Raw genomic sequence first — 46,348 nt, forward strand, 5'->3', positions numbered from 1 at the left:
CTTCCCCGGCTCGCGCGCGGGCCGCTGCCCGGCCGGGCCGGCGGGGCCGGCGGTGAGCGGGGGAGCGCTGCTGGTCGCCGGGACGGCGTCGGACGCGGGCAAGAGCGTCGTCACCGCCGGGCTGTGCCGCTGGCTCGCCCGCGAAGGCGTGCGGGTCGCGCCGTTCAAGGCGCAGAACATGGCGCTGAACTCGGTGGTGACCGCGGACGGCGCGGAGATCGGCCGGGCCCAGGCGATGCAGGCCGCCGCCGCCGGGGTCGAGCCGGAGGCGGCGATGAACCCGGTGCTGCTCAAACCCGGCAGCGACCGGCACAGCCAGCTCGTCGTGCTGGGCCGCCCGGTCGCCGAGGTCGACGCGCTGGGCTACCGCCCGTACAAGGCGCGGCTGGCCGGCATCGTCGCGGACTGCCTGGCCGACCTGCGCGGCCGGTTCGACGCGGTGATCTGCGAGGGCGCCGGCTCCCCCGCGGAGATCAACCTGCGGGACACCGACATCGCGAACATGGGCCTGGCCCGGGCCGCGAACCTGCCGGTGCTCGTCGTCGGCGACATCGACCGCGGCGGGGTGTTCGCCGCCCTGTTCGGCACCCTCGCGCTGCTCGACGCCGGCGACCAGGCGCTGGTCGCCGGCTGGATCGTCAACAAGTTCCGCGGCGACCCCCGGCTGCTCGAGCCCGGGCTGCGCCAGCTCGAACGGCTCACCGGCCGTCCGGTACACGGGGTGCTGCCGTGGCGCTCCGGGCTGTGGCTGGACGTCGAGGACTCCCTGGACCTCGCCTCCTATCCGGCCTCCTACCCGGCCCACCCGGACGCCGGCAGCGCCGGCACACCCAACGCTGCCGACACCCACAGTGACGAAACTGCCGCCGACGGTACCGGTAGTACCGGCGGCAGCAGCACCAACAGCTACCCGGGGGACGTCCTGCGGGTGGCGGTGATCCGGCTGCCGCGGCTGTCCAACATCACCGACATCGACGCGCTGCGGGCCGAGCCCGGGGTGCTGGTGGGCTTCGCGACCCGCCCCGACGACCTCACCGACGCCGATCTGGTGGTCGTCCCCGGAACCCGGGCGACCGTCGACGACCTCGGCTGGCTGCGCCGGCGCGGCCTGGACGCCGCCCTGCGCGCCCGGGCCGCGCGGGGCCGGCCGGTGTTGGGGATCTGCGGCGGCTACCAGATGCTCGGCCGGCGCATCGACGACCCGGTCGAATCCGGCGCCGGGACGGTCGACGGCCTCGGCCTGCTGCCGGTGACCACCGCCTTCGCCCCCGACAAGCTGCTCGGCCGCCGTATCGGGACGACCCCCGACGGCCTGACCGTGACCGGCTACGAGATCCGCCATGGCCGGCTCACCGTCCACGACACCGGGCCGGTCGCGGCGTCGGCGGGTGGGTCGGCGAGAGGGGCGGTCGGGGGATCGGCCGCCGAGCCGTTCGCCGCGGACGGGGTGCGGGCCGGCGCGGTCGCCGGCACGAGCTGGCACGGGCTGCTGGAGAACGACGAGTTCCGCCGGGTGTTCCTCATCGACGTGGCGGCCCGCGCCGGGCGCTCGTTCACCCCGGCCCGCACCTGTTTCGCCGACGTCCGCCGCCGCCGCCTGGACGCCCTCGGCGACCTGGTCGCGGACCATCTCGACACCGCGGCCGTCCGCCGGCTGCTCGAGGGCGGCCCGCCGGCCGGCCTGCCCTTCGTCCCGCCGGGAGCACCGAGGTGACAGCGGCCCCACGGCCGGCCGCCGGGCGCCGCGCGGACGGCCGCCCACCGGCCGTCCGGAGAAATGACCGTTATGGCCGGCTCGACGTGATCCGGAACGGCTGTCGTTCGTCCCGGCCGGCGCGCCGGCCGATGATCGGCTCGTCCTGGCCTGTCGGTAATCCGTCGGCGGGGATCCGCTCATCTGTTTCCCGTCACAGCGTCAGGCGCTGTATACCGGTCTGGCCGGGACGAGCAGGATCCGCGGGAGTGGTCAGGCCTGCCCGGGTAATGACCATCCGGGCGGGCGGAAGGCCCGGAAGAGGCGCCGAAGTCGGAACAGGCTCTCAAGGGGGTACCGAGCTTGTCGAACGACCCGTGGTGGCGAAATCCCAATATCGTCATTCCCTCCCTCGTGGCTGTGCTGACGGCGGTGCTGGGGCCGCTGGTGGCCCTGGCCCTCACCGGCAGCGGGACGGTGCAGCCCCCGCCGCCGCCCCCGCCCTCGACCTCGCCGTCCACCAGGACACCCGCACCCACGCCCACGCCGACCAGGAGCCACACGCCGAGCCCGGTCCGTACGACGCCGACGTCCCGGCCGCCGTGCACGCCGGGGACGGCCTCGCCGGCCCTTGACACCGATCAGGCGGCCGTCTGCGCGCTGCTGAGCAGCAGCAAGATCGATCGTCGCTCCTGCTACAGCCGTCCCGACCTGGAGTCGGTGGCCCCCTGGAACGCCCTGACCGCGATCACGTGCGAGACCGCCACGGACTCCACCAAGATCCAGTTCCTGCGCTACCGGACCGTCGCGGACCTGAACGCGTACCTGGACCGCGCCGCGGGCTCCGTCAACGGCCTGGGCAACTGCAAGGAGGGCCAGGAGGCGAACACCACCTGGTACCACTCGTCGGGCTCCGTCAAGGAGACGCTGGGCCGCAAGGTGTGCATCTTCCTGAAGGACGGCAAGTTCCAGATCAACTGGGCGTTCGACTCCGAGCGCGTCGTGGCGGTCCGGGAGGACCAGTCGGCCGTCTCCGTGGCCTCCTGGTGGGACAAGAACGCCTGCCTGCTCACATCCTGCTGACCGCGGGAAACACCGGTCGCGTGACGCGCGGCCCGGCCTGGGCCGACCATCCGCGTCCCGCTTCTGCCGGCTTATTGCCCGGCTCATTGCCCGGCTGGCCGTTCCCGTTGTTCCCGTTGTTCCCGTGTCCGCGGACGCCGGCCGGCAGAGGTGGGCGAGGGTGGGCGAGGGTGGCCGAAGAGCCCGGATCCGGCGGAACAGCCCCTGGCCCGTCCCGTCCGGCTACAGTGTGCCGTTGGTATGCCGTTGGTCGACCGGACTGTGAGGGTCAGCATGCGGTGGCAGGTCCGCAACGCCGGGCAGCGGCACGGCGGTGAGGTACCGGGTGCCGCGGAGGTACCGGGTGCCGCGCATGACAACGGCCCACGGGCCGCCACCCGGCCCGGCATGGACGACATCGGAGCCGGACGCGCCACCGGCCTCCCCCGGGAGATCGTTCTCTCCGACGGCTGCCTGGCCATCTCCTGAAACACCGACGTCCCACCCGGGACCAGGACGTCGACCACCTGGGTTCGCGTGCCGCACCCGTCCGCCGGCTGATCCTTTCTTCTCATCGGGAGTATCGACGTGACACCTCCTGGCAGCGAGCCGGTGATCGTTCTGCTGTCCACCGCCGACACCGAGCTGTTGGCGGCCCGGGCCAGCGGGATGCCGTGGCGGGTGGCGAACCCGGCCCGGCTCGCCGCCGACGGCGTCCCCGGCCTGCTGCGGGGCGCGGACGCGGTGGTCGTCCGGCTGCTCGGGGGGCAGCGGGCGTGGCCCGACGGGCTGGCGGCGGCGCTCGCCGCCGGGCTGCCCACGGTCGTCCTCGGCGGGGAGGCGGTGCCCGACGCCGACCTGATGCGCCGTTCCACCGTGCCGGCCGGCGTCGCCACCGAGGCGCTCGCCTACCTGGTGGAGGGCGGCGCGGCGAACCTCGCCGAGCTGTACCGCTTCCTCGCCGACACGCTGCTGCTGACCGGGTTCGGGTTCGCCCCGCCCACGCCGATGCCCGCCGCCGGGGTGCACGGCATGCGCGCGGCGAAGACGGACCGTCCCACCGTCGGTGTCGTGTTCTACCGGGCGCACGCGACGTCCGGGAACACCGCCTTCGTGGACGTGCTGTGCGACGCGCTGGAGGCGCGCGGGGCCAATGCCCGGCCGGTGTTCGCCGCCTCCCTGCGCGGGCTGGGCTCGGCGTCCGACGACGTCCTCCCGCTGCTGGCCGGGGTGGACGTGCTGATCGTGACGATGCTCGCGGCCGGCGGCACCCGCCCGGCGGACGCGTCCGCCGGCGGGGACGAGGAGGCCTGGGACATCGGCGCGCTCGCCGCGCTCGACATCCCCGTGCTCCAGGGCCTGTGCCTGACGTCGTCGCGGGCGCAGTGGGCGGGCAGCGACGCGGGGCTGTCGCCGATGGACGCGGCCATGCAGGTCGCGATCCCCGAGTTCGACGGCCGGATCATCACCGTGCCGTTCTCGTTCAAGGAATCCGGGCCGGACGGGGTGCCCGTCTACCTGGCCGACCCCGAGCGCGCCGCCCGGCTGGCCGGGACCGCCGCCCGGCTCGCCCGGCTGCGCCACGTCCCGAACGTCGAGAAGAAGATCGCGCTGGTGCTGTCGTCGTACCCGACCAAGCACGCCCGGGTCGGCAACGCCGTGGGCCTGGACACCCCGGCGTCCGCCATCCGGCTGCTGGCCGCGCTGCGGGCCGCCGGCTACGACCTGGGCGAGAACGGGCCGGGCGGACGGGGTGTCCCCACCGACGGGGACACGCTCATCCACACGCTCATCGCCGCCGGCGGGCACGACGTCGAGTGGCTGACCGAACAGCAGCTCGCGGCCGCCCCGGCACGGGTGCCGGCGGGCGTGTACCGGCGCTGGTTCGACGCGCTGCCGGCGTCCCTGCGCGAAGGGATGCTCCGGCACTGGGGCGATCCGCCCGGCAGCCTCTACGTCGACCCGCCCGTACTCACTCCCGGTGACGTTCCCGGCGGCTCCGGCGGCGGGAACGACCGGGGCGGCGCAGGCGGCGGGGGTGGCGGCCGGCCGCGGCCCGCGGACGGGCCGGAGCCCGCGATCGTGCTGGCCGCGCTGCGGTTCGGCAACGTCCTGCTCATGATCCAGCCGCCGCGCGGGTTCGGAGAGAACCCGGTGGCGATCTACCACGATCCGGACCTGCCGCCGTCCCACCACTACCTGGCCGCCTACCGCTGGCTGGACGAGGAGTTCGGCGCGGACGCGGTCGTGCACCTGGGCAAGCACGGCACGCTGGAGTGGCTGCCCGGCAAGGGCCTCGGCCTGTCGGCCGGGTGCGCGCCGGACGCGGTCCTCGGCGACCTGCCGCTGGTCTACCCGTTCCTGGTCAACGACCCCGGGGAGGGCACACAGGCCAAGCGCCGGGCGCACGCGGTCATCGTCGACCATCTGGTGCCGCCGATGGCCCGCGCCGACACCTACGGTGACATGGCCCGGCTGGAACAGCTCCTGGACGAGCACGCCACCCTGGCCGCGCTCGACCCGGCCAAGCTGCCGGCGGTCCGCGCCCAGATCTGGACGCTGATCCAGGCCGCCCAGCTCCACCACGATCTCGGGCTGGACGAGCGTCCCGGCGACGACGACTTCGACGACTTCCTGCTGCACGTCGACGGCTACCTCTGCGAGGTGAAGGACACCCAGATCCGCGACGGCCTGCACATCCTCGGCGACGTCCCGGCCGGGGACGCGCGGGTGAACCTGGTGCTGGCGATCCTGCGGGCGTCGCAGGTGTGGGGCGGCACGGCGGGGGCGCTGCCGGGCCTGCGGGCCGCGCTCGGCCTGGTCGAGGGCGGCGGTGCCGCGCGGGTGAAGGTCGACGGTTTCGAGGCGGCCGCCCGCGCGCTCGTCGCCGGCATGGAAGCCACCGGCTGGGACCCGGCCGCGGCGGCCAGGGTGTGCGCGGACGTCCTCACGGACAGTGTTCTTCCCACTGACGCTCTCCCATCCGGCGCCGCCCAGCCCGCCGCCGAGGAGAACGCGGGGAGCATGACCACGGGCAGCGGCAGCGCGGGGAGCAGCGGCAACACCGCCGCAGGCGCCGCCGGCAACGCCCTCGCCGAAGCTCCCGGCACCGTCGAGGGCATCGGAGCCACCGGAGCCACCGGGGACGCCGAAGCGGCCGAAGACACCGGGACAACCGGCGGCGGCGAGGCTGGCGGCGGCGAGGCTGGCGGCGGCGAGGCTGGCGGCGGCGCCTGCGGCCCCGGGTACGCCGAGGTCGAACGGGTGCTCGCGTTCGCCGCCGCCGAGGTGGTGCCGCGCCTGGACCGGACCTCCGACGAGATCACCAACGTGCTGCGGGCGCTGGGCGGCGGGTTCGTGCCCCCCGGGCCGTCCGGCTCGCCCACCCGGGGGCTGGTGGGCGTGCTGCCGACCGGGCGGAACTTCTGCTCGGTCGACCCGAAGGCGATCCCGTCCCGGCTGGCCTGGGAGACCGGCCGGGCGCTCGCCGACTCGCTGCTGGCCCGCCACCTCGCCGACACCGGCTCCTACCCGGCCTCGGTGGGCCTGACCGTCTGGGGCACCTCCGCCATGCGCACGCAGGGTGACGACATCGCGGAGGTGCTGGCGCTGCTCGGCTGCCGTCCGACCTGGGACGACGCCTCCCGACGGGTGACCGGTTTCGAGGTGGTGGCGCTGGCTGAGCTCGGCCGGCCCCGGGTGGACGTGGTGGTGCGGATCTCCGGTTTCTTCCGGGACGCCTTCCCGCACGTGATCGCCCTGCTCGACGACGCGATCACCACCGTCGCCGGGCTCGACGACGAGGCCGACGCCGACAACCTGCTCGCCGCGCACGTCCGCGCCGACCTCGCCCGCGACGGCGCCGCCCACGGCGACCGGCGGCGGGCGACCAGCCGGATCTTCGGCTCGAAGCCAGGGGCGTACGGCGCCGGCCTGCTGCCCCTGATCGACTCACGGGAGTGGCGTTCGGACGCCGACCTCGCCGAGGTGTACGCGGTCTGGGGCGGCTACGCCTACGGCCGCGGCCTCGACGGGCGTCAGGCCCGCGCCGACATGGAGCAGGCGTTCCGCCGCATCCAGGTGGCGGTGAAGAACGCCGACACCCGCGAGCATGACCTGGTCGACTCCGACGACTACTTCCAGTACCACGGCGGGATGGTGGCGGCGGTGCGGGCGCTCACCGGCGCGTCCCCGGCCGCCTACATCGGCGACAGCGCCGTACCGGACGCGGTGCGCACCCGCACCCTGCGGGAGGAGACCCACCGGGTCTTCCGCGCCCGGGTGGTCAACCCGCGGTGGATCGCGGCGATGCGCCGCCACGGCTACAAGGGCGCGTTCGAGCTGGCCGCGACCGTGGACTACCTGTTCGGCTACGACGCCACCGCCGGTGTCGTCCAGGACTGGATGTACGAGTCGCTGGCCGCCTCCTACGTCTTCGACCCGGAAACCCGCGACTTCATGCGGGCGTCCAACCCGTGGGCGCTGCGCGGCATCGCCGAACGCCTGCTGGAGGCCGCCGACCGCGGCCTGTGGGAGAAGCCGGACCCCGCCACCCTCGACGGCCTCCGCCAGACCTACCTCGACCTCGAAGGCGACCTCGAAGGCCCCGGCGAGAACACCTGACCGGATACCGCCGGCGGGAACACCCGGCACCGGCCCGGCTCCCGCCCCGGGCTGGTCGCCGGCCATGCACCGGCGGCCGTTGCCACGCGGGAGAATGGTGGCCACAGATGGGCCCGCGGGCCGCCCGGTGTCGTGGGCGGCCCGCGGATTTCTCTCCCCGTCGTCCGGCGGAAAGGTGCCGGTGCGCGCCGGCGGTCTCAGGCACGATGTCCCGGCCGTGGGATTCCTGCGGGCGCCGTCATGGCCGGCATGAGCCAGCCGGCGGCTGACTGTCCCACCGGCTTTCCCGGCGGACGAACGGGGTCGTTCACCCGGCTCCCGTCACCATGGGGCCGGTGACTCCCACCTACTTGCAGGACTTGCCCTGCACCTACTTGCAGGACTTGCCCTGCACCTACTTGCAGGATTTGTCCTGTGCCTACTTGTAGGACTCGTCCTGGTGGAACTTGCCGTGCCCGTCGTACCAGCCATGGCCGTCGTACCATTTGCCGTGGTCGTACCAGCCATAACCGTACCAGTCGTGGTCGAATTTCTTGTGGTCGAAGTCCTTGAAACCATATGACTTGAAGTCGTACTTACCGTAGTCGTACCCGCTCCCGTACGACTTGTCGAAATGGCCCGTTGACGGAGCCGCCTGCGCGGCCGCCGGGGCGACCAGGACCGCAGAGAGGGCCACGCCCACCGCGGGCAGCAGGTACAGGGGCTTTTTCACGAGCTTCATGTCGTTTCCCTTCATGGTCGGCCGGTAAGCCGCTGGCTTCAGGAACCGGCGCCTTGCTCCAGGATGCCCGGCCGCCGTGTGATGGTAAACATTGCCATCTTCACCCGTTTTTCTGACGGGGCGTGACAGTGGCGGATGCGGTTCCGCCGGCCGGCCGTTAACATTTCCGCCCCATCCGTCCCGGCGCACGGTCCCGGAAGCGGCCGGAGAACCACCGGCACCGGTGCCCCGCGAAAGCATCGGCTAATACGATGGCGGCCCGCCGCCCACCGGGCGGGAACTGTCCGGATTCTCCGCCCGGTTCACACCACCACACATCCCCCCGGCCCCGGCGGTGGCGGTGGCGGTGGCGTCGCACGCCCACCGCGCCCGGAGCTCACCCGACGGGGTCCGGCGACGGGAGCAGACCATGGTCACAGGTGCGGGGACGGGTGAGGACGGCGCCCGGTTCCAGCTCGTCCTCCCCGCAGCCGGATGGAGTAGGTGGCACCGCGTGGCTGGACCGCGTGACCGGTTCCTACCCGGTGGACGGCTGGGAGGGGCGGGCCGGCCGGCGGCCGCGGCGGCGTGGACGCGGGGTGACGCCCGGCTCGCGGGTGCCGCGGTGGTCGAGCATGAGGGCGAACGGGCGGCCGGGCGCCTGCCCGGCCATCGCGCGCTCCACACGGGCGAGAAGATCGTCGAAACGCGACGCGCGCAGGACCTCGGCGGAGGGCAACACCGCCCACCATCTGTCACCATCGGCGCTCTGGCCGAATATGACCACCGGCGGCTCTGTCATGACGACAACATTGCCGGTCGTCCGCGGACGACCGGCGGCAACAGAGTGAACATACGGTTACGTACAGCCAGGCGACTGGATGACGGCGCCCGGCGTCCAGGCTCGCCGTCACGCCCGTCCGCCGCATTGCCGCGTAAACCCGACAACGGCAGGGTCCTGCCGTCGAACGCGCCGCCCTCGTCGCGGGCGCCCGTCTGCGTCCGTCAGCGTCGGCTGAGCCCTGCCGGCGGCCAGGGCCCGGCCGCGCCGTCGAAGGCCACCACGAAATCCGCCGCCTCGTCCGGTGCTCCGTCGAGAGCGATACCGGCGCGGGCGGCCAACGCGACCGCCGCCAGCCCGGAATGGACCTCAAGCTTGCCGAGCAGGTTCTGGACGTGGGTGCGCACGGTGTTCGAGGACAGGAACAGCTGGGCGGCGATGGCGCCGCGGTCGAGCCCGTTCACCATGCACTGCAGGATCTGCCGTTCGCGGCGGGTGAGGGTGGCGAGCTTCCGCTGCGCGGGGGACGGCTGCGCCGACCGTGCCAGCTCGGTGAGAACAGCCCCCAGCAGGGACGGCGGAAACCAGCTCTCACCGTCACGAATACCTCGTACCACGGATATCAGGTGGCGCAGGCCCAGCCGTTTCGGCACCCACGAACGTACTCCGGCGCGTACCGCGGCGGCGGCCAGACGTGGGTCGTCCAGATCGGTCACAACGATCGTCGGCAGCCGTTCGCACAGCCGTCGCAGTCGCCTGGCGAGTTCGGCCGCGTCTTCACCGAGCAGTTCCACGTCAAGTAGAAGAATGTCCACCTGACGCATGTCCAGAATCCTGTTCGCCGTCTCCAGGCTGGGCACCGCGTCCAGCACCGTGAAATCGTTCTCGATACGTATGGCGGCGGCGATGACACTGCTGAAGGCACGCTGGGAATCGACGATCAGTAGCCGGCTCGGTTGCATGCTGGACATGTACCGTCCGGGTGCTTCCAGCACACCTCCGACGCACCTGCGATCAGCCCGGGAATCGCTCGCGGAAGGGCCGGCCGAAGGCGCGTCAATTGTGGAAGAAGCCCTGTCGTGGCAGGGGCCCCGGCAGGGCAGGAACCTCAGGATCCCTGTCGTGGGAGGGCCGGCCGGGGCCGCGAGGGAAAGCGGGGTCAGCCGGCGCGGTCCAGCAGGCCGGACCTGGCCGCCAGCGCGGCGGCTTCCAGCCGGCTGTGTACGCCGAGTTTGGTCAGCACGTTCTGGATGTGCGAGCGTGCCGTGTTCACCGTGATACCGAGATCCGCCGCGAGAACGGCGGTGCTCTGCCCCCGCCCGAGCCGGACGAGCACGTCCCGCTCCCGGCTGGTCAGCAGGGTGTCAACGGTGGCCGGCGCGCCGGAGCGGCGGGGGGTGCGCGCACCTCGCACGACGGCGCACACGTTGGTCATCGTCTTTCCACGGCCGACGCGTTCCGCGATCGCGATGACCCGTTCGATGTCCTGCGTCTTGGACGCCATCCCGCCGGCACCGGCCCGGATGGCGGCACTGATCGCCGCGACGTCGGTGGAGCCGGTGAGCAGCAGCAGATTCGTCACCGGTGCCAGGCCGGCGAGGGAACGAATCAGATCCAGGCCGTCGCCGTCCGGGAAACCGAGGTCGATCATCCCCAGGTCGGGCCGGTGACATCGGATCGCGTTCTCGGCGTCGGCGGCGGTGAACGCCACCGCGCACACCGTCCAGCCGCGCGCGGTCAGCATCGTCGCCATACCTTCGACGAACATGCGATGGCCGTCGCAGAGAACCACCCTCACGACACGCCCCGACGGATACCGCGGGCCGTGTCGGTCGGCGCCATCATAAACTTCCCCCAATACTCGCGAAATCTCTTCGCCCGACAACCGTGTCCTCGCTCGACAACGAGGACCACTGACTCGTACCCGGCCACCGCGGCGGTATGCCGTATGCGCTCCGCGACACAGCGCGCGGCCCGGCCGGGACCGCCTTCAGTAGCGCAGAATCAGCCGGTTGTCGGGCTTGAGAATTATCTTTCCTCTTGTGGTGTCCGGTATGGGCACCCCGGTGGGGAACACGAGCAGTTCGGGATCGGCGGTACGGGCCCCGGTCCCAGACGTCGATCTGGCCGATGACGCGGGCGGCGAGCTGGCGGCCGTCGGGGCCGTGGCCGATGGCGCCGAGCTGCCAGCGTCCCGGCGTGGCTGTCCGGCGGATGGTGAGGTAAGCCAGTGAGCCGCCCTCGACCAGAGCGGGGCTGCGGGACGCGACCGCCGGTGTGCACAGCCCGGACGCGGCCGCCCGCTGGTCGGCCTCGATGCGGACCGTGCCGTCATCGGCAGCCAGGAGGTTGCTGCCGGCCCCGATGACCCTTGGCGCACTCCCCGCGCGACCGGCGGCGGCGACGAGTTCGGGAAAGTCGCCAGGGTCGTCGAGGACGGCCACTTCCTGGGCGGGGCCACCGAGGGCGCAGCGTGGTCAGCGAGGCGAGTGGGACGTTCGTGGCCAGCCACATGAACGGGGTCTCCTCGTGCCCTCTGTGCGTGCCCTCCAGCGCCACCAGGCTACGCGTGGATGCGGCCGCGACCCTGTCGGCGGCCTCGATGGCCTGGCTCGCCGTCGACGCGGCGAGTGCGGTGCGCAGCTCGGCGAGGCGGGTGCGGACGCGGCCGGAGTCTTGTCCGGCGGTCAAAGCGAGTGCCTGATCGGTGGCCTGGACCGCGCCATCTGGCTGGCGGGTGAGCAGCATGGCCTGGGCGAGGGATACCCCGTGCAGCAGGCGGTTGCGCGGCTGGCTGTGCCCGAACAGGCGCAGTCCATCGTCCAACAGCGGGATGGCCTGCTCCGGCCGTCCCGCCTCCAGCCAGGAGCGGCCAGCGTCGGCGACCCCGGGGTACACCACCCCTGGATCGGTCGGCGCCGGACTACTGGTCGAACTTGCCGTCGCGGATCGGCATACGGGCGGAATCATCGGCGACTGCCACTGGCGGTGGCCGCGCTGGCGCGGCGCGGCATGTATCCGTCGGGTACGGCAGGGGAATCATCCGGGATTTGGTGGGCATCACCATCGGTACCGGGATTCCATGCGCATCCGGACATATCCCGACGAACGGTGAGCGACATGATTCCCGCGGTCGCGGCACGGATGGTCCGCGCTGACTCCATGTGTTTCGCCGGACTGTCGGCGTGATGATACCGATGTGTGCGTCCATACGTCGTTGTTCGGATTTGGGTGTACCGGGAGGAAGCTGTTAGGGTGCCTCCGCCCGGGGGGGTTCGTTCCCGTGAGGAAGTAGTGTGCCCAGAAATCACCTGCCCGCGCCGTTGTCCGGTCCGTTCGAAATATCCGGATCGTCCACTCCGTCCGGCCCGGATGTTCCCCGCGGTCCGCGATCCCGGGCCCGGCACCGAGCTGCCGTGTTGCTGTCGGCTCTGCTGGCGCTGGTGGCGGGCGCCGGTCTCCAGGCCTGCCAGGAGCCGCGGCCGCCGGCGCCCACCCCGCCGCCCCCCTCGGCCGGCGCACCGGCGCCAGCGCTCTACGCGCCGACGAGCCCGTGGAACACCCCGGTCCCAGGGGACGCGCAGGCCGACGCGCACTCGGCCACGATGCTGCACACGGTCGTCGAGGCCGCGCGATCACGAAGCTTCGTGATCGCGGTCGGGGAGTGGTCGAGGCCGCTGTACCACGCCGACGCGGCCACCCCACGACACACCGTCACACTGACCGCCCCGTGGGCACCGGCGTCGACGATCTCCGACGTCCCGATCCCCGCGAACGCCGTCCCCGACCCGGCCGGCGACGGCCACATGGTGATCGTCGACCGTGCGACCGGGTGCGAGTACGACTTCTGGCAGGCGGTGCGGGGCGCCGACGGCGGATGGTCGGCGTCCTGGGCGAACGCGACCTCCACGGCCGGGCCGGGCTGGTACCCCCGCGGCCTGTCGGCGACCGGTTCGGGCGCGGCCGGTGCCGCGGGGGTGATCCGCCCCGAGGAGCTACGGGACGGCGAGATCCGGCACGCCCTGTTCTTCGCCTATCCGGACACGAGAGCCGGCGCCCCCGTCCTGCCGGCCACCGAGGGCGACGGGCGGAGCACGAATGCCGGCGCGATCCCCGAGGGTGCGCGCCTCCAGCTCGACCCGGGCGTGGACCTCTCCGCCCTCGGCCTCAACCCGTACGAAACGATCGTTGCTCGCGCGCTCCAGCGGTACGGGATGATCCTCGGCGACACGGGCGGCGGCGTCGGTCTCGTCGCGCAGAACCCGCTGTCGACCACGGTGCCCTACCCCTGGGGGGACCAGACGTACGTCGACCTGCCGCCCAGCCTGCTCACCCACATGCGGGTCCTCGCCCTCGGCCAGCCGCACGACAACACCGCCTCCCTCGAGCCCACCCCCTGCGCGACCCTGCGCTAGATCACGAGTCAGCGCGCAGTCACGTCACGTCCTGTGACCAAACGTCGACGATGGGGCCGGACCTGGTTACTTCACGCGTACGGGGGCAGAGGAGCGGACATGGACCGAGCGAGCCTCCTCCGCGACAGCATCGGCTGGGACGTGACGAACTGGTCGAGATGCCTGTCCTTCTGGGAGGAGCACAGCAGGTTCCGGGGAAACAGCAGGTTCCGGGACGACGGCGGATTCCGGGGGAAAAATGGCGGGGCAGACGCGGCCACCCCCAGCGTCCTCGAGATCGGTTTCGGTGGGACGCATGGTGGCCTCTCGCTGTGGCTGGCCACGAAGGGATTCCAGGTCGTGTGCTCCGGCCTTCAGGAGCCGTCGCCGGCCGCCCGGCGGCTGCACGCCGAGTACGGCGTCGGCGACGCGGTCACCTACGAGCGGATCGACGTGCTGAACCTCCCGTACACGGCCGCCTTCGACGTCGTCGCCTTCAAGTCCCTGCTGCCGGGAATGACCACCGGCGGTGACAGCTGGCCCGTCCCGCAGCGGAAGGCGGTCGCGAACATGTACCGGGCGCTGAAACCCGGCGGCGAGCTGTGGTTCGCGGAGAACGCGGCGGGGACGAGAATCCACGGTTTCTTCCGCACCCATTTCGGCTGGGGCCGGAAGGGATGCAGTTATCTGTCGGCCGAGGATGCCGTCGGGCTGTTGTCCGCGTTCGGGACGGTCGACTACACGACGCTGGGGATACTCGGTGGATTCGGCCGTTCCGAACGGCAGCGGCGGGCGCTCGGCACCGTCGACCGGGCCCTGTGCGAACGGGTCACCCCGCGGAACTGGCGGTACATCATCGCCGGTGTCGCCCGCGGGGATATCCAGGGGGAAACCGGATGGCACGCCGAGCACGAACGTCCCGGGAAAGAGCCTCCCAAGGTCGGCACGCCGGACGTGGCAGCTCGCCCGGCACCCTGACATGGCGGCCGAGAATGCCGGGACGGAGGGCGCCGTGCCACCGGCCGGCCAGCGTGACATCACGGTCTGGAACACCCCGGACGGGAACACCCTGGCCCGAAGAACAGCCGACCAGGAAACGGCAGACCAGGAGACAGCAAACCGAGAGGAAACAGACCGGGAAACGACGGACCAGGAAATGACAGAGCGGGAAACGATAGACGTCATCATCTCGACATATGACGAGGAACGCTACGTCGGGTGCTGCCTGGACGCAGTGCTGGCGCAGGACTATCCGGCGGAACTGGTGCGGGTCTGGCTGGTCGACGGCGGCTCCCGGGACCGCACCGTCGCGATCGCGGCCGAACGGGCGGCCACCGACCGGCGCCTGAGCGTGATAGCCGACGGGCGGCGCCGCAACCTGCCCGCGGCGTTGAACCTCGCCATCAGCCTCTCCGGCAACGGCCTGGTCGCGAAGGTGGATGCGCACGGCTACCCGGAGCGTGACTTCCTGCGCCGTGCTGTCGCCGTGCTGCGGGACGGCCCGCCCGACGTCGCCTGTGTGGGCGGACGGCCGCGGCAGCACGGCGACACCCGGTTCGGCGCGGCGGCCGCACTCGCCCGCACGTGCCGTTTCGGTGTCGGGGGCAGCGAATACGCGGGCCGGGCGGAACACGCGTTCGTCGACACCGTCCAGTGCGGGATCTACCGGCGGGCGGCGCTCGAACGTGTCGGCCTTTTCGACCCCGACATGGTCTGCGGCGAGGACGAGGAGCTGAACTGGCGGCTGCGGCGGGCCGGCTACCGCATAGTGCTCGACACCTCGATCGGGTTCCACTATCTGGCTCGGCCCTCCTGGCGGGCCGCGTTCGGCCAGTACTACGGATATGGCCGGGCCCGGGTACGGGTGTGCCGGGCACACCACGGCATGCTCCGGCCCCGGCATCTGGCGCCGGCGTCCTTCCTGCTCGCACTTGTGGGGCTGGCGGGAGCGTCGGTCTTTGCGTCCAGAACGCATCGGGCGGTCCTTGCCGCCAGGGCGCGGACGGCCCTCACCGTTGGTGCGCTGGCATATCCCGCCGCCGCGTCGCTGTCGGCGGCCACGGCGGTGAGACGCGCGCGCCGAGGCGGGCCCGTTCCCGGCATGACCGTCGCCGGGGGCCACCCGGACGGGTTTCCGGCGATGACAGCCAGGGTCGCGGCCTGTTTCGGGGCGCTGCACGCGGGCTACGCCCTCGGCACCCTGCGCGGGCTTCTCGACCGGCCACGGCGACACGGCTGAAACGGCTGAAACGAAAAAACGGGTCATCCGTCGCCGCGGAATGTGTTCACCGTCGCCGCCCGGGAGGGCACCAGCCGCGCTGAGAAGCGCAGGCCGACGCGCCCGAGCACGCGCGCGTCACCCCATCGCGGGACAAGAATGCCCCAGCCCGTCCCCAACGCCCGCGCGAAGATGACCGCGACCGCGATCCCGCCGGCCGAATACGCCAGCACCGAGGCGACCGACGCTCCGACACCGCCGTGCCCGGGGATGAGCATGATGTCGAGCGCCACCGTGGCGGCGAACGCGATGCCCACCGCGGCGGTCTCCAGCAGCGGTTTCCCCCGCGCGGTCAGCGCGTTGCCCAGCAGCTTGAGCGCGACGACCCCGAACGCGCCCACCGTCAGAACGCGCAGCTGGACGACCGAGTCCTGGAACTCGGCGCCGAAGACGGTCACGCAGAGAAAAGGCGCGGCCAGGACCAGACCGGCGCCGACCAGAAACGTGATAAGGACCGCCACCCGGAACACGGCCGCGGCCTGCGGGCCGGCATCGCCCCCATGGGAACGCACCAGGTCCGGGCGCTGCACGGCGGCCAGCGCCGTCGGCAGATAGAACAGCGCCTCGGCCCAGGCGACCGCCACGCTGTAGACACCCAGCTGGTGGGCACCGGCGATGGCGCCGACGAGCCACTGGTCGAGCTTGTAGTTGGCGAGCAGCATCGTCTGCCCGGCGTGCGCCTTCATCCCGAAGCCGAGCGACCGTCGCGCCAGGCGCAGGTCGGGGCGGCCGAACCCGGCCGCGCGGCGTCCCACATACCAGGCCATCAGCGCGGTGCCCAGCACCTGGCCGCCGATGCAGGCGGCGACCGCGACGGCGACGCTGAGCATGCCGAGGGCGGCGAGCAGGCCGTCGACGGTGACGTTCACCAGCGGGGCGAGCAGGTACACCGCGTTCGCGAACCCGAAGGCGTAGTCGGCCTGTGCCAGGAACAGCAGGTAGACCTGCATGATCAACAGTGGGACCGATGCGAGGACCAGCCAGCGCAGCCCGGCCGACGAATGCCCGCCGACCTGGGGGAAGAGCGCGATCAGGCCGCCGACCGCGCCGGCGGCGGCCGTCCCCAGCAGGAGGGCGAGCAGCACCGAGTTGGTCGCCAGCGCCGGCCGCAGCCCGGGTTCGGCCGAGGCGAAGTTGACGTTCGCCTGTTCCACGCCCAGCAGGGAGAGCTGGGAGACGACGTAGGCGATCACCGTGAGGAAGGCGACGTCGCCCCGGCCCGTGGCGCCCAGTGACCGCGCGACGATCAGGACGTTGGCGAGGGAGAGGACGGCGACCGCAAGCTGTGTGCCCCAGGTCGCGAGCGCCGACGAGACGAAGCTGGGATGCCGGGGGCCGCCGTCGCCATCCCCCCGCCAAGGCGCGGCCATTCTCGGCAGCCTATATCCACTGTCCGCTGTCCGCCGCTCGCCGTCCGCTCACGGCCGTCCGCTCACGGCCGTCCGCTCACTACCGCGCGTTCTTCTTCGCGTCCTCCTGGCGCACCGGCCCGGGAGGCGACGGGCCAGCGGCTCTCGGCCCTGCCGCTGTCGTCCGTCGTCCCCGCCGTCCCCGCCGTTGCCGGCGCGCCAGGAGGACTGGCCCGCTGCCGGGAGCCGGACTACGCTGATGACTATCCGCTTAATGCCAATGATCAAAGGTGGCAATCTTGCCTCCTCTGGCCGTTCTTGTGCCGCTTTTTGGCATTCTTTGTCACCGAACACCGATCGGGATGACCGAATGATGACCGAACATGGACGGACGCCTGGGCGTCTACTCCGACGACGTCTTCCGGCTTGAGCGGACCGCCGACGGTCCGCGGATCTCCTCCGACCAGGCGTTCCTCCTCTTCACCTGCGCGGTCGGGCAGCACTTCGACCGGCTCGTCCTCTTCGGCCGCACACTCCGCGCGGACCGGCCCGCGGACCACGTCCTGCCGCCCGGCACCGAACTCGTCGCGCTGCCGTACTACGCCAGCCTGCGCCGGCTGGGCGCGTTGGCGCGCGCGGCGGCCGGCACCGCCACCGGGATGTGGCGGGGACTGGCGCGGGTGGACGTCGTGTGGGTGCTCGGGCCGAACCCGTTCGCGATGCTCCTGATCGCGCTCGCTCTCCTGCGGCGAAGACGGGTCGTCCTCGGGGTCCGTCAGGACACCCCCGCCTACTTCCGCAGCCGCCTGCCCGGCCGCCGGTGGGCACCGGCGCTCGTGCCGGTCTGGGCACTGGACAGGAGCTACCGTCTGTTGGCGCGGTGGCTGCCGACAACGGTCGTCGGGACGGAACTCGCCCGCGGATATGGCTCCCGCCGATCCCGTTCCGGCGCCCGGCCTCGACTCCGGCCTCGACTCCGGTTGTGGTTGCGGTTACGCCGATGGGAACAGCGCCGGTGGGCCGGGTTTCCCGGCCACGGGTTTCCCGGCCACGGGTTTCCCGGCCACGGCGGGCGGCGGCGGGCGGCGGTCCTGCCGATGACGGTCACCCTGGTCCCCGCCCGGGACGTCGCCACGGCCGTGCCACAGCGTGACTGGACAGGGCCACTCGAACTGCTCGCCGTCGGCCGTGTCGACCGGGAGAAGAACCCCCTGCTGCTCGTCGACGCCCTCGCCCACCTGGAGCGGCAGCGGCCGGGGCGCCATGTGCTGCGGCTGCTCGGCCGCGGGCCGCTGGAGGACGCGGTCCGGCGGCACGCCCGCCGGCTCGGCGTCGACGGGCGCGTCGTCTTCGGGGGTTACGTCCCCTTCGGCCCGGCTCTGCTGCGGTTCTACCGGCAGGCGCACATCCTCGTGCACGTCTCGCTCACCGAGGGTGTGCCGCAGGTGCTGATGGAGGGCCTTGCCTGTGGGACGCCCGTCGTGGCGACCGACGTCGGCGGCGTGCGCGCCGCGCTCGACGGGGGACGCGCCGGCCTGCTCGTGCCGCCCTCGGACGTCGGGGAGCTGGTGGCCGCGATCAACCGCCTCGTCGACGACGCCGGCCTGCGGGATCGGCTGGTCGCCCACGGCCTGGACACGGCCCGGGCGGTGACCCTGGAAGCCGAGGCCGGCCGGGTCGCCCGCTTCATCGCCGGGGGGAGGCCGGGCCCGGGCGGCTCCCGCCACCCGCATCTGGCGTAGCGGAGTTGGTGCCGATGGGGGAGCCGGTGGCGGCAGGGGCGGACGTACGGTGACGATGCGGTTTCCAGACCCGTCGGCGACCGGTGGAACACCTGCCCCGGGCCGTCCGGCCCGGCCTCCGGCCCCCGGATCCAGCGGGATCCGCCGGACCCAGCCCGGCCACCGGTGGAATCCGCCGGGCCCGGCTGGCGGTGCGCCACCGGCCGACGTGGAAAGCAGGGGGAGGACGTGGTCCGTCGTACGGACGATTTTCATGCGGCCGAACCGGCTCCGACCGCCACGGCCGGGATATCGGAGCGCATCCGGCGAGCTTTCACCACCATCTCGGCACCGGATATCTCGGCACCGGATATCTCGGTGACGGGAATCTCGGTGACGGGAATCTCGACGACAGATATCTCGGCGCCGGGACCCATGACGACAGAACCCGCGCGGGCGGAACATCCGGTAGCGGAACGCGCGCATTCGGCCGCGGGGTGCCCGTCCAGCGAAGGATCCGTCTTCCGCGGAATGCCCAGCGCGACGGGTGCGACCGGGCGGACCCGCGGGGAGGCACTTCTCGCTGGGACGAAGATGGTCGCCGAGATGCTGCTGGCGGCTGTCCTGCTGCTGCTGGCCCTGCCCGCGCTGCTCCTGATCGCTCTTGCCATCAAGATCGAATCAAGGGGGCCGGTGTGCTACCGGGCGCTGCGGGTGGGCCATCAGGGCAGGCCACTGGCCGTCCTGAAATTCCGGAAAATGCGGGTGGGGACGTCGGGGCCGCCGGTGACGGCGGCCGGCGACGAACGGTTCACCCGTATCGGCGCCTTTCTCGCGCGCCGGCGCATCGACGAGATCCCCCAGCTGTGGCACGTCCTGCGCGGGCAGATGAGCCTGGTCGGCCCGAGACCGGAGGATCCCAGGTTCGTGGCCCTGCACCCGCGGGCCTATCAGGAGATCCTGACGGTCCGTCCCGGTCTGTCGGGATGGACCCAGCTCGTCTTCCGGGACGAGGGCGACCTGATCGGCGCCGGGCGGGACGTGGACCCGGTACGCCGCTACGTCGACGACCTGCTGCCGGAGAAGGTGCGGCTCGACCGCCTGTACGCCGGTGACCGTCGGCTCACCACCGACTGCAAACTGCTGCTGTGGACCCCGCTCGTGCTGTTCTGCCGTTTCGATGTCGAATACGCCGGGAAAGCAGAACATGACGGGGGAACCGAGCTCCACAGCAAGTCCGGGCACGACGGGAAAACCGTCGGGTGCGACGGGCGAAAAGAGCTCTTCCGGCTGGTCCGGAATTCTTCTGCCAACGACACGCGAGCCGGACGTGCCACCTGCCGGAGCAGACGGGTTCCGCACCGGGGGGCCGAGGATGGGGATGCCGATGAACGGGACGAACGGGATGAACGGTCTGTCGCACATCAGGGCGGTTGTCCTTGCCGGCGGGCTCGGCACCAGGCTGCGCCCGTACACGACAATCATCCCCAAACCACTCGTGCCGGTCGGTGAACGCCCGATCCTGCAGCACATCATCGACCGGCTGCGAGCCGTCGGGGTGACCAGGATAGATCTCTGCGTGAACTATCTGGGCGGGCTCATCGCGGCCTATTTCTCCCAGGCCCGGCTCGAACCGGGCCTGGAGCTGCACTGGCACTGGGAGGAAAGACCGCTGGGCACGGCCGGAGCGCTGCGGGCCGTCCCCGGTCTCGACCAGACGTTCATCGCCATGAACGGCGACGTGCTGACCGGCCTCGACTACCGTGAACTGGTCGACTTCCATGTCGAGGCCGGCGCCGCCCTGACCATCGCCACCCACAAGAACCCGGTCGACATCGATCTCGGCGTGCTCGAGACCACGGACGGTTATGTCAGCTCCTACCGGGAGAAACCGACGCTGCACTACGACGTGAGCATGGGCGTCTACATCTACGAGCCGCGGGCGCTGAAATACCTCCCGCGTGGTGAATGCCAGTTCCCGGAACTGGTCCAGCGCCTGCTCGCGGCCGGTGAGAAGGTCGCGGCATATCCCAGTGACGCCCCCTGGTACGACATCGGCACGCCCCAGGAATACGAACGGGCGGTACAGGACGTCTCACTTCTCACCGAGCAGTGACAATGACGAAACAGGCCATGACAGAGCAGGCCATGACGAACCGGGCCGAGGCGGGCTGGGCCGTGCCGCTGTCGGATCTCGTCATCGCGGACGACGACCTGCGGGCGGTGACCGACACCTACCGGTCGGGATGGCTCAGCATGGGCCCGCGCACCCAGGAGTTCGAGGGGCTTTTCGCGCGCTTCGTCGGCACCCGGCACGCCGTCGCGGTCACGAACGGGACCGCGGCGCTGCACCTGATGTGCCTGGCGGCCGGGCTGACCGCCGGGGACGAGGTGATCGTCCCGTCGCTGACGTTCGTGGCGACCGCCAACGCCGTGCGCTACACGGGCGCGACACCGGTCTTCGCCGACATCGCCGGGCTCGCGCGGCCGTGGCTGTCCGCGGCCGGCTGCGAGCAGCTGATCACAAGCCGGACGAAGGCCGTCCTGTACGTCGCCTACGGCGGGCACCCCGGGGAGATCGGCGCCCTGCGCGACCTGTGCGCCCGCCGCGGCCTGATCCTCCTCGAGGACGCGGCACACGCCGCCGGGTCGTGGTGGCACGGCCGCCACCTGGGCACCTTCGGCGCCGCCGGCGCCTTCAGCATGTTCGCGAACAAGAACCTCGCGGCCGGCGAGGGCGGCGTCGTGGTGACCGCGGACCCGGTGATCGCCGACCGGGTCCGGCTGCTGCGCTCCCACGGCATGACCACGCTCACCTGGGACCGCCACCGGGGCCACGCGCAGACGTACGACGTCGTCGCACTCGGTTACAACTACCGCATCGACGAGCCGCGGGCCGCGCTGGCCGCCTGCCGGCTGCGGCGGCTGGCCGCGGAGAACCAGCGGCGGGCCCGGCTGGACGCCCGCTACCGGGCGGCGCTGGGCGGCCTCGACATCGTGATCCCGGGCCGTCCCGCGGACGACGGGTGCGCCCGCTCGCATCATCTGTTCACCGTCGTGCTGCCCGCGGACGCCGACCGGGACGCCTTTCGCGGCCACCTGTCCGACCAGGGCATCCAGACCAGCGTCCACTATCCGCCGGTCCACCGCAGCACCGTCCACGCGGCCCCGCCGGAAGCGGCCCGGCGGGAACTCCCGCTGACGGACCGGTACGCGGCACGCACGGTCACCCTGCCCATGTTCGCCCACATGCGCGACGACCAGCAGGAACAGGTCGTGGCCGCGGCGGGGAAGGCCCTGGCACTCGCCAGAACAAGCTCCCGGCGCCGGGACAGCGGCGACGAGACGCCTGCGAGGTGACGACATGGAGCCACCGATAAAGCCACCGGAGAAACGTCCCACGACGCCATCCACACCGACGTCCCCGATGCCGGGGGCGGCTCCGGGGGCGGCTCCGGAGACGCCGCCGTGGCGGGACGGCCCCGCGTGGGGGCGGGACGACGAGCGTCCCGCCGGCGACCTGCGGGCCTTTCGGGCGCACCGGCTGCTGGTGACGCTGGTCACGCTCGCCGCGCTCGGCGGCGGCCTGCTGGCGCTCGCCCTGCGCCCGACCACCTACCACGCCAGGGCGGACGTCCTCGTGACACCGCTGGCGCAGGACGACGACCACCTGCTCGGGCTGCCGCTCGTCCGCGACCTGGGGGACCCGATCCGGACGATCCAGACCGCCGCCGCCGCCACGGACAACCGCGGCATCGCGCAGGTCACGGCCACCCGGCTCGGCGCACCCTGGACGGCGGAACGCGTCCAGCGGGCCGTCGACGTGATGCCGAAGGGGCAGACCAACATCCTTGAGGTCACGGCCGCCGCGCCCGCGGCGCGGACCGCGACGGATGTCGCGAACACGTACGCGCACTCCCTGATCGACACCCGGCAGGCCACGCTGCGGCGGCTGGTCGACGCCTCGGCCCGCCCGCTCCAGGCCCGGCTCGACGCGCTGCGCAACCAGCCCGGCGCCGCCAGCCAGCAGAGCGCCACCGCCGCCGACCTCGAGCAGCGGCTGATCGAGCTGGGCCAGGTCCGCGACAGCGGTGATCCCACCATGTCGCTGCTGCAGGACGCCGCGCTCCCGCGCTCGGCCGCGGGCGCCCCGGCCTGGCTGGTACTGACGATCAGCACGCTGGCCGGCCTCGTCCTCGGATCGGCGGCGGCGGTCATGACCGAACGGCTCGCCCGCGCCCAGCGCGGCCGGCAGGGCCCCGCCCGGGACGCCGGGCCCGTCCGCGCGACGCAGCCGCAGCCGGCCCCGGGTCCGGCGGACACGAGACCGACAGGCACGACGCCGACCGGCACAGGCTCCACCGGAACGGTACCGGCAACGGACCCGGCGGCCACGGTGGAGGCGCTGGACGGCCAGCCGGCCGGGCCCGCCCGGTGATCGCGCGGACAGTGCTCGTCACGGGGGCGGGCGGGTTCATCGGCGGGCACCTGGCCGCCGCGCTCGTCCGCGGCGGCAGCCACGTCCGCGCCTTTCTCCGGTACAACTCCCGGGGCGAGCGGGGCAGCCTGGAATGGCACGACCAGCACGTCGTCCGCGACATGGAGATCGTCTTCGGTGACCTGCGCGACGTCGAGCCGGTGGCGCGGGCGGCCGCCGGCGTGGAGGTCGTCTTCCACCTCGGGGCGCAGATCGCCATCCCGTACTCCTACGTCAACGCCCGGGACTTCTTCGAGACGAACGTCCTCGGGACCCTGAACGTCGCCGAGGCCGCGCTGCGCGCGGGGGTGCGCCGGGTCGTGCACACCTCGACGAGCGAGGTGTACGGCACCGCCCGCACCATTCCCATGACCGAGAATCATCCGCTGGCGGCGCAGTCCCCCTATGCCGCCAGCAAGACAGGCGGCGACCAGCTGATGGAGGCGTTCCACCGCTCGCACCAGCTGCCGGTGACCGTGCTCAGGCCGTTCAACACCTACGGCCCGCACCAGTCGGCCCGCGCGGTCACGACCACCGTCATCACCCAGGCGCTGGCCGGGGGGACGCTGCGCCTCGGGGAACTCGACACCCGCCGGGACCTCACCTTCGTCTCGGACACCGTCGCCGGTTTCCTCGCCGCGGCGGAGTCCGACGCCGCCGTCGGGCGGACCGTCCACCTGGGCACCGGGCACGACGTCTCGGTGGCGGAGCTCGTCACCGCGGTCGGCGATCTGCTCGGCCGGAAACTGGCCGTCGACGTCGACCGGGCCCGGCTGCGGCCGCCGCACAGCGAGGTCGCCCGGCTGGTGTCGAACCCGGCGCTGGCCCGGGAACTGCTCGGCTGGGCGCCCAGCGTCGATCTCGACACCGGGCTCACCACGACGATCGGATGGATCAAGTCGAACATGGGCCGGTTCCGCGTCGGCGAATACGCGCGATGACCGGCGTGTTCCACCCCTGGACGGCCCGGCCCGCCCGCCGGCGGGCCGGATATCGGCGACTCCCGTATCGAGTAAGGTCTGCTGGGAACAGGGCGTGCCGGCAGCGGGACACCGGCGTATCCGGCCATGGGTGTCCGGTCATACCGGACGGTGCCGTGGCGGTGACGCAGCGGAATCGGTGCACCGACCGTCCCCACGCCCGTGGGGACGGCACGCGGGCACGGCGGGCACGGCAGACGCGGACAAGGCAGACAGGGCAAGGACGACGTGATGTGTAAGAGAAGGCCCGGCGGCCGGTCACCGCTGACCGGCGCCCACGGCAGCCGGAGCGGGGGGCGGTCATGAGCAAGGTCCCCCAGACTGACGCCGAGTACCGGGCATCCACGCTCTACGCCAAGCGCCATTCGGTGGCGCACCTGCTCGCCCACGCGGTGGTGGAGAAGTTCCCGGACGCCAAGCTGGGCGTCGGCCCGCCGACCCGGGACGGCTTCTACTACGACTTCGCGCTCCCGCGTCCCCTCACCCCGGAGGACCTCACCGAGCTCCAGGAGCGGGTACGCGCCCTCATCCGCGGCGGTGTGCGCTTCGAGCGGCACGAGCTGACCACGGACGAGGCCACCACCAGGTTCGCCGACCAGCCGCTGAAGCTGGAACTCATCCGCGACATCGTCGCCGGCGGCGTCGACGACAACGGCGAGCCGATCGAGGGGCCGGTCGAGCTGTCGGTCTACGAGAGCGGTGACTTCGAGGACCTCTGCCGCGGCCCGCACATCGAGGACAGCAGCGTGGTCCACCCCGACGCGGTGGCGTTGCTGCGGGTCAGCGGCGCCTACTGGCGGGGCGACGAGAAACGCCAGCAGCTCCAGCGCATCTACGGCACCGTGATGGACTCCCCCAAGGAGCTGCGCCACTACCTGTGGCAGCTGGAGGAGGCCAAGAAGCGGGACCACCGGGTCATCGGCGAGGCGCTGGACCTGTTCGCCTTCAGCCCGGCGGTCGGCAAGGGGCTGCCGCTGTGGCTGCCGAACGGCACCGTCGTGCGCGACGAGCTGGAGACCTGGGCGCGCGAGGTCGAACGCGCCCACGGCTACCAGCGCATCGTCACCCCGCACATCACCAAGAGCGACCTGTACTACATCTCCGGGCATCTGCCGTACTACGCGGACGACCTCTACTCGCCCATCGACATCGACGGCGAGGAGTACTACCTCAAGCCGATGAACTGCCCGCACCACCACATGGTGTATAAGGCACGCCCGCGCAGCTACCGGGAACTGCCGCTGCGGCTCGCCGAATACGGCACGGTCTACCGCTACGAGCGCTCCGGCCAGCTGTTCGGGATGATGCGGGTACGCGGTTTCGCCCAGAACGACGCGCACATCTACTGCACGCGGGAACAGGCCATCGACGAGTTCCTCGCCGTCATGCGCCTGCACGCCCTCTACTACGACAAGCTCGGCATCGAGGACTACCACATGGTCCTCGCCCTGCGGGACCCGAAGAACACCGAGAAATACCACGGCGACGAGCTGATGTGGCAGGACGCCGAACGCATCACCCGCGACGCCATGGAACGCTCCGGGATTCCCTACGTCGAGGACATCGGCGGCGCGGCGCACTACGGGCCGAAAGTCGACTTCATCCTCACCTCGGTCACCGGCCGGGAGTTCGCCGCGTCCACGAACCAGGTCGACCTCTACATGCCCGAACGGTTCGGTCTCACCTTCACCAACCGGCACGGTGAGGCGGAGCAGGCGGTCGTCCTGCACCGGGCGCCGCTCGGCTCGCACGAGCGTTTCGTCGCGTTCCTCATCGAGCACTTCGCCGGCGCGTTCCCGGTGTGGCTCGCCCCGGTCCAGGTACGGGTCGTCCCGATCAGCGACCGGCAGGCCGACGGCGCCGCCGCCGTCTGGCGCCGCCTGCGCGACGCGGGTGTCCGCGCGGAACTCGACGACAGCGACAACACGATGCAGGCGAAGATCCGCAGGGCCGAGCAGCAGAAGGTGCCCTACGTCGCGGTCATCGGCGACCGTGAGCTGGAGAACGACTCGGTGTCCGTCCGCGCCCGCGGGCGGCGCAACCTGGGCTCGCGGCCCGTCCCCGAGCTGATCGAGAAGCTCGGCCGGCTCATCGCCGACCGCGCCATGACCCTCGACCTGGACCCGGCCGGCTGACCCCGCCCCGCGCACCGGCCCTGTCTCCCGCCGGGTGTCCTTCCCCCACCGCGCGGGCTGCTGCGGGAAAGAGACACCCGGCCACGGGGAACGGCTCACGACGAGCTGCCCACCGGGCTTCTTTCCGGCCGGCCGTGGAGCATTCCCTCGGTGGACGAGCTCCCCACGGGCGGACCCGGGCTGTCGGTTGCCGCCCGCAGCAGCGCCGGGCCCAGCGCGAGCAGGAACCACAGGCGCTTGTCTGTCGCGTTGGACAGGAAGACACCTGAGATGGTCATGCTGAACGTGGCCAGCAGGACCGCGTTCGCCATCGCCGCGTTCCGCCGGTCGCCGAGCGCCTCAAAACGCCGGGCGGCGAGGAACGCCGACCGCAGACAGAGTGCGAGAAAGGCCAGAAACAGGGCGGATCCGACGATCCCGTTCTCCGCGAGCAGCTGGAGATAGGCGTTGTGCACCTCGTGCGCGCGGCTGACGATGATGTCGAGCCACGGCACCGGCCCGACCCGGCGCACGTAGTCGCCTTCCACCGCCGTGTAGTTGTTCAGCCCGACCCCCAGAAGCGGATGGTCCCGTACGACGCTCCAGGCGACCTTCCACAGGTCCACCCGGCCGTCCCCGCGGTCGTTCGTCGTGATGCGCTCCCAGGCCGTGGGCGACATCGCCAGCCAGGCGGTGGCCACGGCCGTGACCAGCAGGATCAGCCCGGCCAGCTGCCGGCGGTGGCGCCGCAGCAGGACGAGCGCGGCAAGGGCGCTGGCGACGGCGGCGACAAACGCCCCGCGGGACAGTGTCGCGGCGAGCCCGACGGCGGCGATGCCGCCGGCCGCGACGAGGAGCCGGCGCAGCGCCCGGTTCTCGCTCGCCGCGATAAGACCAACCGTCAGGATCAGCGCCGCCAGCAGCCATGACGCGAGGAAGTTGGGATCACCCGCCCCGCCCTGCAGCCGGGTGGCCCCGGCCGTGTCCGCGGGGTTGCTCGGCCACGGGCCGGCGCCGGCCAGGCCGACGGCCACCGAGAGCACCGCACCGGCGAGAAACGCGCCACTGGCCATGCGCACGGCCCCCACGTCAGCCATTGCCGTGCCCACCACAACGAAGATCACTACCAGCGCCCACCAGTGCCACAGGTCGGTGGCGGCCGCCCCGATGTCGACAGCCCACAGCAGCGACAGCGACAGCCACACCAGCAGCAGCACGCCCACGATGACGAGCCCCGGCCGCTGCCGGAGAGCGCGGAAGCCAACGCCCCGTCCCGCCGCCCACCGTGCCCCGTACTCCGCTGTCAGCCCTGCCGTCCCTGCCGTCCCTGTCAGCCCTGCCTGCTCTGCCGGCCCCCGCGCTCCGTGCCCCGGCCGTCCCGCCGGCTCCTGTGCCGGTCTTCCCAGCGCCGTGAGCCAGCGCAGGATGATGACCAGACCGGCCGCTTTCGCGCCGAGGTTGAGGGCCGGGACGGCCTCGAAGAACAGCGTCGGCGCCCACAGGGCGATACCGAGCCGCAGGTTCACGGTGGCCAGGGCGACGTACAGCACGAACACGAGCAGCGCCAGGCCCACCCACACCCGTTCGGCCATGGCGGCACCGACGAGCCCGGCACCGACGGTGGCGGCGACGGCGACCACCGTCTCCGGCCGGCCATCTCGTCGAGGCACGTGCACCCTCCCGGTCCGCGCGGCACCTGCCTGGCCGCCGGCCTGTCCGACGGTTCGTCACCATCCCGTCCCCATCTGTCGTACCGTGGTCGACCGTATGCCGGCCCGGCCGTGCGCAGGCCCCGCAGGCGCGGTAGTTCGCCTACGCCGGATGCGGGTGGCAGGCGCCGATGCCGATGCCGATGGGATGGTTCGTCCGCGTTCACGGGCGGTTCGGCGGGCCCGCTGCCGCGCTGGTGGCGACCTGCGGCCTACGACTTTCGTCGTAGGCGTTTCGTCGTAAGCGGGTGGTACCAGCAGGCTGGTGGTGCCGTGCCGCGTCCCGGAATCCCAGGTCAGCAGGACTTCGGGCGGAAAGGCCGCGGGCTGGGAAACAGCACGTCTCCGTCCCAGGATGGATGTCGAAAAGCCAGACCTGAGCCGGAAGACGCCGCCGCCGGCCGCCCGTAGCGTGGAACACGTCCCAGTGGGAGCCGTGGGCCACAAGTGCGCACCGCGGACGTTTTCAGCTTCAGCTGTACGGCCGTGCATCCCTGACCCGGCATCATCCGGGCGCGAAAACACGCCCGCGGGTCAGGGCCGCGCCGTTTCGTCGACGTCTTCGTCGACGTCACCGACGGCTGAACTCCGAGGGACCGGTGTCGCCGAAGGGGGCGGGGATGACAGGCATGATCAGGGCGGAGTTACGGATGCGGGTGCGTCCGGGCTGCGAGGACGCGTTCGAGCGGGCCTGGCGCGAAGCGGCCGAGGAAATCGCGCAGGTTGCGGGAAACCTCGGCCAGGCGCTCATCCGCGATCTCACCGATCCGCGTACGTACGTCATCACCAGCGACTGGGCGGACCGGCAGCGCCTGGAGGCGTTCGGCGGCAGTGATTACCGCGAACGGCTCACCACCGCGCTGCGTGACTTGCGGGAGGACGCGCAGCGGCGCGTCTACGAGGTACGGGACGCGATAACCGGCCCGTGTCCGACGTCGACGGAGGACGCATGAGCATCAGAGTGATGTTGTACACGGAGGCTCCCGAGGGCGGCGAGCAGGAGTTCGAGGAGGCATACCGCCAGGTCGCGGTGCAGATGCGCGGCGTCGACGGGCACATCGCCGACGAGCTCCTGCGCGAGCCGGGGAGCAGTCGCTACCTGCTGTTAGCGGAATGGGAGGACGAGCGCCGTTTCACGGCCTGGGTCAGCGACCCCGCCCACACCGCGCGTACCGGGCCGCTCGTGCCGTATCTGGAGCGGACGTTCCAGCGCGCGGTGTACGAGGTCGCGGTGCGCCCGGCGGACCAGCGAGGGTGACCGGTGCTCGCAGGGACGATCGCGGTGGCGGTGGTGATCGGCGCGGGGCTGCTCGCCGGCGCGCTGCTCGCGGTGGAGAAAGCCGTCATACCGTATTTCGCCTCGCTGCCGGCGGGCCGGTACGTCCCCACCCTGACGTTTCTCGACGACAGGTTCGACCCGTTCATGCCCTGGCTGGCCAGGGTCAAGGCACTGGTCACGATCGCCGCGATCGTGACCGCGCACTCGACCGCCTCCCAGGTGCTCTTCGGCGCCGGGCTCCTCTGCACGGCAGGTGTAGGCATTGTTTCGGAAAGTATCAATGTCGCGTTGAACCGCCGGATCCGCTCCTGGGATCCCGGCCATCCGCCGCCGAACTGGGAGGCGGTACGGCGGCGCTGGGCGTGGGGCAACCGGCTGCGCCTCGCCCTGGCAATAGCCGGGCTCGCCCTGGACTGCGCTGCCGCGACGGCCCTGTGAGTGGCGGACGCGACTGGCGGTGTCATGAGAGGGAGAAGGAAAAGCAATGATCATTGCGGTGACGGGTACCTCCGGGCGTCTTGGTAACGATCTCGTGCCGCTGCTGCGCGCGTCCGGGCACGACGTCGTACGCCTGGTCCGTCGGGAGCCGGCCGCTCCCGACGAGGCACGCTGGGACCCCGCGACCGGCTCGGTCGACCCCGCGGCCCTGGAACGGGCCGAGGCCGTGGTGCACCTCGCCGCCGAGAACATCCTCGGCCGCTGGGAGGATCCGCAGGTACGCCACCGCATCCGGTCGTCCCGGGTGGATGTGACACGGCGTCTCGCCGAACAGCTGGCCACCGGCCGGTACGCCCCGCGCACCCTGGTGAACGCGGCGGCGATCGGCTACTACGGCCTCGGGCACACCGACGAGACGCTGACGGAGAACAGCCCACCGGGGCAGGGCTTCCTCGCGGAACTCGGACGTGACAGAGAGGCCGCCGCGATGGTCGCCGCCGACGGCGGCCTGCGCGTGGTCAACCTGCGCGTCGGCGTGGTCCAGGCCCCGGACCAGGGCATGCTCCGCTTCCTCCTGCCGCGGTTCCGGCGCGGCCTGGGCGGGCGCGTCGGCCGCGGCCGCCGATACCTGGCGTGGGTGACGAGGCTGGACACGGCCCGGGCATGCCAGCACGTCCTGGAGCATCCGGAGGTGTCCGGGCCGGTCAACGCCGTCGCGCCGAACCCGGTGACCAACGCCGAGTACACCCGCACCCTCGGCCGTGTCCTGGGCCGGCCGGCTGTGCTGGCCGTGCCGCCGTTCGTCCTGCGCAAGGCGCTCGGCTCCTTCGCGGAGGAAACCCTGCTGCGCAGCACCCGCGCGCTGCCGGCACGCCTGTCGGACACCGGGTTCACCTTCAGCTTCCCCGAGCTCGAGGCGGCGTTGCGCCATGTTCTCGCCCCATCCGCGGCCGGCGACGCCGGCCCGGCGCCGGCACGGACCGTGACACGGACGACGGCCGCATCCAGGAGCCGCTCATGACCGGCCTGGCCGATCCCACCGCCACCGGTCCCACCGCCACCGGTCCCGCCGCCAGTCCCACGGGCTCGGCGGCACCGGTGGCAGGCCATCCCCGCCGCTGGCCGGTCCTCGCGGTTCTCGTCCTGTCGGTCCTGCTCACCGTCCTCGACGGGACGATCATCAACGTGGCGCTGCGGGTCCTCGCCGATCCGGAGCAGGGGCTGGGCGCGACCCAGACCCAGCTCGAGTGGGCGATCAACTCCTTCACACTCGTCTTCGCCGCGCTGCTGTTCACCTGGGGCATCCTCGGTGACCGGATCGGGCACCGGCGCACGCTGGTGACAGGGATACTGATCTTCGGAGCGTCCTCCGTCGGCGCCGCGTACGCGGACACGCCAGCCCAGCTCATCCTGTGGCGGGTGGTGATGGGAATCGGCGCGGCCGCTCTGCCGCCGGCCACACTGGCGATCATCATGCATGTCTTCCCGCCGTCCCAGCGTCCCCAGGCGATCGGCATCTGGGCTGGTTCGAGCGGCCTTGCCGCGGTACTCGGGCCCATCGTCGGCGGCATCCTGCTCGGCCACTTCTGGTGGGGATCGATCTTTCTGATCAACATACCCGTCGTGCTCGTGGCGCTCGCGGGCACCGTGGCGCTGGTCCCCGAGTCCCGTGACCCCGCGCCCGGGCGGCTCGACCCGCTCGGGGTGGGGCTGTCGATCTCCGGCATCATGCTGCTGGTCTTCGGCATCGTCGAGGGCGGGCGGCTCGCGGACTGGACGCAGGGCCGGGTGCTCGGCCCGCTGCTGGGTGGCCTCGCGCTCCTGGTCGCGTTCGTCCGCTACGAACTGGCCATCGGCCATCCGGCGCTGGACGTCCGGCTCTTCCGTGACCGCCGGATGTCCGCGGCGGCCGTCGCCGTCGGGCTGGCCTTCTTCGCGATCTTCGGACTGACCTTCTTCATGGTCTTCTATCTCCAGAGCATCCGCGGGTACAGCCCGCTGGAGAGCGGACTGGCGCTGCTCCCGCTGGCCGTCGGCCTCGGGATGTTCTCGGCACGCTCCCCGAAGCTGGCCGAGCGGCGCGGCTACCGGCTGGTGGTCTCGGCTGGCCTGCTGCTCGCCTCGCTGTGTTTCTTCGGCTATGCGTTCCTGGACGCGGACTCGCCTGTCTGGGCGATACTGTTGATCTTCTTCCTGCAGGGCATCGGTATGGCACACGTGATGCCCCCGGCTACCGAGGCGGTGATGAGCCTGCTGCCGGCGAGCAGGGCGGGAGTGGCCTCGTCGATCACCAACGTGACCCGTAACCTCGGCGGAGCCCTGGGCATCGCCGTGCTCGGCTCGCTGCTCGCCGTCCGGTACCGGGACGGGCTGGAGCCGCACCTGGCCACTGTGCCCCCATCCGCCCGGGCGGATGCGACCGAGTCGGTGGAGGCCGCCCGTGTCATCGCGGCGTCGCTCGGACCATCCGGGAGGACGTTGTGGGCCGACGCGTCCGACGCCTTCGTCTCGGCGATGCACAGCACGGCGATCGGGTGCGGGCTCGCGGGGCTCCTCGGGGCGGCCGTGGTCGCGGTGGGGATGCCTGGCGCGCGGGAGTCGGCGACCATGCACCACCAGATCCCCCAGCCGGCCGCGCCGGGCCCCCAGCCGGCCGCTTCCCGCCCGGTGGGATCGCGGCCGTCGCAGTCGTAGCTGTCGAAACCATGGTCCAGTGACGTCGCGGCATCAGGAGAACCGGTGACATATCGTGGTGGTACGGGGACGTCCGAACAGGATTCCGCTGTCCGGGCGGCGCAGTCGGACGACCGGTCCCAGGAGTTCTGGCGGGCCCACTTCCTGCGGGAATCGACGCGTTCCCTGTCGTCCGCGGCGGCCCACCTTGCCGGCGGCGAGGCTGTCGAAGCGCTGTACCTGGCGCGTCAGGCACGCTTCTTCGTAGAGGCGATGCTGGCGCAGGCGGCCGCGGAGGCACGGGCGGCCGGGCACAGCTGGGATCGCGTCGGAGAGGTCCTCGGCCTGAGCGGGACAGCGGCTCGTGACGCGTACGCGGATGGCGCGGCGCGGGGATTCGTCGCCGAAGCGGGTGGCGTCGAGGTGCTGACCCGTATCGTCGACCGCTTCTACGGCAAGGTCGCGGCGGACGACGTACTCGGGCCGATGTACGGGGAGGACATCGCCGGCGCCGCCGAGCGGCTACGCGCCTTCCTGATCCAGTACTGGGGAGGCCCGCGTAGCTACTCCCCGCTGCGAGGACATCCGCGGCTGCAGATGCGCCACGCTCCCTTCCCGATCAATGCCCGGGCCCGGGAGTCATGGCTGCGCCTGATGGCGCAGGCCCTGACCGAGGAGGGCCTGCCCGCGCCGCTGGAACGCATGCTCTGGGAATACCTCGTGGACGGGGCACATGCCCTGACCAACACCGGGTGACGCGAGGGGCGGACGCCGGCTTCACCCGCGGGCAGGGCCGGGTGGGTGGCGGCGGCACTGTCAGGCGGGCTCGGGCGATCCGGTGATGCGGCCGCGATGGGCATAGATCGCAAGCTGGGTCCGGTCCCGCAGGTCCAGGCGTCGCAGGACCGCCGTCAGGTGGCTTTTCACGGTGGCCTCGGTGACGAACAGACGGGCAGCGATCTCCGCGTTGGACAGCCCGTCGGCGACCAGTTCCAGCACCTCGCGCTGCCGCTGGGTGAGGCGGATGTCCACACCCTTCATCGCGGTGCCGACCGTGGGAACGGGTGCGGAGGGTGCGGAGGGTACGGAGGGCGCGGTGTCGCCGCCCCCGGTCGGCCCGGTGGAGGACGGCCGCCCTGCCCAGCAGGCCGCGAGGTGGCTGGCGACGGTAGGCGCCAGGGTGATGTGACCGGCCGCGGTCGCGCGGATGGCGTCGAGAAGATCGGCAGGCGGGATGTTCTTGATCAGATAGCCGCGGACGCCGAGGCGCAGCGCCTCGGCCGCCAGGTCGTCGGAGCCTCGGCGGGCGGTGATGATGATGTGGGGGCGGCGATCCGGCAGGGCCGCGGACAGCTTGCGGATGAGCGGGAGGACGCCGGCTCCGTCCAGGTCGCGGTCGACCATGCAGATGTCGGGCTGGAACTCCTGCGCCGCCAGCAGGAGATCCGCGCTGTCCGCCACGTCCCGCACGACGGTGATGTCCGGTTCCCGGCTGAGAATCACCCGCATCCCCGTCCGTACCACGTCGCAGCTTTCGGCGAGAAGCACCCGTATCGTCCGGGTGGGCCGGGCTGTGGCATGTCCGGACACTCCGGGCTTGGACACCTGCGCCTCCTCCGGGGAATCCACAGACGACACGCACACGGCCCGGCCGGCGGCATCGACGGGTGGGCGGCCGTGGAAGAGCCCACCTTCAAGGTCTTCATGGACGGTGTACGGCATCATAACCCCTTCGACCGTCACGGGAACGATCTCGGCTACCCGGGGCCGCTTGTCCGGTGGGTCCGCGAGCATCCGGGTAGTTGAACAACCTGTATATCAACCCGGCGCCACGCACACACCATCGTCAGATAGATGATACCGCTCCGCCGGCGGCGGAAGATTTTCGTCCTTCTCCCGGATGGCTTCTCGCACCCGAGAATACCAGCCGCCCGACAATAACTGTCCGTGTACGGCGGCGGGCCGGGGCCCGGCGGCGGTGGGCCGCCGCCGAAGCCGCCGCGGCGCCGGATCCGGCCCGCGTCGATGTGATCCGGGCCGTGACCAGGAAGACCAAAGCCGGAATGATCATATATCTTTGACGTTACCGGGGGCCGGAGTCACCGGATCATCGGCTGGCAACACCGGAGATCGTCTTCGAAGTGGCCCACCTGGTGTTCCTTATCGCCGTTTGCCTTCCAGGAGGTGCGCCACCCGTGCCGTGATGAGACGTAACGCGGCCGGCACCGGAATCTGAGTCTGTCGTAACCGCGACAGACCTTTTCCTCGATCATGCCGGCACGGCAGGCTACGGCATGAGTCCAGAACAGGATACGCCGCCCTGCGTCGGCAGCTGAGGATGCGCCGGCAGGCAGCCGGTCGCCGTCCGGACGGGGGGAGCGGAATGGATGGACGCTCAGGGCCGGATATCGCGGCGGAGAATACGGTGCGCGGAGCGGGCGACGAGTCCACCCGCCCCGTACGGATTCTGCTGGTCAACGGCCATCCTGTCTTCCTGGCGGGGCTGCGTGCGCTGTTGGAGGCCACCGCGGTGGGCGAGGTGGTCGGTGATCTCACGAACGGCGCCGACATCATCCCCGCGGCTCGACGGCTGCGTCCGGATGTCGTCATCTTCGATTTCGACGACGACGACAACGATGTGCTGGCGCTGACCCAGCGCATCTCGCGGGAATGCCCGAGGACCGCCGTACTCGTCCTCACCGGACGGCATGACCAGCGGACCGTCGCGGCCGTGGTGCGGGCCGGTGCCCGCGGATGCGCCTTCAAGGCGGCGCGGCCGGAGGACCTCGCGCGCGCGGTGGAGGCGGTCAGCCACGGCGAGGTGATCTTCGGTGCCCATATCGCCGACAGCGTGTTACGCCACTTCGACGCCGCCGGGGCGGAGCAGCCTCCGTTCCCCGAGCTCACCGAGCGGGAGCGCGTGGTGCTCTGCCTCGTCGCGGACGGCTACTCCACGGCCGCCATCGCCGGTGAGCTGGCCCTCACCACGAAAACGGTGCGCAACTACCTGTCGAAGATTTTCGCGAAACTGGAAGTGCGGGACCGCGCCGAGGCCGCGGTCATTGCCCGGCGTGCCGGGCTCGGGGGCTGAACAGCCCGCGGAATGAACCCCGGGGAAATCTCCCGCAATCACCGCGGCTACCCGCTGCCGACAGCATATGCCGGCGGCTGTCCCCCGCTGGACAGTGAGGTACGTCACCATCTGGGATGCGTATTGTCGTCCAGCCGACTCCGCCACCGCCCGTCTCCACCTTTTGTCGAAACCGTGGCCCGGAAAATTCCCAGGCAGTTGGGACATCTGACTCATGACGCTGGGACAAATCATCGGGGACGATGAAACAGCCGCAAGGCGATGACAGCCGGACCACGTATTTCCAGGAGATCGCCGAACAACGACATCTGACCGGCAGGCATCCACCCCGCCGGTGCCCCCGAAAGCACCGGCCGGTGCTGTTCACCGGCGTTCCCGTTCGACGGCCCGACGTGAAATCCGCGGCAGCCCGGCCATCGCCGGACGGCGAGACGGTACCAGCCCTGGGCGGGTGCTGGTTCGCCCGCCGGTGGATTTCCCCGAAGCGGAACACCGCACAGCAGGACGTGGCACAGAGGTGAAGGCGGAACCATGCAAAGGACGTTGATCGTCGCAAGGATCACGCCGGGCGCGGAAGCCGAGGTCGCGCGTATATTCGCGGCCTCGGACCGTACCGGCCTGCCCCAGGTCGCCGGGGTGTCGCACAGATCCCTTTACAGCCTGGGTGACCTGTATGTCCATCTGCTCGAAACCGAGCATGAAAGCACCCGCGTGCTGGCCGACATCAGGAGCCAGGAGGAGTTCGGGCGGGTGACCGCGGAGCTGGCGCATTTCATCCAGCCCTATCTGCCCACCTGGCGGTCACCCCGGGACGCAGTGGCGCGCTGCTTCTACACCTATGAACCGGACGGCTCCCCGGCGAGACGGGTCGCGACCGGGCCTGCGCGGGCCGAGGCATGAGCCCGGCGGCCACCACCCCGGCCACCACCGAATGGGTGCGCTGCCGGGCCTGCTCCGCGCTCGTCTACGGGAAACGGTTCGCGCGCAACCTGTTCGTCTGCCCCGAATGCGGTGACCACGGGCGGGTCGGCGCACGCCAGCGGATCGGGCACCTGCTCGACCCGGACAGCTTCACCCCCCTCGAGCTCACCCCGACCGGCTACGATCCCCTCGATTTCTCCGACGGCAGACGGTACGAGGAGCGCTGGCACGAGGCGCGCCGCCGCACCGGCCTGCCCGAGGCGGTGCTGTGCGGCACGGGCCGCATCGGCGGGCGCGAGCTGGCCGTCGCCGTCATGGACTTCTCCTTCATGGGCGGCAGCCTCGGTTCCGCCGCCGGAGAAATGATCACCTTGACCGCGGAGCTGGCCCGGGAGCGCCGGCTGCCGTTCGTGGTCGTCACAACCTCGGGAGGCGCCCGCATGCAGGAGGGCGCCCTGTCCCTGATGCAGATGGCGAAGACGAGCATCGCGGTCGGCCAGCTGCGCCGCGACGGGCTGCTGACCGTCAGCGTCGTCACCGACCCGACCTACGGCGGGGTGGCGGCGTCCTTCGCCACGAACACCGACGTGGTCCTGGCCGAGGCCGGGGCCCGGCTCGGCTTCGCCGGCCCCCGGGTCGTCCGGCAGACCACCGGCGAGCGGCTGCCCGACGGCTTCCAGGGAAGCGCCTTCCTCGCCGCCCGGGGGCATGTCGACCTGGTCGTGCAACGCGCCGAGCTGCGCCCCTGCCTGAGCAGGCTGCTGGCGGTGGCCGCGCCCGGGCGCCGCCCGACGAAGACCAGGCCGGCCATCCGGGAGCCCCGGCCCCCGGCGCCGCGGCAGGAACATGATCCGGTCGCCGCGGGTGCGGCGGCGCGGGTACTGATCCGGGATCCGCGGCAGCTGCGCGACCGCGACCCGTGGGAGCGGGTACGCCTTGCCCGCGACCTCGGCCGCCCCACCACCCTCGACCTCGCCGCCCGGGTGTTCGACTCGTTCCTGGAGCTGCGGGGCGACCGGACGCACGGCGACAGCCCGGCGATCGTCGCCGGGCTGGCCGAGATCGGCGGTGTGCCGGTGGCGGTGGTCGGCCACCAGAAGGGGCACACCACCGCGGAACTGCTCAGCCGTGACTTCGGCCTGGCCAAGCCGGAGGGGTACCGCAAGGCGCTGCGCATCATGGAACTGGCCGAACGCCTCGGCCTGCCCGTCGTGACGCTGGTCGACACCCCCGGCGCGCACCCTGGGGTCGAGGCGGAGGAACGCGGCCAGGCCTCGGTGATCGCCAACGCCATCCAGCGGATGAGCGCGCTGCGGGTACCGGTGGTGTCGGTCGTCACCGGCGAGGGCGGCAGCGGGGGCGCGCTCGCCCTCGCCGTCGCCGACCAGGTGCTCATCGTCGAGAACGGCGTCTACACGGTCATCAGCCCCGAAGGATGCTCCGCGATCCTGTGGAACAACAGCGCCCGCGCCCCCGACGCGGCCCGCTCACTGGGCCTGGACCCGCGGACGCTGCTGCGGGCCGGCATCGTCGACGCGGTCGTGCCCGAACCACCCGGAGGCACACAGGCCGACCCCGGGACGGCCGCGGACACGCTGCGCGCGGCCGTACTCGAAGCCCTCCTCCCGCTGCTGGCCGTGCCGCCCGACGAGCTCGTGGCCCGGCGCGCGGCCCGCTTCCGCGGCTTCGGCGCGGAAGCGGTGGACGTACCGGCCCGCACCGGACGCCGGCAGGAGCAGGAATACGCGCAGGTGCCGGCATGACCCGCGACGAGGCCCCCGAGGTGGCGCCCGACGGGCGGATCGAGCTGCTGGCGGCGGTGCGGGAGCACGTCAGCCGCCTCACCCGCGACCTGCCCGGCCAGCCCAGCCGCCTGCGGCTGCGCTCCGGCGACGTCGTGCTGGAGGTGGAGTGGGCAGCCCCGCCGGCGGCCGGGCCGTTACCGGCAGGTGCGGCCGACAGCACCGGGATCCAGCCGGCGCGGCAGGCGAGCGACGCCGAGGCGTCCGGCACGCCGTCCGGGCCGGTCGTCACCGCACCCATGGTCGGGACCTTCTACCGGTCCCCCCAGCCGGGGGCGGAGCCGTTCGTGCAGGTCGGCGACCTGGTCGCACCGGGGGACACGGTCGGAATCCTGGAGGCGATGAAGCTGATGAACCCGGTGCGCGCCGAGGCCGCCGGCAAGGTCGACCGGATCGCCGTCGCCGACGGGGAGCCGGTGGAGTTCGGGCAGGTGCTCATCACGCTGGTGCCCGTCGGATGAGCGGGCTGGCCAGCGCTGCGGCCGGCGGCGCGACACATGGGGTGATGTGAGGTGTTCCGGAAGGTACTGATCGCGAACCGTGGGGAGATCGCGGTACGGGTGGCGCGGGCGTGCCGCGAGCTCAACCTCGCGGTCGTCGGCGTGCACTCCACCGCGGACGACGTCGAGGCGCTGCGCCGGCACGTGGACGAGACCGTCTGCATCGGGCCGGGCCCGGCCGGGCGCAGCTACCGCAACGCCGCGGCACTGGTGGAGGCGGCCCGCAGGACCGGCGCGGACGCCGTCCACCCCGGGTACGGGTTCCTGTCGGAGGACCCCGACTTCGCCGAGATCTGCGCCGCCAACGACCTGGTGTTCATCGGGGCGCCCGCGCAGGTCATGGCCTGCCTCGGTGACAAGAGCACGGCACGCACCCTGATGCGGGAGGCCGGGCTGCCGCTGCTGCCCGGCAGCCGCGAGGTACCCGGCGACGTCGACGAGGCGGCCCGGCTCGCCGCCACCGTCGGCTATCCCGTCATCATCAAGGCAGCCGCCGGCGGCGGGGGCAACGGGATGACCGTCGTGCGCGAGCCCGGTGGCTTCGCCCGCGCGTTCGCCGAGACCCGCGCCGTGGCGCGCGCGGTCTTCGGTGACGACCGGGTCTACGTCGAGCGCTATCTGGAACGGGCGCGGCATGTCGAGGTACAGGTCCTCGTCGACGAGCAGGGCACGGGGATCCACCTCGGCACCCGGGAGTGCTCCGTGCAGCGACGCCACCAGAAGCTGCTGGAGGAGGCGCCCGCCCCGGGGCTGGATCCGCAGCAGGCCGCCGCGATCGCGCGGGACGCCGTCCACGGCGCGCTCGCCACGGGCTTCCGCGGTGCCGGCACGGTCGAGTTCCTGGTGGACGCCGACGGCCGGCACTACTTCATGGAGATCAACTGCCGGATCCAGGTCGAGCACCCGGCCACCGAAATGGTCACCGGCTGTGACATCGTCCGGGAGCAGGTGCGCGTCGCGGCGGGCCTGCCCCTCGGTCTGACCCAGCAGGACGTGCAGATCCGCGGCACCGCCCTGGAGTGCCGGGTGAACGTGGAGGACCCCGCCAACGACTTCAGGCCGACCCCCGGCCGGATCGAGCGCTTCCTCCCGCCCGGCGGCCCGTTCACCCGGGTCGACACCCATGCCTGGCCGGGGTACGTCGTCGGGCCGCACTACGACTCGCTGCTGGCCAAGGTCATCGTCTGGGCGCCGCGGCGCGACGAGGCGATCGCGCGGGCCGACCGGGCACTGGCCGAGTTCGAGGTAGCCGGCCCGGGGGTGCGGACCACCATCCCGTTCCTGCGCCGCGTCCTCGCCGACGAGGAGTTCGCCAGCGGGCGTTACGCGACGTCCCTGGTCGACCGCCTGCTGGCCGGCACGCCACCGGAGCCGGGCAGGCGGCGCTGAGCCTCGGCCGGCCGGCCGGCCGAGGAAAGCCCGTCCGGCCCCTGGGCCTCCCTGGGCCAGATCGGTGAGCCGACAAACAGACGAACAGGAACTCGCGGAAAAAGAAACCGGCGGAAAGCCGGCGGGAAAAGAACAGAAAGGGAAGAAGGACTGTGAGCACGAACGAGACGATCACATCGGTCACACCGACGGAGATCGAGAACATCCTCGTCACGGAGACGGGAGTAGGCCCCGAGACGATCCGCGCCGGTGGTGGCACGACCCCCCTGGTCGACCTCGGCATCGACTCGCTCGCGGTGCTGCAGCTGCAGGGCGCGCTGGCCGACAGGTTCGGCGTGGAACTGCCCGAGGAGGCCGGTGGCTGGACCGTCACCCGCATCGTCGCCTTCGTCAACGGCGACCTCGCCGGGAGGCGCTGACGTGGCCGGGCACACGGAGAACACGATCGTCATCAGCGCGCCGTTCGACCTGGTCTGGGACATCACCAACGACCTGGAGCGCTGGCCGGCCCTGTTCACCGAATACGCCTCGGTCGAGGTACTGGAGCGGATCGGCACGACGGTGCGCTTCCGGCTGACGATGCACCCCGACGAGCAGGGACGGGTCTGGTCGTGGGTGAGCGAACGGACCCCGGACCGGCAGCGCCGGGAGGTCCACGCCCACCGGGTCGAACCCGGCCCGTTCGAGTACATGCGCATCCACTGGCGCTACGACAGCGACGGCGACGGCGACGGCGACGGCGACGGGGACGGGGACGGCGTCCGGATGACCTGGATTCAGGACTTCGCGATGCGGCCCGACGCGCCGGTCGACGACGCGGGCATGACGCAACGGATCAACACGAACTCCGCCATCCAGATGGACGTCATCCGGCGCCGGGTCGAAGCCCTGGCGGCGGTGTAACCGGCCGCCCGCACGGCGACGCGAGAAGGGAACACCCATGAGCAGCACCGGACCCAAGGTCCTGTCCATCCACGACGTGCCACCGAATACCCGCCGGGGCGGTGACATCCGGACCCTGCTGTCACCGGCCACCGTCGGCTCGACGTCAGGTTTCCTCGGGACGCTGGCCCTGCGGCCGGGGGAGGTCGTCACCGAGCACTGGCATCCGTACTCCGAGGAGTTCCTCTACTGCGTGACCGGGAACATCACCGCACGCCTCGACGGCCAGGACACCGCGCTGCCGGCCGAGCACGGCCTGCTGATCCCCCTGGGGACGCGCCACCGGCTGGTCAACACCGGCGACGAGACGGCGTTCCTCGTCTTCCACCTCAGCCCGCTGGCCCCACGGCCGGACCTCGGCCACGTCGACACCGAGCCCCTGCCCACCCTCGTGCCCGCGCCGGCCGGGGCGGGCGGCAGCGGGGACGGCGACCCACGGAAGGCACCAGCATGAGCACACATACGAGCACGAGCGCGGGCCCGAGAAGGACGGTGGTCACCGGCGTCGGCGTCATCGCCCCCGGCGGGACGGACAGCCGCGCGTTCTGGACCCTGCTGACCGAGGGCCGGACCGCGACCCGGCGGATCTCGTTCTTCGACCCGGCGCAGTTCCGGTCGCAGATCGCGGCCGAATGCGACTTCGACCCCGCCGCCGCCGGCCTGGACGCGCAGGAGATCCACCGCAACGACCGGTTCATCCAGTTAGCGCTCGCCGCGGCCGCGGAGGCGGTCACCGACAGCGGCCTGGACCTGCCGGCCGGCGCCCCCGACGGCGGATACGGCGTCGGGGTCAGCCTCGGCAGCGCCGTCGGCGCCACCACCCGCCTCGAGGACGAGTACGTCGCGGTCAGCAACAGCGGCCGTGACTGGCTGGTGGACCCGGCATACGCCTCGTCCTTCCTCTACCACGCCCTGGTGCCCAGCAGCCTCGCCGGCGAGGTGGCCCGCAGGTTCGGCGCGCGCGGCCCCGCCGCGGTGGTGTCGACGGGCTGCACCTCGGGGATCGACGCGATCGGCCGGGGCCACCAGCTCATCCAGGACGGCGCGGCCGACGTGGTCATCGCGGGTGCCACGGACGCGCCGATCTCACCGATCTCGATCGCCTGCTTCGACGCGATCCGGGCGACCTCAGCGCGCAACGACGACCCGGAGCACGCCTCCCGGCCGTTCGACGCCACCCGGGACGGGTTCGTGATGGGGGAAGGCGCCGCCGTGCTCGTCCTGGAGGAGTGGGAGCACGCCCGCCGCCGCGGCGCCCACGTCTACTGCGAGGTCACCGGCTACGCGTCCCGCTCCAACGCCTACCACATGACCGGGCTGCGACCGGACGGTGTGGAGATGGCCGAAGCGATCACCAGCGCGCTCCGGCAGGCCCGCACCCCGGCCACGGCGGTCAGCTACGTCAACGCCCACGGGTCGGGCACCAAGCAGAACGACCGGCACGAGACGGCCGCCTTCAAACGCTCCCTGGGATCGCACGCCTACCAGGTACCGGTCAGCTCGATCAAGTCCATGGTCGGCCACTCGCTCGGGGCCATCGGCGCGATCGAATGCGCCGCCTGCGCGCTGGCCATCGAGCACTCCGTGGTGCCGCCGACGGCCAACTGGGAGAACCGCGACCCCGACTGTGACCTGGACTACGTGCCCAAGACCGCCCGTGACCAGCGGATCGACGTGGCGCTGTCGGTCGGCAGCGGTTTCGGCGGCTTCCAGTCCGCGATCCTGCTCGAGCGCGCGACGGTGACCCGGTGAGCGCCCCGGGCCAGTCCGCGGTGATCACCGGTATCGGCGTCGTGGCACCGAGCGGCATCGGGGCCGAGGCGCACTGGTCGTCCACGCTGCGCGGCGAGGTCAAGGTCGCCCCGGTCACCCGCTTCGCCACCCCCACGCCCGCCGCCGTCCTGGCCGGTACCGCGGCGCCCGCCGCCGTCCTGGCCGGTGAGGTGGACGGCTTCCAGCCCGAGGATCATCTCGACCCCCGGCTGATCGTGCAGACCGACCGGTGGAGCTGGCTGGCCCTGACCGCCGCCGGCCTCGCCCTCGATGACGCCGGCTACCGGCCGTCCGATCACGATCCGTACGACACCGCGGCCATCCTGGCCAGCGGCTCCGGCGGCAACGAGTTCGGGCAGCGGGAAATCGGGCGGCTGTGGAGCCAGGGCCGCCGGGCGGTGGGGGCCTACCAGTCCATCGCCTGGTTCTACGCGGCCAGCACCGGGCAGATCTCGATCCTCCACGGGCTGAAAGGCCCCTCAGGAGTGATCGTCTCCGGTGAGGCCGGCGGCCTGGACTGCCTCGGCGAGGCCCGCCGGGCCATCCGGCGGGGGACCCGCGCCGTGGTGGCGGGCGCCACCGAGGCCGCGGTCGCACCGTATGCGATGACCTGCTACGCCACGAGCGGGATGCTGACCGCGGGCACCCGTCCCGAGGAGGGCTACCGGCCCTTCTCCCGGCATGCCGACGGGTACGCGCCGGGCGAGGGCGGCGCCCTGTTCGTGGTGGAGGACGCCGCGGCGGCGCACGAGCGCGGCCACCGCGGCTACGGACGGATCGCCGGCTACGCGGCCACCCACGACGCCCACCACGACCGGCGCCCGGCACCCGGGCCGGACCCCCTCGTGCAGGCGATGCGACGCGCGCTCGACGACGCCGGCCTGACCCCCGGCAACGTCGACGTCGTCTTCGCCGACGGCATGGGAACACGTGAGCACGACCTGCTGGAGGCACGCGCCCTGGGCGAGGTCTTCGGTGACCGCCTCGCCCACCTGCCGGTGACGGCCCCGCACAGCCTGGTCGGGCGCCTGTGCGCCGGGACGCCGGCGCTCAACGTGGCGACCGCGCTCCTGGCGATGCGGGACGGCGTGGTCCCTCCGGTGGGCAACCTGACCGATCCGGACCCGGCATACGGGCTGCACCTGATCACGGGAGAACCACGCGGAATGCCGACGAACGTCATCATGATCAACGCCCGCGGCTACGGAGGGTTCAACAGCTGCCTCATCCTCACCTCGACTCCGTGATCGACACCGCCGTGACCGACGTCGCGGGGGAGGCGACATCGCGACCGCGGTCAACCGGCCGCGGCGGTTCAGCTCCGACGGCCTCCCATCCCGCGGCCATCCCGTCCGACATGCGCGGCACGGGTGCCCGCGTGCTCCTGAAGCGAGTGCGGGCAGGGTGAAGGGGTCCGCGTGGTGGCGGGTTGTGCCATGCTGGGTGGGCGACGGCAGTGGAGGAAGCCGGTGGGAATCCGGCGCGGTCCCGCCACCGTAACCGGGGAGCGAACCCTCACCGTGTGTCACGGACGTGTAGGCGTCCGGAAGGCCGAGGGGGAGCGGTGATCCGGGAGCCGGGATACTTCGGCCGTCCGCACCGTTACCGAGGGCGAGGAAACCCGAGGGAGGACCGCGGCATGCCCGTTCACGCCCGTCAGCCGGTGCCCGGCGCACGGTCGGGAGCACGATGACGGCCTACCCGCTGTCCGCGGTGGTGGGTATGGACGACCTGCGGCTCGCTCTCGTCCTCAACGCCGTGTCACCGGCTATCGGCGGGGTACTCGTCCGGGGGGAGAAGGGCACCGCCAAGTCGACGGCGGTACGGGGGCTCACCGCCCTGCTCCCGCCCCTGGCGGTGGTGGCCGGCTGCCGGTTCGCCTGCGACCCGGCCGCCGGTGACGCCGACTGCCCGGACGGCCCGCATCCACCCGAGGCTCCCGCCGTGACCCGGGCGGCGCGGATGGTGGAGCTGCCGGTCGGCGCCTCGGAGGACCGGGTGACCGGGGCGATCGACCTCGACCGGGCGCTCACCGAAGGCGTCACGGCGCTGCGCCCCGGGCTGCTGGCCGCCGCCCACCGCGGCCTGCTCTACGTCGACGAGGTCAACCTCCTGCACGATCATCTTGTCGACCTGCTGCTGGACGCGGCCGCGCTCGGCGTCGCCCACGTCGAACGCGACGGGGTGTCGGTCCGCCACGCCGCCCGGTTCCTGCTGGTCGGGACGATGAACCCGGAGGAGGGTGAGCTGCGCCCGCAGCTGCTGGACCGGTTCGGGCTGACCGTCGAGGTCGCCGCCAGCCGGGACCCGCGGGTGCGGGCCGAAGTGGTGCGCCGCCGGCTGGCCTACGATGCCGGCCCGCGGGCCTTCGCCGCCGCCTGGGCGGAGCAGGACGCCGCCCTCGCCGCCCGGATCGCCGCCGCCCGCGACCGGCTGCCCGCCGTGGAGCTCTCCGAGACGGCGTTGCGCCAGGTCACCGCGGTCTGCGCCGCCTTCGACGTGGACGGGATGCGCGCGGACGTGGTCACCGCCCGCACCGCGATCGCGCTGGCCGCCTGGGAGGGCCGCGAGCGCGTCACCGCCGACGACATCCGCCGCGCCGCCCGCCTGGCCCTGCCACACCGGCGCCGCCGGGGCCCGTTCGACGCCCCCGGCCTGGACGAGGACACCCTCGCCGACGCTCTGGAACAGGCCCTGGAACAGACCGGGGAGCCACCCACGGACGACCCTGACGGACCGCCACCGGCCGGCGGCGGGGGCGGCGGAGGCAGTGGCGGCGGTGGCGGCGGTGGATCCGCCGGCGGCCACGGCAACGGCGGTGCCGCTACCGACAGTGACGAGAATACCGGTGCCGGGCCGCCGTTCACGTCGGCCGGCGACCTGCCGGCCCCGCGCCCGGCGGAATCGGAGCCCCTGCACCGGGCGGAAACGCAACAGACGGAGACGGACGCGGAACCGTGGCCCGCCGGCGGGCCGGCCACCGCGTCCGAGCACAGCCGGTACGAGCAGCCCGACCCGTCGCGCGGACGGGCGGACGCCGCTGGCAGCGCACACCCCGCCGGCCCGCCCGGCCCGGTGTTCCGCCCCCGCCGCCTGGAGATCCCCGATGTCGGTACCGGTCTCGGCGCCGCCGGGCGGCGCTCCCGGGCCCGTACCCGCCACGGCGCGGTGGTCACCGCCTCGCCGGAGGCCCCTGGCCTGCACCTGCCGGCGACCCTGCGGGCCGCCGCGCCCTGGCAGCAGGCCCGCGGACGCCACGGGCCGGGGCTGCTGCTGCGGCCGTCCGACCGGCGCGGCGCCGTCCGGGAGGGACGCGAGGGCAACCTGGTGCTGTTCGTGGTGGACGCCAGCGGCTCCATGGCCGCCCGCGCCCGGATGCGCACGGTCACCACCGCCGTGCTCTCCCTGCTCCTGGACGCCTACCAGCGCCGCGACCGGATCGGAATGATCACCTTCCGGGGTGCCGACGCCGAGGTCGTCCTGCCGCCGACGTCGAGTGTGGAGGTGGGCGCGGCCCGGCTGCGTTCCCTGCCGACCGGTGGGCGCACCCCGCTCGCCGCCGGGCTCACCCGCGCCGGGCAGGTGCTGGCCGCCGAACGCCGGCGTGACCCCGACCGGCGCGCGCTGCTGGTCGTCGTCACCGACGGCCGGTGCACCAC

General features: G+C 72.2%; 40 protein-coding genes and 1 riboswitch. Of the genes, 31 read left to right on the top strand and 9 right to left on the bottom strand.

All coding sequences use genetic code 11. The features are described 5' to 3' along the window. Nucleotides 1–52: 52 nt before the first annotated feature. The 4 genes from NBX02_RS11320 (at nt 53) to NBX02_RS11335 (ending at nt 7,378) form a co-directional block, all read left to right on the top strand. Nucleotides 53–1,714: a cobyric acid synthase gene (locus NBX02_RS11320; protein ID WP_250291289.1), complete on the top strand. Its 1,662-nt coding sequence runs from the start codon at nt 53–55 to the stop codon at nt 1,712–1,714. Nucleotides 1,715–2,107: 393 nt separating this feature from the next. After that, a complete protein-coding gene (locus NBX02_RS11325; protein ID WP_250280644.1) occupies nt 2,108–2,776 on the top strand; it encodes a hypothetical protein in 669 nt (222 codons plus the stop codon). A 273-nt stretch (nt 2,777–3,049) separates the two neighbouring features. Further along, the gene (locus tag NBX02_RS11330; RefSeq protein WP_250280646.1) at nt 3,050–3,244 is read left to right on the top strand and encodes a hypothetical protein; all 195 of its coding nucleotides are present in this window, start codon (nt 3,050–3,052) and stop codon (nt 3,242–3,244) included. A 180-nt stretch (nt 3,245–3,424) separates the two neighbouring features. After that, complete coding sequence (locus NBX02_RS11335; protein ID WP_445548377.1) at nt 3,425–7,378, top strand: cobaltochelatase subunit CobN; 3,954 nt, start codon at nt 3,425–3,427, stop codon at nt 7,376–7,378. A 418-nt stretch (nt 7,379–7,796) separates the two neighbouring features. Here the strand turns inward: NBX02_RS11335 and NBX02_RS11340 are convergent, their stop codons facing one another. The 5 genes from NBX02_RS11340 to NBX02_RS11360 form a co-directional block, all read right to left on the bottom strand. Further along, nucleotides 7,797–8,099 carry a hypothetical protein gene (locus NBX02_RS11340; RefSeq protein WP_250280651.1) on the bottom strand — a complete coding sequence of 101 codons (303 nt, stop codon included), beginning with the start codon at nt 8,097–8,099 and terminating at the stop codon, nt 7,797–7,799. A gap of 517 nt (nt 8,100–8,616) precedes the next feature. Further along, a complete protein-coding gene (locus NBX02_RS11345) occupies nt 8,617–8,880 on the bottom strand; it encodes a hypothetical protein (RefSeq protein WP_250280653.1) in 264 nt (87 codons plus the stop codon). Nucleotides 8,881–9,083: 203 nt separating this feature from the next. After that, nucleotides 9,084–9,830, bottom strand: a complete 747-nt coding sequence (locus NBX02_RS11350) for a response regulator transcription factor (RefSeq protein ID WP_250280655.1) — start codon at nt 9,828–9,830, stop codon at nt 9,084–9,086. Between the two features lie 188 nt (nt 9,831–10,018). After that, complete coding sequence (locus NBX02_RS11355; RefSeq protein ID WP_445548375.1) at nt 10,019–10,657, bottom strand: response regulator; 639 nt, start codon at nt 10,655–10,657, stop codon at nt 10,019–10,021. Between the two features lie 533 nt (nt 10,658–11,190). Continuing rightward, nucleotides 11,191–11,760 (bottom strand): tetratricopeptide repeat protein, encoded by a 570-nt coding sequence (locus NBX02_RS11360; RefSeq protein WP_250280658.1) that lies wholly within the window; start codon nt 11,758–11,760, stop codon nt 11,191–11,193. Between the two features lie 515 nt (nt 11,761–12,275). Here NBX02_RS11360 and NBX02_RS11365 point away from each other — a divergent pair. The 3 genes from NBX02_RS11365 (at nt 12,276) to NBX02_RS11375 (ending at nt 15,492) form a co-directional block, all read left to right on the top strand. Continuing rightward, a complete protein-coding gene (locus NBX02_RS11365; protein WP_250280660.1) occupies nt 12,276–13,274 on the top strand; it encodes a hypothetical protein in 999 nt (332 codons plus the stop codon). A 99-nt stretch (nt 13,275–13,373) separates the two neighbouring features. After that, nucleotides 13,374–14,231 carry a class I SAM-dependent methyltransferase gene (locus NBX02_RS11370; RefSeq protein WP_250280662.1) on the top strand — a complete coding sequence of 286 codons (858 nt, stop codon included), beginning with the start codon at nt 13,374–13,376 and terminating at the stop codon, nt 14,229–14,231. 178 nt (nt 14,232–14,409) lie between these two features. Further along, the gene (locus NBX02_RS11375) at nt 14,410–15,492 is read left to right on the top strand and encodes a glycosyltransferase family 2 protein (protein ID WP_250280664.1); all 1,083 of its coding nucleotides are present in this window, start codon (nt 14,410–14,412) and stop codon (nt 15,490–15,492) included. Between the two features lie 23 nt (nt 15,493–15,515). On the opposite strand, the gene NBX02_RS11380 is transcribed toward NBX02_RS11375, so the two are convergent. After that, a complete protein-coding gene (locus NBX02_RS11380; protein ID WP_250280667.1) occupies nt 15,516–16,901 on the bottom strand; it encodes an oligosaccharide flippase family protein in 1,386 nt (461 codons plus the stop codon). A gap of 362 nt (nt 16,902–17,263) precedes the next feature. On the opposite strand from NBX02_RS11380, the gene NBX02_RS11385 reads away from it, so the two are divergent. Beyond that, nucleotides 17,264–18,622, top strand: coding sequence for a glycosyltransferase (locus NBX02_RS11385; RefSeq protein WP_250280669.1), 1,359 nt, complete (start codon nt 17,264–17,266; stop codon nt 18,620–18,622). 251 nt (nt 18,623–18,873) lie between these two features. Here the strand turns inward: NBX02_RS11385 and NBX02_RS11390 are convergent, their stop codons facing one another. Then, the gene (locus tag NBX02_RS11390) at nt 18,874–19,038 is read right to left on the bottom strand and encodes a hypothetical protein (protein ID WP_250291265.1); all 165 of its coding nucleotides are present in this window, start codon (nt 19,036–19,038) and stop codon (nt 18,874–18,876) included. Nucleotides 19,039–19,132: 94 nt separating this feature from the next. Here NBX02_RS11390 and NBX02_RS11395 point away from each other — a divergent pair, with 94 nt between their 5' ends. The 6 genes from NBX02_RS11395 to thrS all read left to right on the top strand — a co-directional run bounded on the left by NBX02_RS11395 (nt 19,133) and on the right by thrS (nt 26,193). After that, nucleotides 19,133–20,113: a sugar transferase gene (locus NBX02_RS11395; RefSeq protein ID WP_250291266.1), complete on the top strand. Its 981-nt coding sequence runs from the start codon at nt 19,133–19,135 to the stop codon at nt 20,111–20,113. Continuing rightward, on the top strand, nt 20,007–20,717 hold the full coding sequence (locus tag NBX02_RS11400; protein WP_250280673.1) for a sugar phosphate nucleotidyltransferase: 711 nt from the start codon (nt 20,007–20,009) through the stop codon (nt 20,715–20,717). The genes NBX02_RS11395 and NBX02_RS11400 overlap by 107 nt, the downstream gene beginning before the upstream one ends. A gap of 17 nt (nt 20,718–20,734) precedes the next feature. After that, nucleotides 20,735–21,961: a DegT/DnrJ/EryC1/StrS aminotransferase family protein gene (locus tag NBX02_RS11405; protein ID WP_250291268.1), complete on the top strand. Its 1,227-nt coding sequence runs from the start codon at nt 20,735–20,737 to the stop codon at nt 21,959–21,961. Between the two features lie 67 nt (nt 21,962–22,028). Then, nucleotides 22,029–23,039 (top strand): hypothetical protein, encoded by a 1,011-nt coding sequence (locus NBX02_RS11410; RefSeq protein WP_250291269.1) that lies wholly within the window; start codon nt 22,029–22,031, stop codon nt 23,037–23,039. Further along, nucleotides 23,039–24,019 (top strand): SDR family NAD(P)-dependent oxidoreductase, encoded by a 981-nt coding sequence (locus tag NBX02_RS11415; protein ID WP_445548378.1) that lies wholly within the window; start codon nt 23,039–23,041, stop codon nt 24,017–24,019. Before NBX02_RS11410 ends, NBX02_RS11415 begins: the two co-directional genes overlap by 1 nt. Nucleotides 24,020–24,360: 341 nt before the next feature. After that, nucleotides 24,361–26,193 carry a threonine--tRNA ligase gene (gene thrS, locus NBX02_RS11420; RefSeq protein WP_250280679.1) on the top strand — a complete coding sequence of 611 codons (1,833 nt, stop codon included), beginning with the start codon at nt 24,361–24,363 and terminating at the stop codon, nt 26,191–26,193. Between the two features lie 95 nt (nt 26,194–26,288). Here the strand turns inward: thrS and NBX02_RS11425 are convergent, their stop codons facing one another. Beyond that, nucleotides 26,289–27,842 carry an O-antigen ligase family protein gene (locus NBX02_RS11425; RefSeq protein WP_250291271.1) on the bottom strand — a complete coding sequence of 518 codons (1,554 nt, stop codon included), beginning with the start codon at nt 27,840–27,842 and terminating at the stop codon, nt 26,289–26,291. Nucleotides 27,843–28,501: 659 nt separating this feature from the next. Here NBX02_RS11425 and NBX02_RS11430 point away from each other — a divergent pair. Genes NBX02_RS11430 through NBX02_RS23110 form a run of 6 tightly spaced genes read left to right on the top strand, consistent with a single transcriptional unit; the run spans nt 28,502 to nt 33,027 of the window. Further along, nucleotides 28,502–28,834, top strand: coding sequence for an antibiotic biosynthesis monooxygenase family protein (locus tag NBX02_RS11430; RefSeq protein ID WP_250291273.1), 333 nt, complete (start codon nt 28,502–28,504; stop codon nt 28,832–28,834). Further along, the gene (locus tag NBX02_RS11435) at nt 28,831–29,139 is read left to right on the top strand and encodes an antibiotic biosynthesis monooxygenase family protein (protein WP_250280685.1); all 309 of its coding nucleotides are present in this window, start codon (nt 28,831–28,833) and stop codon (nt 29,137–29,139) included. Before NBX02_RS11430 ends, NBX02_RS11435 begins: the two co-directional genes overlap by 4 nt. A gap of 3 nt (nt 29,140–29,142) precedes the next feature. After that, complete coding sequence (locus NBX02_RS11440) at nt 29,143–29,598, top strand: anthrone oxygenase family protein (RefSeq protein WP_250280687.1); 456 nt, start codon at nt 29,143–29,145, stop codon at nt 29,596–29,598. Nucleotides 29,599–29,644: 46 nt separating this feature from the next. After that, complete coding sequence (locus NBX02_RS11445; protein WP_250291275.1) at nt 29,645–30,619, top strand: TIGR01777 family oxidoreductase; 975 nt, start codon at nt 29,645–29,647, stop codon at nt 30,617–30,619. After that, nucleotides 30,616–32,292, top strand: coding sequence for an MFS transporter (locus NBX02_RS11450; RefSeq protein WP_250291277.1), 1,677 nt, complete (start codon nt 30,616–30,618; stop codon nt 32,290–32,292). Before NBX02_RS11445 ends, NBX02_RS11450 begins: the two co-directional genes overlap by 4 nt. Before the next feature lie 45 nt (nt 32,293–32,337). Then, complete coding sequence (locus tag NBX02_RS23110) at nt 32,338–33,027, top strand: globin (protein ID WP_445548376.1); 690 nt, start codon at nt 32,338–32,340, stop codon at nt 33,025–33,027. 60 nt (nt 33,028–33,087) lie between these two features. On the opposite strand, the gene NBX02_RS11460 is transcribed toward NBX02_RS23110, so the two are convergent. After that, nucleotides 33,088–33,876: a LuxR C-terminal-related transcriptional regulator gene (locus NBX02_RS11460; protein ID WP_250280692.1), complete on the bottom strand. Its 789-nt coding sequence runs from the start codon at nt 33,874–33,876 to the stop codon at nt 33,088–33,090. Between the two features lie 820 nt (nt 33,877–34,696). Between NBX02_RS11460 and NBX02_RS11465 the strand changes: the two genes are divergently transcribed. The 11 genes from NBX02_RS11465 to NBX02_RS11515 form a co-directional block, all read left to right on the top strand. After that, nucleotides 34,697–35,362: a LuxR C-terminal-related transcriptional regulator gene (locus NBX02_RS11465; RefSeq protein WP_250280695.1), complete on the top strand. Its 666-nt coding sequence runs from the start codon at nt 34,697–34,699 to the stop codon at nt 35,360–35,362. Nucleotides 35,363–35,893: 531 nt separating this feature from the next. Next, nucleotides 35,894–36,262 (top strand): TcmI family type II polyketide cyclase, encoded by a 369-nt coding sequence (locus tag NBX02_RS11470; RefSeq protein ID WP_250291279.1) that lies wholly within the window; start codon nt 35,894–35,896, stop codon nt 36,260–36,262. Further along, nucleotides 36,259–38,046, top strand: a complete 1,788-nt coding sequence (gene accA / locus NBX02_RS11475; protein ID WP_250291282.1) for an acetyl-CoA carboxylase carboxyltransferase subunit alpha/beta — start codon at nt 36,259–36,261, stop codon at nt 38,044–38,046. The genes NBX02_RS11470 and accA overlap by 4 nt, the downstream gene beginning before the upstream one ends. Beyond that, nucleotides 38,043–38,546 (top strand): biotin/lipoyl-containing protein, encoded by a 504-nt coding sequence (locus NBX02_RS11480; RefSeq protein WP_250280702.1) that lies wholly within the window; start codon nt 38,043–38,045, stop codon nt 38,544–38,546. Before accA ends, NBX02_RS11480 begins: the two co-directional genes overlap by 4 nt. Nucleotides 38,547–38,597: 51 nt before the next feature. After that, nucleotides 38,598–39,974: an ATP-binding protein gene (locus tag NBX02_RS11485; RefSeq protein WP_250291284.1), complete on the top strand. Its 1,377-nt coding sequence runs from the start codon at nt 38,598–38,600 to the stop codon at nt 39,972–39,974. A 152-nt stretch (nt 39,975–40,126) separates the two neighbouring features. Further along, the gene (locus NBX02_RS11490) at nt 40,127–40,393 is read left to right on the top strand and encodes an acyl carrier protein (protein ID WP_250280705.1); all 267 of its coding nucleotides are present in this window, start codon (nt 40,127–40,129) and stop codon (nt 40,391–40,393) included. Between the two features lies 1 nt (nt 40,394). Continuing rightward, nucleotides 40,395–40,877: an SRPBCC family protein gene (locus NBX02_RS11495; RefSeq protein ID WP_250280707.1), complete on the top strand. Its 483-nt coding sequence runs from the start codon at nt 40,395–40,397 to the stop codon at nt 40,875–40,877. 37 nt (nt 40,878–40,914) lie between these two features. Then, nucleotides 40,915–41,370: a cupin domain-containing protein gene (locus NBX02_RS11500; RefSeq protein WP_250280709.1), complete on the top strand. Its 456-nt coding sequence runs from the start codon at nt 40,915–40,917 to the stop codon at nt 41,368–41,370. Beyond that, nucleotides 41,367–42,668 (top strand): beta-ketoacyl-[acyl-carrier-protein] synthase family protein, encoded by a 1,302-nt coding sequence (locus NBX02_RS11505; RefSeq protein ID WP_250280711.1) that lies wholly within the window; start codon nt 41,367–41,369, stop codon nt 42,666–42,668. The genes NBX02_RS11500 and NBX02_RS11505 overlap by 4 nt, the downstream gene beginning before the upstream one ends. Next, nucleotides 42,665–43,936 carry a beta-ketoacyl synthase N-terminal-like domain-containing protein gene (locus NBX02_RS11510; RefSeq protein WP_250280713.1) on the top strand — a complete coding sequence of 424 codons (1,272 nt, stop codon included), beginning with the start codon at nt 42,665–42,667 and terminating at the stop codon, nt 43,934–43,936. The genes NBX02_RS11505 and NBX02_RS11510 overlap by 4 nt, the downstream gene beginning before the upstream one ends. A gap of 213 nt (nt 43,937–44,149) precedes the next feature. Further along, nucleotides 44,150–44,275: riboswitch (cobalamin riboswitch) on the top strand. A gap of 103 nt (nt 44,276–44,378) precedes the next feature. Further along, nucleotides 44,379–46,348, top strand: a 1,970-nt coding sequence (locus tag NBX02_RS11515; RefSeq protein WP_250291287.1) for a VWA domain-containing protein, incomplete at its 3' end; no start/stop codon positions are given.

This window comes from Protofrankia sp. CiP1_Cm_nod1 (genome assembly GCF_920888515.1).
Taxonomy (GTDB): domain Bacteria; phylum Actinomycetota; class Actinomycetes; order Frankiales; family Frankiaceae; genus Protofrankia.

Bases quoted from the DNA above. Each gene is read 5' to 3' on its own strand.
- NBX02_RS11430 (WP_250291273.1), top strand. From the start codon at position 28,502: ATGACAGGCATGATCAGGGCGGAGTTACGGATGCGGGTGCGTCCGGGC.
- NBX02_RS11505 (WP_250280711.1), top strand. From the start codon at position 41,367: ATGAGCACACATACGAGCACGAGCGCGGGCCCGAGAAGGACGGTGGTC.
- NBX02_RS11370 (WP_250280662.1), top strand. From the start codon at position 13,374: ATGGACCGAGCGAGCCTCCTCCGCGACAGCATCGGCTGGGACGTGACG.
- NBX02_RS11410 (WP_250291269.1), top strand. From the start codon at position 22,029: ATGCCGGGGGCGGCTCCGGGGGCGGCTCCGGAGACGCCGCCGTGGCGG.
- NBX02_RS11405 (WP_250291268.1), top strand. From the start codon at position 20,735: ATGACAGAGCAGGCCATGACGAACCGGGCCGAGGCGGGCTGGGCCGTG.
- NBX02_RS11385 (WP_250280669.1), top strand. From the start codon at position 17,264: ATGGACGGACGCCTGGGCGTCTACTCCGACGACGTCTTCCGGCTTGAG.
- NBX02_RS11500 (WP_250280709.1), top strand. From the start codon at position 40,915: ATGAGCAGCACCGGACCCAAGGTCCTGTCCATCCACGACGTGCCACCG.
- thrS (WP_250280679.1), top strand. From the start codon at position 24,361: ATGAGCAAGGTCCCCCAGACTGACGCCGAGTACCGGGCATCCACGCTC.
- NBX02_RS11400 (WP_250280673.1), top strand. From the start codon at position 20,007: ATGAACGGTCTGTCGCACATCAGGGCGGTTGTCCTTGCCGGCGGGCTC.
- NBX02_RS11395 (WP_250291266.1), top strand. From the start codon at position 19,133: ATGCCCAGCGCGACGGGTGCGACCGGGCGGACCCGCGGGGAGGCACTT.
- accA (WP_250291282.1), top strand. From the start codon at position 36,259: ATGAGCCCGGCGGCCACCACCCCGGCCACCACCGAATGGGTGCGCTGC.
- NBX02_RS11345 (WP_250280653.1), bottom strand. From the start codon at position 8,880: ATGACAGAGCCGCCGGTGGTCATATTCGGCCAGAGCGCCGATGGTGAC.
- NBX02_RS11375 (WP_250280664.1), top strand. From the start codon at position 14,410: ATGACAGAGCGGGAAACGATAGACGTCATCATCTCGACATATGACGAG.
- NBX02_RS11340 (WP_250280651.1), bottom strand. From the start codon at position 8,099: ATGAAGCTCGTGAAAAAGCCCCTGTACCTGCTGCCCGCGGTGGGCGTG.
- NBX02_RS11330 (WP_250280646.1), top strand. From the start codon at position 3,050: ATGCGGTGGCAGGTCCGCAACGCCGGGCAGCGGCACGGCGGTGAGGTA.
- NBX02_RS11480 (WP_250280702.1), top strand. From the start codon at position 38,043: ATGACCCGCGACGAGGCCCCCGAGGTGGCGCCCGACGGGCGGATCGAG.
- NBX02_RS11450 (WP_250291277.1), top strand. From the start codon at position 30,616: ATGACCGGCCTGGCCGATCCCACCGCCACCGGTCCCACCGCCACCGGT.
- NBX02_RS11435 (WP_250280685.1), top strand. From the start codon at position 28,831: ATGAGCATCAGAGTGATGTTGTACACGGAGGCTCCCGAGGGCGGCGAG.
- NBX02_RS11445 (WP_250291275.1), top strand. From the start codon at position 29,645: ATGATCATTGCGGTGACGGGTACCTCCGGGCGTCTTGGTAACGATCTC.
- NBX02_RS11470 (WP_250291279.1), top strand. From the start codon at position 35,894: ATGCAAAGGACGTTGATCGTCGCAAGGATCACGCCGGGCGCGGAAGCC.
- NBX02_RS11390 (WP_250291265.1), bottom strand. From the start codon at position 19,038: ATGGGTCCCGGCGCCGAGATATCTGTCGTCGAGATTCCCGTCACCGAG.
- NBX02_RS11335 (WP_445548377.1), top strand. From the start codon at position 3,425: ATGCCGTGGCGGGTGGCGAACCCGGCCCGGCTCGCCGCCGACGGCGTC.
- NBX02_RS11380 (WP_250280667.1), bottom strand. From the start codon at position 16,901: ATGGCCGCGCCTTGGCGGGGGGATGGCGACGGCGGCCCCCGGCATCCC.
- NBX02_RS11350 (WP_250280655.1), bottom strand. From the start codon at position 9,830: ATGTCCAGCATGCAACCGAGCCGGCTACTGATCGTCGATTCCCAGCGT.